This window comes from Okeania sp. KiyG1 (genome assembly GCF_014132355.1).
Classification (GTDB): domain Bacteria; phylum Cyanobacteriota; class Cyanobacteriia; order Cyanobacteriales; family Microcoleaceae; genus Okeania.
The window spans coordinates 57,672-115,342 of the sequence record NZ_BLZO01000058.1 but is presented as its reverse complement, the minus strand read 5'-3'; the positions used below and the strand labels follow the sequence as shown (position 1 = coordinate 115,342).

The following is a 57,671-nucleotide window of genomic DNA, read 5'->3' as shown; positions in this document are numbered from 1 at the left end:
CGTTGTTGGGGAGTGGATGCAGATAATAACACCTGTTCAGTTTCATGGAGAATTTTTCCGTTGTCAGTGGAGGGGTTAGCAGGGGTATTTTCATCTACCCACTCACCATTTGTGTCGCCATAAACTGAGTAACTACCTGTGTAAATTACTTGTTGAATATTGGGAGCTTTTTTAAGAGCAGTAACTAGGGTTTGGGCAGTTTCTAGATAGGTTTTTCTGTACCCAATGCCAGTGCGATCGCGATTTCCTACACTCAATAATACTATTTCTTGATTTTGCAGTACATTCTCGATCGCGTTATGGTCATGGCCTTTCATTACTACTACTTGTGAGGTTATATTTTTTAGTTCTGAAACTTTTTCTGGAGTAGTAGTAGTCACTGTTACTTGATGACCGTTTTGACTCCACAGTTTGGCAACTTTAGTGCCTACATAACCACAACCGATAATTGCTATTTTCATTATGTTCTCTCAAATATCATTTTTAGCATATATAGCAGGAAACAGGCAACAGGGAACAGGCAACAGTGGGAAAAGTATTTCTCTGTCTAAGGTTCACCATCAATCTATGTCCCAACCAACTTGGCTATACTATTGTAAAGTAATTTATGTTTGAATATGCACAATTTTTAACCTGAGAAAGTGTTCACCAAAATATTAGAGTTATATCATGTCCGGATAAGAGCGTGATCAAAAAACTTTCTCCTTTTCCTCCTCTTTATTCTTTACTTCTTCTTTCTTCCCTCCTGACTCGGTCCTTCCCCTCCTGAGAGGGGTTAGGGGTGGGTTGACTCCTGACTCCTCCGTCATTTATTTATAAGTATTCAACCAGACATGATATTAGAAGTAAGCTAAGAATCATTTAGGATGGCTATATGTACTACTCAAAAATATCTAAAAGATAAAACAATGCTATTTAGACAACTATTTGACCTAACAACAAGCACTTATACTTATCTCCTTGCTGACCAAGCAACTAAGGTAGCAGTTTTAGTCGATCCAGTTCTCGAACAGGTGGAACGAGACTTGAAATTATTAACAGAGTTAGAATTGCAACTACGCTATTGTCTGGAAACCCATATTCATGCTGACCATATTACAGGAACTGGTAAACTAAAGACTGCAACAGGATGCTTAGGTGTTGTACCGAAAAATGCTCAGGTGACTTGTGCCGATCGCTTTCTCGAAGATAAAGAAATATTGGCAGTGGGAGAAATTCAGATTCAGGCGATCGCGACTCCTGGTCATACTGATAGTCATCTTGCTTATTTAGTAAACAACAAATACCTATTAACAGGAGACTCTCTGTTGATTAGAGGGTGCGGTCGTACAGACTTTCAAGGTGGGGATGCAGGGGTGTTATATGATGTGGTTACTCAAAAGTTATTTACTCTTCCTGATGATACTTTGGTTTATCCAGGTCACGACTACAAAGGTCAGACTGTTTCTAGCATTGGGGAAGAAAAACGGTTTAACCAGCGTTTTGTAAGTCGCGATCGCCTTGATTTTATTCAACTTATGGCCAGTCTAAATTTATCGAACCCGAAAAAAATAGCAGAAGCTGTTCCAGCAAATCAAAATTGTGGACAGCTTAAGAATTAGCTCTTATATCATGTTCGGTTGAATACTTATAAATAACTGAGCGAGGAGTCAGGAGTCAGTCCTCAGGAGTCAGGAGGGAAGAAAGGAGAAAAATCAAGATAATTTCAGTATTTATTCGGTATTGTCAGTTCTGAAATTTTATTTATAACTGATTATCCGTTAGCGTAGCTCCCCCTCCGGGGAAACATGATATTACTGATCTAATCTAAAAGCATTGACATATAAAGACAAGTGCCTTTTTGGGGTCCAAAAAAGTACCTGGTTTTCAGCTCTTCATGCTTATGCATATTAGTATTTTAGGCTCATAGTTGGGCAGAAAAATCCCAAATTGACAATTCTTATATCATGTCCGGATAAGAACGTGATGAAAAAACTTATCATGAGTGCTTCAACAGTAAATCTTTCTATTTTTCCTACTCCCCCGCTCCCCTACTCCCCGTACGGACGTTGCATGCAACGTCCCTACCCGCTCCCCTACTATCTTAATTATAAGTATTCAACCGGACATGATATTACTCCTACCTCCTCGCTCATTCCAATTTCTCCTGACTCCTGAGGACTGACTCCTGACTCCTTCTTCTAAGAAGGATGAAAATAATCATAAATTTGCTGCGCCAATTTCGGTCCGACTCCTGATACTTCTGCCAACTGCTGCACCGTTGCCATCCGAATATAATCAACAGAATGAAAATGTCCCAATAACAATTTTTGTCGATGATGTCCCAAACCAGGAATCTCATCTAGGCGCGATCGCTTCATTCTTTGACTTCTTTTATCTCTATGGAAACTTACGGCAAACCGATGTGCTTCATCTCTCAATCTCCGCAATAACTGTACTCCTGGTTGTTCCGCATTAGTTGTTAATGGTAGGGACTCCCCAGGTAGAAAAATTTCCTCTCGTTGCTTTGCTAAACTCACCACCCGCACTTCTTCTAATAATTCCATTTCTTGCATCACTGTCATCACTGCTGAAAGTTGCCCTTTTCCACCGTCTATCATTATTAAGTCTGGTTTTTCTGTAGTTGGTTGTTTTTCATAGTCGCGAAACCGTCTTTGAATAACTTCTGCCATACTAGCAAAATCATCAGAATGACCAGACTGCACTTCTGGGTTTTGAATTTTGTAATGTCGATAATGTTGTTTTGCTGGCAAACCATCAATAAAAACGACTCGCGATGCTACTGCATCTGAACCTTGAATGTGGGAAATATCATAGCCTTCAATACGGTGGGGTAATTCTGCCATATCTAATATTTCTGCCAGGTCTGTCATTGCTGCAGTGTTGCGATCGTTCATTTTATTCAACCGTGCTAACTCATATTCAGCGTTCTTTTTTACCATTTCTATTAATTCTGCTTTTCCCTGACGTTGAGGTACGAAAATTTCTACTTTTTTACCTTTCTTTTCTGTTAACCAATTTGTCAAAAATTCACTTTCTAGTAATTCATGTTGTACAACAATTTCTACGGGAATTTCTACAGATTCTACTGTTTGATAATGTGATTCTAAAACCCGTTGTAAAATTGTTCCTAATTCTCTACTTTCTCCAGTTACTAAATTGGGTGTTTCAGCAATAAATCCTAATCTACCAACTAATTTACCTGCTCGAATTTGGAATAATTGAACGCAAGCAAATTTATCATTGCCAGCTAAGGCAATTGCATCTCTGGAAACTCTATCGTCTGGCAAGGAAACTTTTTGGTCGGCATTTAGAGAATCTAAACCTTTAATTTGGTCGCGAATAGCTGCTGCTTTTTCAAAATTTAAAGCTTCTGCTTCTTTTGCCATTTGAGTATTCAATATATCAATTAATTCTCCTGTTCGACCTTGAAAAATCATTGCGACTTTTTGCACAATTTTATGATATTTATCTGGTGTAATTAATGTCTGACAAACTCCCGGACAGCGACCAATATCATAGTTTAGGCAAGGGCGGTCTTTAAATAAAGGTTTTGGTCGTTGGCGTAGAGGAAAAATTTGTTTGACTAAATGTAAGGTATTTCTTAAAAGTCTCGTATCTACATAAGGACCGTAATAACGGTCTTGAGCTTTACCTAATCGTCGTTTTCTAGTAATAAAAACTCTGGGGTAATCTTCTGACCAAGTTATACATAAATATGGATATTTTTTATCATCTTTGAGTAAGACATTAAAATATGGTTGATGCTGTTTAACAAGATTAGCTTCTAGAGCTAAAGCTTCTGCTTCTGTATCTGTGACAATAAATTCAATTTCTACTACTTGTTGTACCATTAATATGATACGATGACTGTGGTTTTTGCTTTCTCGAAAATAGGAGCGAACTCGGTTTCTTAGCTTTTTTGATTTACCAATATAAAGCAGGCGATCGCTACCATCGCGCATTAAATAGACTCCTGGAGTTTGGGGGATTTCTTTGAGGCGATTTTCTAAACTTTCTGAGTCTTTTACTAGGGGTAAAGTTTTAGTTTTCATATTTATTATCCTAACTGTTAAACAATTAATAATTAATTAGCTATTGATTCTATTCCGTAATTTACATTATACTCTATCTAATAATTTTGTTTAGCATCAATTATTTATAGCAGTCGAAGTAAAGGTTAGGACAGGTCAAAAGCTTAAAACTCAGACAACGTAATACTTTTCCTTCTTCCTTCTTCCTTCTTCCTTCTTTCTTCTGCTATATAACTTTATTAAACATTCAAATAGTTGATAAAAAAATAATTAATTTTCTCCAATTTTTCAAAGATAAATACTCTTTCAGCAATTAAAAATTAATAATTACCTCTTCTTAAAACGGATAGGATTGACTAAAAGGATTTTTTTTGATTCTCTTAGTCTATTGGATATGGCGTTTGCTACCTTTCCGTAAGGAAAGCGTCCCGGAGGGAACGGAAACCCGCTCTTATCAGAGCCGCTCCGAATTGCGCCATCCCACCCTACGGGAAGCTCCGCTACGACCGCTTTATCCCCTTAAAAGGGTCGGCTTCAAGGGGTGAATTGTTGAATAAATAATTATTAACTATCAACTCTTAATTATTCATTATTCATTATTAATTATTAATTATTAATTATAAAAGGGTCGGCTTCAAGGGGTGAATTGTTGAATGAATAATTATTCATGATAAAAGGGTCGGCTTCAAGGGGTGAATTGTTGAATAAATAATTATTAACTATCAACTCTTAATTATTTATTATTCATGATAAATTATTCATGATAAAAGGGTCGGCTTCAAGGGGTGAATTGTTGAATGAATAATTATCAACTCTTAATTATTAATTATTAATCATTCCTGATAAAAGGGTCGGCTTCAAGGGGTGAATTGTTGAATAAATAATTATTAACTATCAACTCTTAATTATTAATTATTAATTATTCCTGATAAAAGGGTCGGCTTCAAGGGGTGAATTGTTGAATGAATAATTATTAACTATCAACTCTTAATTATTAATTATTAATTATTCCTGATAAAAGGGTCGGCTTCAAGGGGTGAATTGTTGAATGAATAATTATTAACTATCAACTCTTAATTATTCATTATTCATTATTAATTATTCATGATAAAAGGGTCGGCTTCAAGGGGTGAATTGTTGAATGAATAATTATTAACTATCAACTCTTAATTATTCATTATTCATTATTAATTATTAATTATTCGGTAAACCTAAAAAACTACTCGTCGAATATGTAAAAAATTTGATTTTCAGTTAAAGTTATTTCATATATATATCAGGCTCAGGAAAATGAGTAATAACTTGAATCAAATCCGTCCGCTGGATACTACCTTTGCGAAATCATCTTCTCTATCTACTACCCCTGTTCTCAATAGCCTTGAAGGGGTCAAAGAATACTTACTATATGGTGAAGTACAATTGAGAATAGCAGCAGTTTATGAAACCCTCAAATACGGAGATTTAGGACTAGATTTGTTACTCATGGCCTTGCAAGACCAGTCAATAGAAGTGCAATGGGCTGCATATTCAATACTCTTAGAACAACAACAACCTAAAGCTAAATTGGCATTGTCCCAATATACTTGGGATATATCTAAACTACAAGAGCTATACGCTACAGGAAAACGGAATTTTATCCGAGCTAACATGAGGGGAGCAACCCTTAATGGGTTAGACCTACAAGGTATAAATTTCAGTTTTGCCTATTTAAAAAATGCCGATCTAAGTAGTATTCATCTTAGAGATGCTGACCTCACAGAAGCTAATTTAAGAAGTGTTAATCTGAAGGATGCTAACCTCAAAAATACTAATCTTGAAAATGCTAATCTTAGCCTTGCCAAACTCAGGGGTGTTAACCTAACTAATGCTAATTTAACTAATGCAAACCTTAGTGGTGCAGATCTAAGTCTTGCTAACCTAAATAATGCTAACTTAACTAATGCAAATCTTCATGGTGCAGACTTAAGAGGTAGTAAATTTAGAGGTACAAATCTCAAGGGTACTAAACTAAATAAGGAAACAAAATTCGATCGTAAATGGTTATTAATCTGGGAAATTGTTAATCAGCAAGCTATTAATAAAGACCTGAGAAATATTCGTCTAACTAGCATCGACATTGAAGGTGTAAATCTGAGTAATTCTAACTTCAGTGGCGCTCAACTTAGAAAAGTGAATTTGAGTAATTCTAACCTCAGTGGCAGTAACTTTAGTGCTGCCAAACTTATAAGTATTAATCTCAAAAATACTGACTTTAGTAATACTAATTTAACTGGTGTAAATTTGAGTGATGCTGACCTCAGTTATGCAAATCTCTTCAATGCTGACCTCAGTCATGCAAATATTAGTGACGCTAACCTTGACTACGTTAACCTCCGAGAAACAAAAATAAATTATTTGACAAAAATAGACCAGAAATGGCATTTGGTCTGGAAAATTGTTAACCAGCAACCCATAAATAATAATCTCAAAGGAATCAACCTCAGTCGCTCCGACCTTCGAGGTGTTGACCTAAGCAATATTAACCTCCGGAGTGCTAACCTAGAAGGAGCGAATTTTGGGATGTGCGATCGCAATGTTCTCTATTGCCAAATCCAAAATATTGATAGCAGCTACTACAGTCACTCAAATCTCAGAAGAGTCAACCTTTGTAACGCTAACTTGAAAGGAGCTAACCTAATTGGAGCTTATTTAGAGGAGGCCAACTTGAGTGTGGCTAATTTAATGTCAGCTCAACTCAACTGTGCTGAAATGAGCGGTGCCAACCTGACTGCTGCTGACCTTAAGGATGCTGAAATGAGCGGTGCCAACCTGACTGCTGCTGACCTCAGTGCTGCTGACCTCAGTGCTGCTAACCTGACTGCTGCTGACCTGACAAATGCTCATCTGAGTGCAGCTAAATTTTGCAATGCTCAACTTAATAGCGCTAAAATGAACCAAGTCGATTTGAGTACAGCTAATCTCACCAATGTTAATCTCACTAATGCTAAACTCCATCATGCCAATCTTCGTAATGCCGATTTAACAGGTGCTATTCTGAAGGGAGTAGATTTGACCAATGCTGACCTTAGTCATGCTCGCCTAGAAAATGTCGATCTTAGTCATGCTCAACTTAAGGGTGTAAGACTCAGTGAAACAACTAGACTTGACCAAAAATGGTATATTGTTTGGGACATTGTTAATCACAAAATACAAGGAAGAAACTTACAAGGTAATGACCTCAGTAATGCTCAACTAAATCGTGTCGATCTCAATCGTGCCAACCTCAGCAATGCTAATCTCTGTGGTGCTAGTCTACGAGTAGCAGCTCTGTGGGATGCAAACCTAGAAAATGCCAATATTAGCAATGCTAACTTGGGTGGTGTGAATCTTAGTGGTGCTAACCTCAAGGGTGCTAACCTCAGTGGAAGTGATCTTAATCGTGCCCACCTTTGGCATACTTATCTAAGTGATGTCAATCTTAGTGGTGCTAACTTGATGGGAGCTGACTTGTGGAGTGTTGACTTGGATGGTATCGATCTTAGTGGGGTTAACTTGAGTTATGCCAACCTCAGTTATGCTAATCTCAAAAATGCTAACCTGATTGGAGCTAATCTTAGTCGCGCGAATCTTAGTTGTGCAAATCTCAATGGTGTTAATTTCAGTGACGCGAATTTAAGTGGTACTAATTTTAGTGATGCTCATATTAATAATTGTATATTACCTAATTGAAAGAAATTAGATAGAATAGAGCATTGACTTAATCAAAGAATAACGATATAATACGTATTTAAGCATACTTTTATACAGGCAGCGCTCACCCGTACATGAAATCCATTAGAACCAAACTCAAATTAAATAATAAGCAGAAAACTCTGATGGCTCAACACGCAGGCTATAGCAGATGGTGTTATAATTGGGGTAAAAGGTTTGTGGAACGCAGCATATAAGAATGGTTATAAGCCTAATGCTCGTAAGCTCAGGGAAGTTTTTACTAATCACACAAAACCTCTTTATCCTTGGATGAAAAACTTGTCCTCTAGGGTTTATCAATACGCTTTTCCTACGGAATGCTGCGCAAACATTAACTTAGGTGAAGCATTTAAAAGATTCTTTCAAGGGTTAGGTAAACACCCAAAGTTTAAGAAGAAAGGTAGGTCTGATTCCTTTCCTTCGGAATGCTACGCAAACACAATTGATAGTTGTGGAAAACCAATAGAATTAAACGGATGGAGTCACAAATTACCTTTTATTGGTATTGTCAGAACTTATGAACCGATTGAAGCAACAACTAAAAAAATAACTATTAGTAGACAAGCTGGTGATTGGTATCTTAGCTGTAGCTATGAATTTCATGCCATCACCACACCCAAAACAACTGATGTAATTGGTGTAGATTTAGGTGTAAAAACCTTAGCTACTTTAAGTGATGGAAAAGTGTTTGAAGGTGTGAAATCCTATCATAAATTTGAAGCTAAGTTATCTCGGTTGCAATACCTAAATCGTCATAAAGAGGTGGGTTCTGCTAACTGGAAGAAGGCACAACTGAAGATAGCCAAGTTGCATGGAAGGATAGCTAATATCCGTCATGACGCACTTCATAAATTGACAACATACGCAAGCCTTGAACCACGGCACGGTCTCAATTGAAGATTTGAACGTCAGCGGAATGCTAGCCAACCATAAGCTAGCTAAATCTATAGCCGACCAAGCTTTTTATGAATTCAGGCGACAGCTTGAATATAAATGCCAGTGGTACGGTTCTGAGTTAGTAGTAGTTGACAGGTTTTTTCCATCATCAAAAACTTGCTCAAACTGTGGTCACGTCCAAGATATGCCCTTAAATCTAAGGACTTATAATTGCTCTGATTGTGGGTTGTCAATCTTATTGAGATTTAAACGCCAGTATAAATTTAAGAAATGCGGTCGGCTCGACCGTGAATGCCTGTGCATGAATGCCTGTGGATGAGTAACCGCCAACGGCCTCAATAGAAGCAGGAAGTAAACATCGGGTTGTTACTTTATGTAACGCTTTGTATCAGTTTTATAGAGCAGAACGATAATTAGTTGATAGTAAAGTAAAAATTATCATTTACAGGACTTACGCAAAGACACTATTCTATGTTGGTCTAGGTTTGTTGTGCCACGCACTCTCTTTGTGCAACAAAACCTCCTGATACTGTAAAAATCACCTAGTCAAAAAACAATTAAACTAAAAAATTAAACGATGAGCAGATGCAACAACGCCTTCTGAATTCTATATTACTTTTTGCGGTAGATTAGAAACGTTTCATCCTATTAATCTTAGACATATTTATAAGCTCGCCTCGCCGTCACTGGGTTAAACTGAGTATCCACAAATTCCACTGGATTGTAAGTCTCAATCCACAAATGCGCCCCACAATCTAAAGGTTGATAGGGTTTGTAAACTATACGACAATCACCCTTAAGAACTATCTGATACCCCAAATCATTACGGTTTCTCTGCTTTACAGATACTACTGGTTTCAATTGATCGGGAGTCATTAGAGGATCGTGCTTAATTCTCTTGCCATTTTTTTTAATTTTCTGTTGATTGACATGAATTATCGTCGGTTTCTTTCGTTCCTGATGACACCAAATACCTTTGGGACCTCTTGTACCTGGTACCACCACAGGCATTTTCCGCTGACCATAAACAGGAATTTTCCAAAATCCTTTATGCTTATAAGCACCTCTAATTCTACCTTGAGAAAGTAGAACTCTTACTCGTTGACAACAAATACCTAATAAAAAAGCAGCTTCTCTAGTTGTAATAGTAGTCATTTGTACTATAGCACTATAGTTTTTATATAATACTAATTATAATTTTATACTTCTCAAGTATAGTCATCCAATGTGCGAAAATGTGTAGCAAATGTAACATATGGCAACGTTGAAACCTTTAATGATTGAAGTAAATAAAGCTTTAGAAAGTCTGATCAGGTAGAAATAATTATACAAGAATGGTATTAAACTGCTCAAGAATTAGGACGATAAATTCCGACACCAAAAATACAGTCAATATTGACATAGATAAAACAGGCGATCGCTACTTTATTTTTTGGTGCATAATGTGGATTAATAAGTAGCCTTCTTCCTTCTTATTTCACAAAAATATCTGACATTAACTGTTGCCAAATATCTGAATTTGTTAAATCATAAGCATCAAATTCATAACCATATTGTTGATAAAGACTATTAAAACTATCAATCCAATGATAAATAGTTTCTGTCATCGATAAAGGAGTATATTTTACAGCTTGTCGTAGATATTTACTCATCTCAACTAAATTCTCATTTCGATGCGCCTGCCATGCTAACCAACTCAAAGTATAATAACGAGATTTTCCCTCTAATTTACGAATAGATGTTGATAAATTTGGTCTGCTAAAAAAGTTATCTAAAACAGCCATCATACTAACAGCTTGATGGGTAGATTTTCTAGTAGCATTCCGATGATGTTGACGATAACAATAAGTAACTTTTGGCAACCAAACTGCCTCACAACCATTTACAGATAAACGCAATACTAAATCGATATCTTCTCCATGATGCCAACGAGTATCAAAACCTCCTGCACTTTTTATCCAACTCCGACGAAACATCATAGAGATAGTTACAGGTTTCCAAACTACCCAAGTTTCTAAGTCTAATTCTAGGGAGCCATGCCATAATTCTATATCGGAAATTTTCTCCCCTTTTTCATTAATTAAACGCCACCCACTATGCACAATACCAAGAGAAGGGCGAGTATCAAAAATAGCTACCTGTTTTGCCAATTTATCTGGTAGAAAAAAGTCATCAGCATCCAGAAAAGCAATAAATTCTCCCCCCGCCATTTCTAAACCTAAATTTCGGGCGTGGGATACTCCTTTATTTTCTTGATAAACATAGCGAATTTTATCTAAATAAGGTTCTAAAACTTCGCGAGTATTATCCGTAGAACCATCATCAATTACGATTATTTCATAAGAGGTATAAGTCTGATTAAAAACGCTGGCGATCGCTTCTAATATATAGTGGGCATTATTATAGGTGGCAATAATTACGCTGACTCTTGGTGTTACTGGATTAAAAATATTACTAATTAATTTTTTCCACTCTGGTAATTGACTAAAATTATAGGCATTAAATTTATTTCCTTCTTGACGAGCAAGTTTGCTAAATAATTCTATCCAAGTATAAATTGCTTCTGTAGTAGAGGCGGAAGTATAAGTTAAAGATTTTTGCAAATAACCAGTCATTTCGGAAAAGTTACCTGCCTGATATAAGCGCCAAGAATTCCAAAGTAGGGAGCGATATTTTACTTGATTTTCTATTTGACGTATTGAGGCTGGTAAATTAGGTTTCCTAAAAAATCATCTAATAATTTTTCTAATTCTTGAGTAATTTTTTGTCGGTTTTCTAATCCAGAAACACTACTATTATGCTGTCGATAACAAACACAAACTCTCTGTAACCAAGTAGCTTTTCCCCCAGTTAAAGCCAAGCGCAAAACTATTTCTAAATCCTCTGGAATATATCGCGGGTCGAATCCTCCATTCAGCTTTAACCACTCACTTCTAAACATCATTGCACTAGGCAAAGTTGCTTGCCAGATTAACCAATTTTCTAAGTCTAATTCTGCACCATTTTCCCAAGGTTTTACATCTTTAATAGTACTACCTTCCTCATCAACAAATCTCCAACCACTTTGCACCATAGTTAAAGTAGAATCTTCTGCAAAACATCCTACTTGTTCGGCTAATTTTTCGGGTAGAAAAAAGTCATCGGCATCTAGAAAGGCAATATATTCTCCCTGAGCTATTTCTATGCCATGATTCCGCGCTTTTGATGGTCCTTGATTTTCTTGATATACATATTTAATTTGATTTAGGTAGGGTTCTAAAACTTGATTAGTATTATCGGTAGAACCATCATCAACAACAATAATTTTATAAATGGTATAAGTTTGAGTCAGGATACTTTTAATAGCTGTAAGAATATAATCGGCATTATTATAGGTAGGAATAATAACACTAACCAGTGGTAAACCATTAGGGATGACTTTAGCGATTAATTTTTGCCATTCTGGTAATTGATGCAAAAATACAGAATTAAAATCATAGTTTTCTAGAGCAGCATAATATTGAAAATAATAGAGCCAATTACAGATAGTTTTAAGAACAGAAAAAGAGGAAAATTTTAAAGACTTATATAAATAATCAGCCATTTCAGCGAAGTAGCTAGACTTATATAAACACCAACAATTCCAAATTAGGGAACCGTAGCGTAATTCCTTTTCTAATTGTTGAATTTTTGGAGGAAGATTGGTGTTAGAAAAAATTCATCTAAAATTTTTTCTTCTACTGCTGTTTGAGCAAGTAAATTTCGTGTCATATTACTGCTATGTTGACGATAACATACAGCTACTTTAGGAAACCAAGTGGATTGACAACCTGCTAAAGCTAACCGAATGACAATATCAAAATCTTCTAATCTGCGTAATTTTTCATTAAACCCACCTACTTTTTCTAACCATTCTTTACGAAAAATCATCCCGCTAGGATTAGTAGTTTTCCATTTTAACCAACTTACTAAATCTAACTCTGGAGATTTATGCCAAGGTTCAATATCTTGAATTCTTTCTCCTTTTTCATTCACAACTCGCCACCCACTTTGTACTAAACCAATATTTGATTGAGCATCAAAAATAGCAACTTGTTCTGTCAGTTTATAGGGTAGAAATAAATCATCAGCATCAAGGAGAGCAATTAATTCTCCTTTTGCCAATTTAATGCCACGGTTACGAGTTGCAGATAATCCTTTATTCTCTTGATGAAAATAGCGAATTTTTGTCATGTATGGTTGTAATACTTGATGGGTATTATCTGTGGAACCGTCGTCTATAACAATAATTTCATAGTTAGTATAGGTTTGCTTAAATACACTTTCTATTGCTTGGGCGATGTAGAGTTCGCAGTTATATACTGGGATAATTACACTTACTTTTGGAGTTAGAAAAGCTTGGGACATTATAGTTATTTATTTTGAAGTTCGTGGGATAATTTTAACGAAGTCAGAAGTAAAAAGTCAGAAGTCAGAAGTTATTTTTGTAACGGTGATTTTAGCAACTATCCAAAAATATTTGGCCTTAAAAGGCGGGGTTTTAGACCCAATTATTTTGAGAAAAGTCTATAAAAAGCTCTAAAAAGAAAGTCGAATAACTATTTATTCCACGAAAAATTAGGTTATGCGCTGAAACAAGTAGATGTATCTTATATTCCCAAAATTATCGTAAGCATTTCCTGCGGACTGCTGCGCAAACAGCCGTCAGCCATCAGCTATCAGCTAATACCAATTCCCAAAAGTAATGCTATACTTCAGTTATACTTCTGTGATACCTAAATTCTTACAACTGTCGCAGATTTCAATAAGTTAAAGACCTTTACCAGTCAAGCGTTAGCGGAGCCTAGCGACAGCTATATCGCTATCACCTGAATCCTTCAAAATATCTATTTTCAAGAAATACCAGACTATGTGAACTACCTACACTAATCGCAAGGGATATAGTGTAGGCTTCCCTCTTCATTGGGAATAGCGTTTGACAAAACCGAGGTTTTGCCAACCCGACTCACATTCCCTCTAAGGGCAGTATCGCTGGTTCCCAACGACAGTTTCCGCAAGCCTTCTTTGAGAATATTGATTGCAGCATTGGTGTCCCGGTCGTGAGTTGTCTGGCAATGTTTGCAAGTCCAAGTCCTAACATTCAAAGGCAAACTACCTACTTGATTCAGACAAATATGACAAGTTTTTGATGAAGGGAAAAATCTATCTATTTCTAAGTAAATTTTTCCTTCTCGTTCTGCTTTGTAATTTAGCATTGTTCCAAACATTCCCCATCCACAATCACTAATTGCCTTAGCTAGATTGTGGTTTTTGATCATGTTTTTTACTGCTAGATTTTCTAACACAATAACTTGGTTTTCGTTGACTATCTTAAGGCAGCGCGTTGCGGGGGTTCCCCCCGTTGTAGCGACTGCCGCGCGGGATAACTTGTGCAGAAAATCTTCGCGACTTCGAGATATTTTGCTATGAATTTTGGCTACTTTTTTCCTGGCTTTGTTTCTGTTTTTACTTCCCTTTTGCTTACGAGATAGGTTTTTCTGCTTTCGTTTTAAGTTGCGTTCGTGTTTCCTAATATGGCGAGGATTGTCGTATTTAGAACCGTCACTGGTTATAGCAAAATGAGTTAATCCTAAATCAATGCCAATAGCTTTACCTTCTGATGATAGCTTGGGATTTTCCTCACCATCATCAACTAAAATAGAAGCGTAGTATTTACCATCTGAATTTTTAGAAATACTAACAGTTTTAATCTTCCCATCAAATTCTCTATGGCGAACGCAATAAATTAATCCAATTTTAGGCAGTTTGAGATAATCACCTTCAAATTTTACGTTTTGAGGATAACTAATAGATTGTTTACCATGCTTTGACTTGAAACGAGGATACCTAGCCTTTTTTTCAAAGAAGTTTTTATAAGCAGTTGATAAGTTTAGCGCGACAACTTGCAAGCATTGGGAATAGACATCTTCTTTGAGCCAATGGTTTTGTTTTTTAAGATTTGGCAATAGCCCTTGAATTTTGCTTCTCGATAAACCTTTCCCAGTCTTTTGATATGTTTCTTGACACAAATTTAGAGAATAATTCCAAAACCATCTACAACAGCCAAAGCTTTTAGCTAAAGCTTTTAGCTGTTCGGTATTTGGATATATTCGATATTTGTATGCTCTAAACATTTATCGTTTTTAAACTACTCTGATAAAATTATCACATAAAATTATCACATAAAATTATAAATTTTGTCGGGGTTGACTGACCAAAATTTACTTGAGGGGTCTATGTATCTCACGCCAAATTAAAAGCCAAATTAAAAATTATGGCGTGGGACTTATAGCCCCTCAAACTCCCCAACAGGTTAAAATCATGTTGGGAAACAATGAAAATTAATTTGGAAATAGCCGATGTTATTAGACATTTCCAATAATATAACGTTTCTCAACCTAATGAGGTAGACCTATACTTATTTATCTTCTATTCCCTATTCCCTCTAATAATAGTGCCAGATTTTCCACCCATCTATAAAACATTAGGAAATATTTTTCACAAAATGGAGTTGGATTAATAAACATCTTCATTAATGGATAATGGATAATTGATAATTACCTCTGCTTAAAACCGTTACGGAATTGAACATAAGGAATATTGTCTTTTTTTCCCTCCTTAAAAGGGGAGGATTTAAACCATAATTATTTAATTATTAATTATTAATTATTCGGCAAGGAAATGCTTACAAAGTAATTTAGTATGACTAAGCTCAAAATGAACAAACAAATAAATCTAACAAATTTATATCAAAAAGCAGAATTATATTTAACTCAAGGAAAATTAGAAGAAGCAATATTAACTTGTAGCCAAGCATTAGAAATAGAGCAAAATTTTCCACCTATCTATAAAATATTGGGAAATATTTTCCACAAAATGGGAGAAATAGACAAAGCAAAAGAATGGTATCTCAAAGCAATAAATCAACAGCCAGAATGGGCGGAAGTTTATGCTAATTTAGGGAGTTTATATGCTCAAGAAAAACAATGGCAATTAGCAATAAAATCTTACCAAGAAGCCATCAGCATCAAAGCAAATTTACCAGGTTTTTATCGTAATTTAGGAAAAATCTGGCAACAAATAGGAAAAATAGAATTAGCCAAAGATTGTCAGGAACAAGCATTAAATTTAGAAGCTGAATATCCTCAAGCTTTAGAATACTTAAAACGGGGAAAAAAATTTCTAGAAAATGGGGAAATAGAAGAGGCGATCGCTCATTTCCAGCAAGCCATAAAATTCAACCCATTTTTGGCAAATGCCTATCAAAAATTAGGGGATGCTTTAGTTGAAAAAAAAGACTTACATCCAGCAATTAAATATTATAAACAAGCAATAGAACAGAAACCAGACTTATTTATAGCTCATCATAAACTAGGGAGAGTATTTCAAGAAATAGGAGAGCTAGATACAGCTATTATAGAATTTAAACTTGCTATAAAAATCAACCCAAATTCTCCTTTGCCTTACAAAAAATTAGGTGAAATTCTAGAAAACCAAAAAAATTAGACCCTGCAAGACACTATTATCAAAAAGCGATAGAAATTCAGCCAGATGCTTGGAATATTCACTACAAATTAAATCAGATTCTGCTGAAGCAAGGAAAATTAAAAGAAGCAATTACAGCTTGTAAGGTTGCTATAAAACTAAATCAAAAGTTATTTTGGCCTTATAAATTAATGGGAGACATTTATCAACAAAATCAAGAATGGGACGAAGCAATTTTAGCTTATTCTAGTGCCTTAAAACTTGCCACAAATAAAGATATATTCCACAAAAAATTAGGAGATGTTTTACAGAAAAAAGGTTTGATAGAAGAAGCGATCGCTAGTTATAAAAAAGCTATAGAAATTAGCCCAAATTCTTGTTGGCATTATGGAGCATTAGGAGATGCTTATGTTCAACAGCAAAAGTTTTCTGAAGCAATACCTTATTTAATCCAAGCTCTAAAATTGAGACCAGGTTATGATGAAGTGCATAAAAATATAAAATATATCCTCAGAAAACAAGGTCGTCAAGATGCAGCTAGGATTTGGTCTCTTGAAGAAAAATTACCCCTAGATTGGCTCGAAAAATTTTTAAATTAACAAGAGACTGGGAAATTATATCTAGTTCATTAGAAAGTAATATTATTCACATAAAAATCTATCCAGAAATGCCAGTAAATTTCTTAGCATCTCAAACAATTACTGGCAAACTTCATCCCAGTTTTAAAGAAAAAAAAATTAAATTAGCAGAAGCATTTGTCGCAATAGTACCAGCAGGAAGAGGTTGTGTAAAATTCGGAGCAACAGCAGTTATTAGTTCAGATAATAAATTAGTCTCAGACGTTTCTACAGGTTTTGCCACAGTAATTATGTCCTCTTCCCAATTACCTCCTATTTACTACATAAATGAAAATGTAGCTTTTTTGTCAGCAAAGTGGGGAGAAAAAAATTATTTTCACTGGATGTTTGATGTAGTGGCACGGATAGATTTATTACGCCGAACAGATATTAAGATAGATAAGTTTATTTTTAGTAGTTGCGAAAAAAAATTTCAGAAAGAAAGTTTAGAAGCATTAGGAATTTCCCAAGATAAAATAATCGAAAGTAGATTGTATCCTCACATAAAAGCAAAGCAATTAATAGTGCCTTCACTTGCAGCGAAGCAAGGAGGAATATGGGTGAATAAATGGAGTTGTGAATTTCTCAGAAGTTTATTTTTGAAACCTCAAAATATTCACGAAGTATCTCATCAACCAAAACGTATATATCTTAGTAGAAAGCTAGCATCATGGCGTAGAGTTGTTAATGAAGAGGAAGTTATGAATTTGTTAGAGAAATTTGGCTTTGTTAGTCTGACCTTAGAATCAATGTCAATAGCAGAACAAGTATCATATATGGCGGCTGCTAAAGTTGTTATTGCACCTCATGGAGCTGGATTAACAAACCTCGTATTTTGTAGTCCAGGAACTAAAGTAATTGAATTTTTTTCTCCTAAGTATGTTAATTCTTTATATTGGCGGATTAGTAATTTTTGTAGTCTTTCATATTATTATCTATTAGGGGATTCTTTTGATAATGATAATTTAGGAAAACAGTTATGGATGCCAGATATAATTGTCAATTTAAAACAGCTATTAAAAATTATGGAATTAGCAAAAGTAATATAGCAGGGAACAGGGAACAGGGAACAGGGAACAGGGAATAGGGAACAGTAGAAAAAGCATTTCTCTGTCTCAAGTTCATCATCAGCATAAGTTCTAACTAATACCATTTATTTTTAACAATGCGCTTAATAATTGTTGCTCAGACCTTATTAAACTGACTATTCTCATCTTTATATTAAGTACAACTTCATGGAAAAATGGTATAACTTGTTTTTGCTATATGACCAGAAAATTAAGTTTCAATCCTCCCCTTTAAAGAGGATAAACAAAAATAAAATTCAGTATTTTCTTGCTTCCCTATTGGAAAAAGTACTGTTAACTGATAACTGATAACTGATAACTGATAACTGAAATGACTAAGTTCAAGATGAACAAACAAATAAATCTAACAAATTTATCTCAAAAAGCAGAAATATATTTAGCCCAAGGAAAATTAGAAGAGGCAATATTAGCTGGGAATCAAGCATTAGAAATAGTGCCAGATTTTCTACCTATCTATAAAACATTGGGAAATATTTTCCACAAAATGGGAGAAATAGACAAAGCAAAAGAATGGTATCTCAAAGCAATAAATCGACAGTCAGAATGGGCGGAAGTTCATGCTAACTTAGGGAGTTTATATGCCCAAGAAAAACAATGGCCATTAGCAATAAAATCTTACCAAGAAGCCATCGGAATCAAACCAAATGTACCAGGTTTTTATCGGAACTTAGGAAAAATCTGGCAACAGATAGGAAAAATAGAATTAGCTAGAGATTGTCAGGAACAAGCATTAAGTTTAGAAGCTCAATATCCTCAAGCCTCAGAATATTTAAAACAGGGAAAAAATTTGCTAGAAAATGAGGAAATAGAATCAGCGATCGCTCATTTCCAGAAAGCTATAAAATTAAATCCATATTTGGTAAGTGCTTATCAAAATTTAGGCGACGCTGTTGCTAAACAAGGAAAGTTAACTACAGCAATAAATTATTATCAAACAGCAATTCAAATTCAACCTAATTTGTGGGTAGCTCACCATAAACTAGGAAAAATATTTCAAGAAATAGGAGATATAGATGCAGCAATTAATAGCTTTCATCTAACTACAGAAATTAATCCAAATTTTCCTTGGTCTTATAATAACTTGGGGGATATTCTACAAAAAAAAGGAGAATTAAATGTAGCCGAAAAATATTATCAAAAGGCTATAGAAGTTAAATATGATGCCTGGAACATCTACTACAAATTAACCAATATTCTAGAACAACAAGGAAAATTAAAAACCGCCATCAACTTATGTCAGCAGGTAGTAAAAATAAATCCAAATTTAACTTGGCCTTATTCTAAATTAGGATATAATCTACAAAAATTAAGTCAGGATACTCAAGCTATCAGTTGTTATCGAAAGTTAATAGAAATAGAACCAAAGGAGATAAAATGGTACAGCAAATTAGGAGAAATATTAGCAAAAATTCAAGAGTGGGATGAAGCAATTACTACTTACCGTAGTGCCATAGAGTTAGAGCCAGATAATAATTTATTTCACAGAAAATTAGGAGATATTTTACAACAAAAAGGATTATTAGATGAAGCCATCACTTCTTACCAAAAAGCAATCGAAATTAATCCAAACTTTTCTTGGTTAAACTATAGCTGCGGTACAGTACTAGAAAAAACTAAACGATGGGATGAAGCAATAATTGCTTACCGTCGTGCTATAGAGTTAAAAGCAAATAATCATTTATTTCACAGAAAATTGGGAGACGCTTTACAACAAAAAGGATTATTAGATGAAGCCATCGCTTCCTACCAAAAAGCAATCGAAATTAATCCCAAATCTTGTTGGTATTATGGAGAATTAGGAAATGCCTATATTCAAAAGCAGAATTGGTCTGAAGCCATACCATGTTTAATTGAAGCTTTGAAAATAAGACCAGATTATCATGATGTTCATAAAAAAATAGGATATATCCTCAAAAAACAAGGTCGCCAAGCAGCAGGTAAATTGTGGAGAACTCAAGAAAAATTACCAGAAGACTGGCTAGAAAAGTTTTTCAATTTAACAGGAAATTGGCAAATTACTTCAGACTCTCCAAGCTCAAATACTACTCTGGTAAATATCTATTCAAATACTTCAATAAATCTCTCACCAACTCAAACAATAGATGAAAATGTACATCATTGTTTCCGAGTTACAAAAGTGAACTCAGGTACAGCATTTGTTACTATGGTTCCAGAAGGAAGAGGTTGTGTTGATTTAGGCACAACTGCAGTTATTACTTCAGACAATAAGTTAGTAAGAGATATTTCTACAGGTTGTGCAGAGGTGATTATATCTTCTGCCAAATTACCACCCATTCACTATATAGATGGTACCGTAGCATTTTTATCTGCAAAATGGGGAGGAAATGTATATTATCATTGGATGTTTGATGTAGTGGTCAGAATGGATTTGTTACGTCGAAGTGGCTGGATATCAAAGATAGATAAATTTGTATTCAGCAAGTGCGATAAAAAATTTCATCAAGAAACACTAGAAGCACTAGAAATTCCTCAAGAAAAAATTATTGAAAGTAGATTTATTCCTCATATAAAAGCGAATAAATTAATAGTACCATCATTCACAATTAAACAAAGTGGCATCAGAGTTTCTAAATGGGGTTGTGGATTTATCAGGAATCTATTTTTAAACTCAGAGAATATCGGGAAATTATCAGAGTCGCCAGAACGAATATTTATTAGTAGAAAATTAGCCTCATGGCGGAGAATTTTGAATGAGGATGAAGTAGTCAGTTTATTGGAAAACTTTGGTTTTATTAGCTTGACTCTAGAATCATTTTCTATAGCAGAGCAAGCTGCATTGATGGCAAAAGTTAAAGTCATTGTAGCGCCTCATGGTGCTGGGCTAACAAACTTAGTGTTTTGTAGTTTAGGAACTAAAATAATTGAAATTTTTTCTCCTAAATATATTAATCCTATATATTGGAAAATTAGTAGTTTATATCATCTTTCACATTACTATTTAATAGGTGAAAATTTTGAGGATGACAACTCAGATAAACAATCATGGAAACCAGATATTCTTGTGGATATAAAGAAGCTACGAAAAATTCTGAAATTAGCAAAAGTAATTTAGTATAGCAGGGAACAGGGAACAGGGAACAGGGAACAGGGAACAAGGAACAGGGAACAGGGAACAGGGAACAGTAGAAAAAGCATTTCTCTGTCTCAAGTTCATCATCAGCATAAGTTCTAACTAATACCATTTATTTTTAACAATGCGCTTAATAATTGTTGCTCAGACCTTATTACACTGACTATTCTCATCTTTATATTAAGTGCAACTTCATGGAAAAATGGTATAACTTGTTTTTTGCTATATGACCAGAAAATTAAGTTTCAATCCTCTCCTTTAAAGGGGATAAACAAAAATAAAATTCAGTATTTTTTTGCTTCCCTATTAGATGAGGTACTGTTAACTGATAACTGTTAACGCAGTTACGACCATAGGAGGCTAACTGATAACTGAAATGACTCAGCTCAAGATGAACAAACAAATAAATCTCACAAATTTATCTCAAAAAGCAGAATTATATTTAACTCAAGGAAAATTAGAAGAGGCAATATTAGCTGGTAATCAAGCATTAGAAATAGTGCCAGATTTTCTACCTATCTATAAAACATTGGGAAATATTTTCCACAAAATGGGAGAAATAGACAAAGCAAAAGAATCGTATCTCAAAGCAATAAATCGACAGTCAGAATGGGCGGAAGTTCATGCTAACTTAGGGAGTTTATATGCCCAAGAAAAACAATGGCCATTAGCAATAAAATCTTACCAAGAAGCCATCGGAATCAAACCAAATGTACCAGGTTTTTATCGGAACTTAGGAAAAATCTGGCAACAGATAGGAAAAATAGAATTAGCTAGAGAATGTCAGGAACAAGCATTAAAATTAGAAGCTCAATATCCTCAAGCATCAGAATATTTAAAATCGGGAAAAAATTTGTTAGAAAATGGGGAAAGAGAAGAGGCGATCGCTCATTTCCAGAAAGCTATAAAATTAAATCCATATTTGGTAAGTGCTTATCAAAATTTAGGGGATGCTGTTGCTAAACAAGGAGAGTTAACTGAAGCAGTAAATTATTATCAAAGAGCAATTCAAATCAAACCTGACTTGTGGTTAGCTCACCATAAACTAGGAAAAATATTTCAAGAAATAGGAGATATAGATGCAGCTATTAGTAGTTTCCAGCTCTCTATAGAAATTAATCCAAGTTTTCCTTGGTCTTACACAAAATTGGCAGATATTCTCCAAGAAAAAGGAGAATTAGAATCAGCAGAAAAATATTATCAGAAAGTAATAGACATCAAATGTGATGTTTGGGGAGTTCACCGTAAATTAGTAAAAATTCAGCAACAAACAGGAAACTTAGACAGAGCTATTTCTAGTTGTAAACGAGTAATAGAAATTAATCCCACCTTAACTTGGTTTTATCGGAGATTAGAAGAGAATTTATCAAAACTAGAACAGCACGATCTAGCTATAAATTATTACCGAAGTTTACTAGAAGCTGAACCAAATAATATAAAATGGCTCCACGCTCTGGGACAAAGGTTAGTAAAGATTCAAGAATGGGATGAAGTAATTATTATTTATCGTCGTGCTATAGACTTAGAAGCAAATAACCATTTATTTCACAGCAAATTAGCAGACGCTTTACAACAAAAAGGATTATTAGATGAAGCAGTTGCTAGTTATCAAAAAGCCATAGAAATCAATCCAAAATTTTCTTGGTCATATTACAATTTAGGAGAAGTACTGAGGAAATTAACCAAGTGGGATGAAGCAATAATTGCTTACCGTCATGCTATAGACTTAGAAGCAAATAACCATTTATTTCACAGAAAATTAGCAGACACTTTACAACAAAAAGGATTATTAGATGAAGCAGTTGCTAGTTATCAAAAAGCCATAGAAATCAATCCAAAATTTTCTTGGTCATATTACAACTTAGGAGAAACACTGAGGAAATTAACCAAGTGGGATGAAGCAATAATTGCTTACCGTCATGCTATAGACTTAGAAGCAAATAACCATTTATTTCACAGAACATTAGCAGACGCTTTACAAAAAAAAGGTTTACTCGATGAAGCAATTTATAATTATCAAACAGCCATAAAAATTCATCCAAAATCTTGTTTGGATTATGCAAAGTTAGGCAATGCTTATATCCAACAACAGAATTTTTATGAAGCAATACCCTGTTTAATTCAAGCATTGAGAATGAAGCCAGATATTGAGAATGTTCACCAAAATATAGCATATATCTTGAAAAAACAAGGTCGTAAAAATCAAGCTCGCCTCTGGAATTCTCAACAAAAATTACCCAGAGAATGGCTAGAGAAATTTTTCAATTTAACAGAAGATTGGGAAATAACTTCAGATTCTCCACAAAATAATATTACTAAGATAAAAGTCTCAGAGTCCAGTCATGTAAATCTATCAGCATCTCAAACAATTGAATCACAAATTTATCCAAGTTTTCAAAGCAAAAAAGCAAAGTTAGCAGCAACTTTTGTAGCAATAGTCGCAGACGGAAGAGGATGTGTTGATTTAGGAACAACAGCAGTTATTACTTCAGACAATAAATTAGTAAGAGATATTTCCACAGGTTGTGCTGAAATAATGATATCTTCTTCCACATTACCGCCAGTTTACAACATCAATGGAACCGTAGCTTTTTTACCAGTAAATCTGGGGGTAAATAATTACTTCCACTGGATGTTTGATATATTTGTCAGGTTAGACTTGTTACGCAGAAGTAATTTCATGCCTATCATAGATAAGTTTGTTTTTACTAACTGTAGTAACAAGTTTCAAAAAGAGAGCATACAAGCTTTGAAAATACCTCCGGAAAAATTAATAGAAGCTCGATTATTTCCCAATATAAAAGCTCGCAAATTAGTGGTTCCTTCGCTAATGAGTAAACAAGGTACTATTAAGATAAAAAAATGGGGTTGTGATTTTTTAAGAAGTTTATTTTTAAACGCCGAAAATATTGGTAAATTCCCTAGCCAAAAAGAACGTATATATATTAGTCGGAAACTGACACCATACCGGAGAATAGTTAATGAAGAAGAGGTAGTTAGTCTACTGGAAAAATTTGGTTTTGTTACTGTTACTCTAGAATCAATTTCAGTAGCGGAACAAGCATCACTTATGGCTGGCGCTAAAGTAGTAATTTCTCCTCATGGTGCAGGACTTACAAACCTAGTATTTTGCAGTCCAGGAACTAAAGTGATTGAAATTTTTTCTCCAAAATTTATTAATTCTATATACTGGCAAATGAGTAATATATGTGGTTTGTTACACTACCACTTAATTGGTCAAGATTTTGAAAGTGACAATTCAGATAAAAGTCAGTGGGGACCAGATATTATTGTTAATATTAAACAGCTATTAAAAATTCTAGAGTTAGCAGGAATGTAAGCATTTCCAGGAATTTAGTTGAATAAGCCGATATTAATGAAAATTAGCGACTTTAAAAGATTAAATAAAATGAATAAAAAAAAATTGCACTAGATTTATATCAACAGGCAGAATTATATCTAGAACGAGGAAAATTAGAAACATCACACAAGTTATGTAACCAAGTAATAGAGATACAATCATATTTTGCCCCCGCCTACAATACCTTGGGAAAAGTGCTAGAAACAATGGAAAAATTAGACTTAGCAAAAGAAAAATATCAACAAGCGATCGCCATAAATTCTAACTTACTAGAAGCTCATATTAATTTAGGTAATTTATTTACCCAACAACAACAATGGCAAGCTGCAATTGAGAGTTACGAGCGAGCAATTCAGTTAAACCAAAATCAGTCAGAAATTTACCATAAATTAGGAGAAGCATTCCTGCAATTAAAAAAATGGAATGAAGCTGTCATTGCATATCAAAAAGCTACAGAACTAAATCCAAAATTTCTCTGGTCTTACCATAAATTAGGAGAAGCATTCCTGCAATTAGAAAAATGGGATGAAGCTGTCATTGCATATCAAAAAGCTATAGAACTAAATCCAAAATTTACCTGGTCTTACCATAAATTAGGAGAAGCATTCCTGCAATTAGAAAAATGGGATAAAGCTGTCATTGCATATCAAAAAGCTATAGAACTAAATCCAAAATTTCCCTGGTCTTACCATAAATTAGGGGAAGCTTTAATACAACTAAAACAGTGGGAAAAAGTAGTTGTTACTTACCGCCACTTCATCACACTTAAACCAGATTTTTATTTAGCTTACAAAAATTTAGGTAATGCTTTAATGCAGCTCGAAAAGTGGTCGTCAGCAGTAGAAATTTACCAAATTTCGATAGAAATACGACCCAATTTTTACTGGAATCAATATTCTCTAGGATGCTGCCTCTTGAAAATTTCTAGGTATGAAGAAGCCATAGTAGCTTATGAACGTGCAATTAAAATAGAACCAGACTTATATTTTGCTTATCATAATTTAGGAAATACTTTTTTTGAGTTAAAAATGTGGAATGAAGCCATAGTTAACTACTATCGTGCTATTGAAATTAACCCTGAATCTAATTGGTCTTATCCTAAATTAGGAGAAGCTTTAACGAAATTAGAAAAATGGTCTGACGCAGTATCAATATATAAGCAAGCTATTACTCATAAACCTACACCCGAACTTTACAAAAAATTAGGAGATGCTTTACAACAATTAGGTCAGCAAGAAGAGGCAATATCCAATTATCAAAAAGCTTTAGACATTACTTCAGGATCTTTTTGGGATTACGAAAAATTACTAAATATTTGCTTACAACAAAAGAAGTGGTCTGAAGCAAGAAAATATCTGCAAAAAGCCTTAGAAATCAAACCACAATGTAACTATTTCGGGATAAAACAGATAAATATAAAAGAAAAAGCGATCGCTTTAACTTATGATGATGGACCGAATCCTCCTTATACTAATCAAATTCTCAATATATTAGATTTTTACCAAGCTCGGGCTACATTTTTTACTCTTGGCAACAAGATTCAAAAGCATCAAAAATTAGCAAAGTTAATACTAGCTAAAGGAAATGAATTAGGTAATCATTCATTTTCTCATCCAGATTTATCTCAGGAATATCCAGAGTTAATCAGAATAGAAATTAGTAAGACTGATGAGCTTTTATATCAGTTAGGTATAACTGGAAAAATCAAATTTAGACCCCCTTTTGGTATGAGTAATTTCTATCTAATGGATTTGCTATTAGAGATGCAAAAGCAATGGTTTTTGTGGAATATTAACCCAGAGGATTATGTGGCAGAAAAAGATTCAGAAACAATTGCTAATCATGTCATAGAAAATATCAAACCAGGTTCCATTGTATTGATGCATGATAAAAGTATAAAAACAGTAAAAGCGACAGAAATTATTCTGCAAAAATTGACCCTTCAGGGTTATACTTTTAAAACTATTTCAGAAATGATCGATTAGAATTCAAGAATTTAGAATTTAGAATTTAGAATTTAGAATTATACCAATTTGAAAAAGAATGCTATGAAAAGTGCCACTCTATCAGATATTTTTAAAAATAGTGACTATCGTGGATTTTAGATAGTTATTTATATCGTTTTTGCCTTTTTAAAATATTTCCTTCTTCTTCCTTCTTCCTTCTTCCTTCTTCCTTCTTTCGTACGGACGCCCTTATGCAACGTCCCTACTATTTGTAACAAACACTTATCAAATTGGTATTACCTCTCCTTTAAAATAAGAGGATTGACCCAATTGAAAAAAGAATGTTACAAATAAACTGGCTAGTAAATAACTAATAATCCACCTAAAACCTAAAACCTAGTACTAAAACCTAGTACCTAGTACCTAACATCTACCACCTACCACCTAACACCTAACACCTAGAAAATTATTTGTAGCAAACATTTATCCAATTGGTATAAAACCCTCAAAAAGTTAATATTTTAGGCGCATAGTTGGGCAGAACAATCTTGGGAAAATTCTTGCTCCTACCTCCTCGCTCCCGAGCCTTTTCTCCTGTCTCCTACCCCAGTAAAAAGACTTTCCATACGCAAACTCTAATTATTAATTATTCGGTAAAAGAGATTCGTAGCAAACATTTATCAAACTGCTATTACAATCAAAAAACAGTGAATCAAAAAACATCAGTAGTAGATTTAAACCAAAAAGCAGAATCCTACTTAGCTCAAGGAAAATTAAATCAGGCCGATAAAATCTGTAATGAAGCCCTCAAAAAACTAGAATATTTAGCCTTAGTTTGTAATACAAAAGGCAAAATAGTCGAAGCAATGGGCAACCAAGAGTTAGCTCAAGAATATTATCAAAAAGCCATCGTAATTAATCCCAATTTTGGTCAAGCTCATTTAAATTTAGCCAATCTATATTCTCAAAAAAAACAGTGGAATTTAGCAATAGTCAGTTACCGCAACGCTATAAAAATTAATCCAAAATTTCCCTGGCCTTACCAAAAATTAGGCACGGCATTGATGGAGTTAAAACAGTGGGATGAAGCTACTAATGCTTTCCGTAAAGTTATAGAGTTAAAACCAGATTTCCCTTGGTCTTATCACAAACTTGCAGAAGTTTTGATGCAACTAAAACAGTGGAATGAAGCTGTAAATACTTATTATAAATTCATAGAATTAAAACCAGATTTTACCTGGTCCGACCGCAAGCTTGCAGAAGCTTTGATGCAACTAAAACAGTGGAATGAAGCTGTAAAATTTTATCAACGTGCCATTGAAAATAATCCTAACTCTAGCGATTTATATAACAACTTAGGTAATGCTTTACTAGAACTAAAACAATGGGAGAAAGCTGTAATTGCTTACGAAAATGCGATTAAACTCAACCACCAAGTATCAAATTATCATCAAAATTTAGGGAAATCTTTAACTCAATTAAAAAGATGGGATGAGGCTATTATTGCCTATCAAAAATCTATAGATATTAACCCTGAAAATTATTGGTACTATCATAATTTATGGGAAGTATTACTCAAAATCAAAAAATGGGATGAAGTGGCGATCGCTTATAAAAGCGCCCTGGAAATAAATGCCAATGCTTACTGGTATTATTATCAGTTAGGTTATGTAATGCACAAACAAGGATTCATAGATGAAGCCATTACTTATTATCAAAAAGCTAGAGATTTAAGATCAGATTTACCTTGGGTTAATAAAGATTTAGGAGACGCTCTTTTAGAAAAAGGGAATTCAGAGGAAGCGATCGCTTATTTTATTAAAGCTATTGAATTGCAACCTGATTTTTTCCTTGCTTATAATCAGCTCAGATCTATTCACAGTTATCAGCTAGTTAAATTAAACCAAAAGCAATTAGATAAGTTGATTAACTGTTACCAAGAAGCTATGAAGATTAAGCCAGAATTTGATGGGCATTATTTGAATTTAGCTAATATTCTGACCAAACAAGGTAAAGCTAAAGAAGCTAGCAGTTATTATCAAAAAGTTTTATCTATAAAAATCTCCAAAACTCATCCAGCATTTATCAGTAAATATGGTGAATTTACTAAATTAGGAAAACCAAACTTTATCATTATTGGCACAATTAAAGGGGGTACTTCATCTCTTTACTTCTATCTGACTAAACATCCCTCAATTTTACCCGCCGTCGAAAAAGAGATGCACTTTTTTGATGCTAACTTTCATAAGGGAATTGATTGGTATTTATCTCAGTTTCCGGCAATTCCAGAACAACAAAATTTTGCCACAGGAGAAGCAACTCCTAACTATATGTATTCTGTAGAAGCAGCAAATAAACTATTTAGTTATTTTCCCAAAATAAAATTAATCGCTATATTAAGAAATCCTATAGAGCGAGCTGTCTCTCACTACTATATGGATAAACGACTCGGACAAGAACAAAGAAGTTTTGCAGAAGTAGTTGCTGTCGAAACAAAAATATTACAAAAAATAATTAATCAATCTCAAGGCAATGCTAATTTTTTGCAAGGAAAAAAAACCAGGTATTTAGGTTTAGGTTTATATCTATCTTTTATTCAAGAATGGGTGAATATATTTCCTAGAGAACAACTTTTAATCTTGAAAAGTGGGGATATGTATGAAAATCCTGAAGCAACAACCAAACAAGTTTTTGATTTTCTAGGTTTACCAAATTATCAACTCTTAGAATATAAAAATTATTACCCTGGTTCTTATCCTCCAATCAATGCTAGTCTACGTCATCAACTTTCTGAATTCTTTCAACCTCATAACCAAAAATTAGAAGAGTATCTTGGCATAAAATTTAACTGGAATTGAATAAATTAGTAGGTTTTCAACAATTAATAATTAATAATTAGTAATTAATAATTAGGGTTTACTGATTAATTATCAAAGCATTGACAGATAAATGCTTTAGCCTTCTGAGATTCCAAAAAAGTGCGCTTGTTTTGGTCTAAAACGTTCAAAAAGTTAGCTTTTTGGGCAAATCAAGAACAGAAAAATTGAGGGATAATTCTTACTTATACCAATTCCTAAAAGTAACGCTATACTTGGGTAAGACTTCAGTGATTAATTAATCAAAACAGTTAGAATCACTTTGCATGCTAAAAATAGCTCAGTTAATGTTAATTATCCTTACTTTTTACTTCTCCCTGTACGGACGTTGCATAAGGGCGTCCCTACCCACTCCCCTACTCAACAAAATGTAGAAAAGTTTTTGAGAAATGGTATTATACCTCCTCTAAATTCCCCATTTCTCCTGACTTCCCCTCCCCTCCACGGTCGGGGCTAGGGGTGGGTTGGGAGGGGTTAGGGGTGGGTTGACTCCTACCCCTAGCACTCATACCAATTTGATAAATGTTTGTTACAAATGGTAGAAGAAAGAAAGAAGGAAGAGAAAAAAAGGAAAAAGGGATAAATCTTGAAAAAAAGGGAAAAACAATATAAAAACTATCTAAAATTAACTGGAATAGCTATTTTTAAGCATCTTCGAGCAAGGTCTACCTTTTTGTAGTATTCTTTTTTCACGCTTGGTATCATACTTTATTCAGCAAATCCTAATTAATTATTACTGAAAAAATTTGCTCTAAAGCCTCCCCTTTTAAAGAGATAAAAAAAGAGGATATTCTATATTTCAAGCCTCCTTATTGCAGAGGTACTGATAACTGAAGGGCGCAGTTCCTCCGGAGGAGGCTAACTGATAACTGAAATGACCAGTTACAAAATCCTAAAACAATTACAAATCAATACTTTTTACTTTTAACTTCTGACTAATCTATAAATCAAATATGTCTTCAAATACAGACTTACAAACAATAGTATTACAAAACCAAAAACAGGCAGAAACTTATTTATCCCAAGGCAAAATAGAATCAGCGATCACCTGTTATGAAAAAATTCTAGAACTTCAACCGGAACAGTGGGGAATTCACAAAAAATTGGGAGATATTTACCTGCAACAAGGAAATTTTTCACAAGCTATTACTATTTACCAAAATGCCATTCAACTTAATCCTAATTTCCCCTGGTTTCATCACAAATTAGGAGAAGCTTTAATGCAACTTCAACAGTGGGAAAAAGCTATCACAGCATATCAACGTGCTATAGAACTTAACCCTGATTTTTCTTGGTCATATCAGAAACTGGGAGAGAGCTTTATTCAACTATCAAAATGGGATTTAGCTGCCACAGCATTTAGACAGGCAATTAAATTGAATCCTGAATTTTATTTGTCTTATGAAAAATTAGGAGAAGCACTGACTCAACAAGATAATTTACATGAAGCAGTAACTGCCTACCAAAAAGCCATCAAAATTAATCCTAATTCCTACTGGTCTCACAATAAATTAGGAGAAACCTTAATTAAATTAGGTAAATTAGACCAAGCTGAGACAACTTTGCAAAAAGCCATAGAAATCAATCCCAATATTTACTCTGCTCACCATAATTTAGGAGAAGTTTTATTCAGACAACAAAAAGAAACAGAAGCCATTACCAAATATCATCAAGCCATCAAAATTAATCCAAATTCTTATTGGTCTCATAACTCATTAGGAGATGCTTTACTAAAATTAGAAAATTGGGAAGAAGCAATAACAGCATACCGTCGTGCCATAGAAATTAATTCTAAATATTATTGGTCTTATAATTCATTAGGAGACGTTCTAGAAACCACAGGAAAATCAGACCAAGCAATTATCAGTTACTTAAAAGCAATAGAACTTAATCCAGAAATAGATAGACCTCATTTATGTTTATGGAAATTATTTCTCAAACAAGATAAATGGGAAAAAGCAGAAAAAATCTACCGCCAAGAAATTGAAAAAAATCCTCATAACTATTGGCTATGGAATTACCTAGGAAATACCCTAGTAAAACAACAAAGATTAGATGAAGCCATCACCTCTTATCAAAAAGCTATTTCAATTCAACCTAATATTTCTGAAATTTATCAATTTTTAGGAGATGCTTTTATTCAACAACAAAAGTGGGATGAAGCTGCTATAGTTTATCTGCGCGCTGTAGAACTTAACCCTGAATTATCCTGGTCAAATTATAATTTATGGCGCACTTTAGAGCGTTGCGGAAAATTAGATGAAGTAGTCAATTTATACCGACAGTTTATTCAACAAAATCCAGATTCATTTTTGTCCTATATAAATCTCGGAGAAATTCTGACAAAACAGAATCAAATAGATGAAGCAATTATTTGTTACCAAACTGCTTGTTACCAACAAACTTTAAAATCTTACCCCTCCCTTTGCCAAAAACAGTGGAATTTGACAGACATTCAAAGTCCTAACTTTCTAATTATTGGAGTGGGAAAAGGAGGAACTACCTCTTTATTTAGTTATCTCATCCAACATCCTCAAGTTTTACCTTCTGTTGTGAAAGAAATAAATTTTTGGTCCATGAACTTTGATAAAGGAATAAATTGGTATCTCTCTCATTTTCCTGCTATTCCAAACCATGAAAATTTAATCACTGGAGAAGCAAGTCCTAGTTATTTAAGAAATTCGGAAGCGCCAGACAGAATATTTAATTATTTTCCCAAAATCAAATTAATCATTATGTTGAGAAACCCTGTAGATAGAGCTATTTCTCACTACTATTATTGGCGAAGGATAAATACAGAAAATCGCCCTTTAGAAACAGCATTAAATCAAGAATTAGAAAAATGGCAAATGATTTATAAAAATTCTCCCTTAGATACCAATTATTGGCATCATGGATTATATTATTTAGGCACTAGCATATACATAAATTTTATCCACAATTGGATGAGAATATTTCCTCAAGAACAATTTCTAATTTTGCCGACAGAAGAACTTTATCGAACTCCAAAAACCATGATGAAACGAGTATTTGATTTTCTCGGTCTGCCAAATTATAAAGTTCCCGACTACCAGAAATTAAATTTAGGTTCCTATCCCCCTATCAGTAAATCGCTGCATCAAAAATTGACTAATTTTTTTCGACCTCATAATCAAAAATTAGAGGAGTATTTAGGTAGGAAATTTAATTGGGAAATTTGAGGTGGACGATTAAAAGTTAGGAGAAAGATTTTGAGAAAAACAGTGGGTTGAAGTTATTAATTTCTCCCACAACTATGGTGAAAGGAGTCTTTTATTTTCTCAATTTGCCCAACTATCAAATTTCCAACTACCAGAAATTTAACTGAAACTTTTATTCATCTATCAAGAAATTACTGCCTCAAAAACTGAGAGATTTTTTTCTAGCTGAAATTACTCAATTAGAATCATATTTAGAGATGGATAACTAAAAGTTAGGAGAAAAATTTCGATAAAGATATTGGGGTAAAGTTCTTGATTGATCCCACAACTATAATGAAACGAGTATTTGATTTTTTCAATTTGCTAAACCATCAAATTTCCGACTATCAGAAATTTAACTGAAGCTTTTATTCATCTATCAGGAAATTACTGCCTCAAAAATTGAAACTCTTAATTTCTCCCACAACTATAGAAATTTAACTGAAGGTCTTAATTTTTCCTACAACACCAGATGAAAGGAGTCTTTGATTTTCTCAATTTGGCAAACTATCAAATTTCCAACTACCAGAAATTTAACTGAAACTTTTATTCATCTATCAAGAAATTACTACCTCAAAAATTTAGAGATTTCTTTCAAGCTGAAATTCCTCAGTTAGAATCAGACTTAGATATGAAATTTAACTGAGAAACTGGAAGATGAAAGGAGTCTTTGATTTTTTAAATTTCCCCAACCATCAAATTCCCCACTACCAAAAATTTAACTTATGCTCCTATCCACTTATTAGGAAATTATTGCCTCAAAAATTTAGAGATTTCTATCAAGCTGAAATTCCTAAATTAGAATCAGACTTAGAGATGAGATTTAACTGGGAAACTGGAGATGGATGACTAAAAGTTAGGAGAAAAATTTCGAGAAAAGCAGTGCCATAAAGCTCTTAATTTCTTCCACAACTATAGTGAAAGGAGTCTTTTATTTTCTCAATTTCCCCAACTATCAAATTCCCCACCACCAAAAATTCAACGTAGAGTCTTATCCACCTATCAAGAAATTACTTCAGCAAAAATTGAGAGATTTCTTTCCACCTCATCATCAAAAATTAGAATCAGACTTACAGATTACATTTAACCGGGAAAACGGAAGATGAAATGATTATTTGATTTTCTCAATTTGCTCAACTATCAAATTCCCCACCACCAAAAATTCAACGTAGAGTCTTATCCACCTATCAAGAAATTACTTCAGCAAAAATTGAGAGATTTCTTTCCACCTCATCATCAAAAATTAGAATCAGACTTACAGATTACATTTAACCGGGAAAACGGAAGATGAAATGATTATTTGATTTTCTCAATTTGCTCAACTATCAAATTCCCCACCACCAAAAATTCAACGTAGAGTCTTATCCACCTATCAAGAAATTACTTCAGCAAAAATTGAGAGATTTCTTTCCACCTCATCATCAAAAATTAGAATCAGACTTACAGATTACATTTAACCGGGAAAACGGAAGATGAAATGATTATTTGATTTTCTCAATTTGCTCAACTATCAAATTCCCCACCACCAAAAATTCAACGTAGAGTCTTATCCACCTATCAAGAAATTACTTCAGCAAAAATTGAGAGATTTCTTTCCACCTCATCATCAAAAATTAGAATCAGACTTACAGATTACATTTAACCGGGAAAACGGAAGATGAAATGATTATTTGATTTTCTCAATTTGCTCAACTATCGAATTCCCGACTACCAGAAATTTAACTGAAGGTTTTATCCATCTATCAAGAAATTACTTCAGCAAAAATTGAGAGATTTCTTTCCACCTCATCATCAAAAATTAGAATCAGACTTACAGATTACATTTAACTGGGAAAACGGAAGATGAAATGATTATTTGATTTTCTCAATTTGCTCAACTATCGAATTCCCGACTACCAGAAATTTAACTGAAGGTTTTATCCATCTATCAAGAAATTACTTCAGCAAAAATTGAGAGATTTCTTTCCACCTCATCATCAAAAATTAGAATCAGACTTACAGATTACATTTAACCGGGAAAACGGAAGATGAAATGATTATTTGATTTTCTCAATTTGCTCAACTATCGAATTCCCGACTACCAGAAATTTAACTGAAGGTTTTATCCATCTATCAAGAAATTACTTCAGCAAAAATTGAGAGATTTCTTTCCACCTCATCATCAAAAATTAGAATCAGACTTACAGATTACATTTAACCGGGAAAACGGAAGATGAAATGATTATTTGATTTTCTCAATTTGCTCAACTATCGAATTCCCGACTACCAGAAATTTAACTGAAGGTTTTATCCATCTATCAAGAAATTACTTCAGCAAAAATTGAGAGATTTCTTTCCACCTCATAAGCAGGTACACAAATTAATTACACATTTTTTAAGACTAAGTTCCTTAGATTGTAAACATTATATAGAATCATAGTAAGTCAATAATTTTGCTTAGGTGCTTAATCACAAACTAGAATCAGACTTATATATGACATTTAATTGGAAAATTTGAGATGGATGACTACGAATTAGGAGAAAAATTTCTCGAACAACAACAGTGGGATAAAGCCGTTAATGCCTACCATAAAGCAATAAAGCTCAACCCAAATTTTTCTTGGTCTTACTATAAATTAGGGCAAGCTTTGACTAAACTACAAAAATGGGATGAAGCTATTACAGCTTACCGTCAAACTATCAAACTAAACCCTGACTTTCCATGGTCTTACCATAACTTAGGAAATGCCCTAATTAAACTAGAAAAATATTCAGAAGCTGTCCTTGCTTACCGTCAAATTCTTAAAATTAATCCTGATAGTTATTGGGATTACAATAAATTAGGAGAAGCACTGGTTAATGTTGGAGAATTTGAGCAAGCCATTCTTTCTTATCAAACAGCAATTCAACTCAAACCAGAACTTAAAGGTACTCATCAAAAATTAGCAGATATTCTCTTTCAAATTGGCAAACTAGAAGCAGCAGAAATAGCATATCGTCAAGCAATAAAACTAAATCCAGAAGTAGTTTGGTATCGTCAATGTCTGGGAGATGTTTTACTTAAACAAAAAAAATTAGATGAAGCGATCGCTACTTATTTGGAGGTTGCTCAAGTTAGACCGGATTTACCTTGGATGCACCTACAGTTAGGAGATGCTTTTGCCCAATTTTCTCAATCAAATTTAGATGAAACTATCAATTATTATTGTCAAGCTATTAAAAATCCAGACCAATATCCTATTTATCAAAAAGCACTATGTCTCATCAGAGAAAATCCAGAACTATACTTAAAATTAGGAACAGCTTTAGCACAAGCAAATCAGATTTCTGGAGCTATCATTATCTATTATATGTTGCGAGAAATATTCCCTAGTAAATATCAAATAGATATCCTTCAGGAATTAGAGAAAATATTACGGCAAAAAATTAAACTAGAACAAGATTTAAACTCATATTATGCTGCTGTGGAAACTAATCAAGATAGTCAATCTTACTATTATCTAGGATTAGTTTTAACCCAACAACAAAAATGGTTAGAAGCTTCTATTGCCTATCATCGTGCCATAGAAATTAATCCTGATTTTGCTTGGTGGTCTGATACTCGTCTCTGGGAAACTTTTGAAAAATTAGGCAAACTTGAGGAGACAGTAAATTTATTTCATAAACTGATTGAAAATCAAAATAATTCAGTTTCCACTTACCTAAATTTAGCAGAAGCTTTAACTCAAGTAGACAGAATTAATCAGGCAATAAAATATTATCAAATAGCCTCTAAACATTATATTGATAAAACCCATCCCACCTTTGTTAACCAACACTGGAATTCAGAAAAATTATCTGAAGCCAACTTTCTAATTATTGGAGTAGGCAAAGGAGGAACCACCTCTCTTTATAGCTATATAACTAAACATCCCCAAGTCTTACCAGCCATCAAAAAAGAAATACATTTTTGGTCTTTCAATTTCCATAGAGGTATAGATTGGTATCGGGCACATTTCCCTCCCATTTCAGAGTCAAAAAAATTTCTAACCGGAGAAGCAAGCACTACCTATTTTGATGCTCAATATGCTCCCTGTAGAATCTTTCATTTTTTTCCCAAAACCAAACTAATTCTCATTATGAGAAATCCTGTCGATCGAGCAATTTCTCATTACTATCATCAAGTACGTTTAAATAAAGAATTTCGTTCTTGTGAAGTAGCTATTAACTCTCAACTTGAAAAACTCAGCAAAATTTCTCATCCTAATTATTGGAATTTTGCAGGAGATTATATTGCTTCTGGCGTATATGTAGAATTCCTCAAGAAATGGTTAGCTATTTTTCCTAGAGAACAATTACTAATTTTGAAAAGTGAAGACTTTTATCGTGACTCGGCAACTACCATGAAGCAAGTTTTCGACTTTCTAGGTTTGCCAGATTATCAAATATCAGATTATCCAAAATTAAATGCTGGTTCTTATTCTTCTATTAGTGAGTCACTTCGACAAAAATTAAATGATTATTTTCAACCTCATAATCAGCGTTTAGAAACATTTTTGGGGATGAAATTTAATTGGTAGAAGTTCATTAATGGATAATGGATAATTGATAATTGATAATTACCTCTGGTTAAAACCGTTACGGAATTGAATATAAGGAAATACAGCACTTTCCGCTGTTATGAGGTGTGCCCATCGCGGGCAAGATGCCCGCACTACAATATTTTAACTGGCTAGAATTACTTGAGTGTTTGACTTGTTCAAAATTTGTTTTTTTTGAGGTTATATCTCTCGGCTGAAAATTGGCATATTTGAGGTGGTATTAACGAAAATACTAGGTTGTAGCCTTGTTTAGAAGAGTCTCTTCTTAGGTTTAGGCACAACATTGGCACAATACCTTATGTACAAACTATGTACTAAATCGCTGAAACAACGCAAGCTCGTGAAATATTTTGTAATAATTTGGGGAAAATTAGACTACTTTGATTTAGATAAATAATATTAAAAGCTGATTTGATTAGTCAAAGCTATATCGAGCGATCACGATTTAGTTTTGTTTTTGAAAGTTACTTTGCAATACTCGGAAAAAGTAGAACGAGAAGTAGTAATAATTTTTTAATTGCTTTGTCATACTATTAATTCCTTGGAGCGATCGCTCTATTTCTGGATTTTTTCGTTTTGAGTAAGTTGAGAAAAGTCTATGGAGAAAGATTTAGCTGAATCGCCGAGAAGCCTCACACCATCATAAGCAGATTTGGTGGATGAATCGGCTGCAAATTGAATAGGTTCGATGCCCATTCAATTTGTATGCTATCTCAAGCAGAAGCTTTTGCCCTAGTTGAAAAACTTGTATTATGATATTGCAATAACCCCGGAAATTTTCCACCATGCGCACTGCCTACCAATATAAATTAAGGCCAAACAAAGAACAGTTAGCCACAATAGAAATGTGGTTAGCATTGTTGCGTCGGCAGTACAACTATAGATTAGGCGAGCGGTTTTCGTGGTGGTCAGAAAACCGTTGTCCAGTTAACGCCTGCCCCTTGGTGATGCCCATTCCTCAACTAAGAGACCACCCAGATTATTACTCTCAAAAAAAAGATTTAGTCAATACCAAAGACAAATTTCCAGAATATAAGCTAATTCATTCTCAGGTCCTGCAGGATTGCATAAAACGGGTAAAACTTGCCTTTGATAGATGGTTGAAAACAGACAAAAAAGGAACTAGATTAGGGAAACCAAGATTTAAAGGAATTGGACGTTATCGCAGTTTTACTTATCCTCAAATCAAGCAAAACTGCATAGAAGGAAACAAGATAAACTTGCCAAAAATAGGCAATATAAAGTTGATTCAACATCGACCGTTACCTGATGGTTTTCAAATTAAAACAGTAACAATTAGTCGTAAAGCAGATGGTTATTATATAACTTTATCCCTAGAAGACAAATCAGTTCCAGCCTTCACAAATAAAGTTGAACCTACATTAAAAAACACTCTGGGAATTGATATGGGATTGAAAGAATTCTTAGTAACAAGTGAAGGAGAGTCTATCCCCATCCCTCAATACTATCGCTCATATCAGAAACGATTAAAGACTCTACAAAAACGTTTATCTCGAAAGAAAAAAGGAAGTAAAAGGTGGCTCAAGGCTGTTAAAGCTGTAGCCAAACAACATAAAAAGGTCGGTGATAAACGTAAAGACTTTCACTTCAAAACAGCCAATGAATTATTATCAAAAGCGGATATTATTGCCCATGAAAACTTAAATATCAAAGGGCTAGCAAAGACTCATTTGAGTAAATCAATTAACGATGCTGGATGGGGAAAATTCCTGTCTATTTTGACTGTCAAAGCCGAGAATGCTGGACAGAAAACCATAGCAGTAAACCCCAAAAATACAAGCCAAGATTGCTCAAATTGTGGTGAAAAAGTCCCCAAAGAATTAAACATACGAACCCATTATTGTCCGCACTGCGGCATAGCAATAGACCGCGACTTGAATGCAGCGATAAATATCAAAAATAGGGCGGTAGGGCATTCCGTCTTTAAAGCTTGTGGAGCCCGACGGGATACCGGGGCTACGAAACGAGAAGCCCACACTATACCGTCAGGTTAGTGTGGGAGTATGTCACACTAAGTACCTTAAATTCTGGTTCATGCTGTTAATAGTAGAGTTAAAAATTATTTCCATGAATAATCAAATCTTATCCAACCAAAAAATCAAAGAGCAAGAACAATCAAATACTGAAATTTGTTCTACATGGCCTTGCGTAGCTGACCGAACTATAAACTTTATCATTGTGCATTGAGAAGCTGGTTTGTTAATTTCTAGTGCTGTTGGTTTATCTATAATTATTTATGTAGCCACAATTTCGGCAGTAAAATCAATCAAAGCGATCGGAAAGTAATATCAAATCCGGTATAGCAATGAGCGCTCAGGTATTTACAATGTCCAGCTCAAAGTGCAGTAAGCGAAAAGGTGTACAAAAAATAATGTGTAAATATGCCAGCGCACATTGCTATAGTCATCGACCAAGAGAAAATCAAGTTTAATATTTCAATCTCAATGCTTTCCTACGGAATGCTACGCAAACAGGCAGAGGAACTGATAACTGATAACTGAAATACCCCAAAAACTAATATCGCGACAACAGAATCTTAACCTCCTCCTCTATATCCATATCCTTCATCGCCTCCCACTCAGCTTGACGCACAGCAATAAACGCTTGAGCCAACTCAGACCCCAAAGCATTTTTCAAAACATCATTATTATTTAGATGAGCGATCGCCTCTCCCAAAGAACCAGGCAAAGCATCTATCCCCCGCGCCTCCCTTTCTGTAGAAGGTAGATTTCCTGGGTCAACTGCCACAGGTTCCCTAACATCAAGACCACGATTAATCCCATCCAAACCAGCAACTATTACACTTGTTCTAATCAAAGTCTGAAATTAATTGATTGGATAATCACTTTTAAGTATAAACTTCAGTTATTTACTTTTTTATAGCAATTCTTCTATTCCCACCTTTAATACATTGACAACTGGGTGCTCTACTAATTGCATCAATGCCTCAATTCCCATTGCTTGAATTACACTGATAATTTTGTCTTTCAAAGTTGGGTTATCGTCGATTTTTTTAATAATTTCGTCTGCCACCTTTCTTTTCTGAGTTAATGTTTCAGTTGGATAATCTTTCCCTAGTTGTTCGAGTAATTCTTGGATTTCTTGTGCTGCTTCTTTTAATGATTTTTCTTTACTTTCATTGAATTCATTGTTTTGTGTAATGTTGTTAGTATTGTGGTCACCGGCGATAGGCGCAATTATATTTCCGTTACCATTACTTGTTACATTCTGTGGATTTGTTTCCATTTGTCCCTCCTGATTGTTTTTTAATTGAATATGCAAATTAACGCTTAGTTGATATATAAATTGAGTGAGTTTGTTTTATGGTTTTTGTTCACTTTCATTGAATTCACTGTTTTGTTCAATGTTGTTAGTATTGTCTTTACCGATGATAGGTGTAATTGTATTTTTGTCACCATTACTTTTGACATTTAGTGAAGTTGTTTTCATTTGTCCCTCCTGACTGCTTTTGAATAGATTCTCAAAATGAACGCTTAGTTGATATATAAATTGAGTGAGTTTGTTTTGTGGTATATGCTCCAGGTCTACATTAATTAGACCTGGTATATTCTGATTTTTCAGTTCCTTCAATGCTTCTTGATAATTGCTACGGAAATTTTGTTCAAAGTCTTTTTTTGTCAAGTCACCTTTGGAATTAATTTGAAAATAAACGTTGCTATTTTTTTCGATACTTAATTGATTCATACCAAGAAGCACAACTTTCTTCTGATAATTTTCTTCTACTTTTTTAAAGCAATAGATAAAAGCTTGCCAATTAAAGTCCTCACTTTGATCAAAACTTATCTTTACTATTTTAGCTCGTGAATATGCATAACAACCCAATATAGAAATGACAATAATAACAATTACAATACAAGATATAAAGAATAGTTGAGCTCTTTTTTTTTCATGATCTAAATCTAAGGATAGTTGAGCTATTTTTCGTTCACGATCTAAGGACAGTTCTTCTATTTTTTTGGCATTATCTGAGAAGGATAAGCTCTGATACTTCCCTATCTGATACTTCCCTAGTTGTTTTTGAATCTCATCCTGTGCTTTATCTCCATCAATTAAGTCGTTAACATAATCATGCCATTCTGTCTGAGTGTCATGAAATGCGAGTCCATAGGGTTCACTATTTAACAAATTATATTTAGGATATAAATAGTAATCATTTGGATTTTCTATTCTTGTTTTCCTTTCTAATTCACCTTCCAAAAGCACACTATCAGTGGCAAATCCTGTAATATTACCTTTTTTCAAAAGATCTATTCCGCCTGCTCTTGTCTCCAGATTATCGTGAATTGTAGTAGCTAGTGGAAATAACAGTTTAACAAATGAAATTGTAGTTGTATCTTTGATTAAACCAATACTTAAGCCCTCAAAATCCGGTTTTTCTTCAACTGTTTTTTGATTCTCTCTTTTGATTAAAATTCTCGTACCTGTTTTAAAAAAAGGCTTAGAAAAACTTATATTCGCGTGTCTCTTATTGTCGGTATTATTTGGTATAGTATTTGGGCCACATTCAATATCAATAGATTGGTCTCTCAATAAATCAAATCTTCCTATTTTTTCTTTTCTGACATCTTTATATTCTGCTGTTATTTTTATTCCTGTTCTCCTGTACTTTTTGTTTAAGCTATCTACTAAAATGTTTTCAACAAAATTTTTGCAGAAACCGTATGCTCTACCATCTTGAAAATAACTAATAGGATAAGAGTCTGGTGCAATGCCAACAACCAAAGTATCCTTAGTCCCATTGTCAAATTGTTCTAAGATAGATTCTCTATTAGTTTTCTCTTGAGATGAATTTTCCTGTGACATCACAGGTAAATTAACAGTTAATGCTACTAGGAGTGGCATCAAACTAAACAAAAACTGTAGTTTCATAGTGCTTTGAGAAACCTTGACTTTTGAATATTTGTATTAAGTCTAAGTTTTTAGTCTAAGTTTTAAGTCCAAGTTTTTCCTGAAACCTAAACTCGCTCAAAAACTTAATTTTACTTGGTCTATTTCCTTCCCATTGCTTTCTTCGTCAGTATTCAGATCAAATCAGGTTGATTAATTAGAAATTGCAAATAGTGGTTGATAGCCACCAGTGGAATTGAGTCACTGCCCGAAAATTTCTGGTTTTGATTAGCTGACGACACCGCTAGAACTCCGTTCTGCACTAATCCTCAGTAGTCTAAATTAACTGGGTGCATCTCAATTAGGTAATGGGTAAAAATATTTAGAGGAATTAAGCACTAAAAACCCCATTTATATAAGGAAACAATGTTTGAGAAGATTAGAGGTATTACTTGGTAGCCATTGCGGTGTTGCGCCTAATGGCTGTGGTTGAGTATTTCTACTTATCGCGGATCTGAGATGCACCCAATTAACCTGCCTTAACACTTTTCCCTCTTTGATGCAAATATCCGGAATTTTTTTGACTATTGTAGAGTTTTCATAATACAAATTAAGGAGCAGAATGTCAGTTTAATTATTACTCAATATAACTATCAATAACTTTCATAATATTAACCCCCGTTAATTTCACATAATTATCCATATATTTAGTACCAGGAGTAAGGACTGGTAAATTTTTCCTGTAAGTAGGCAGCCAAAATTCACTGTTAATACTCCAATTTTTAACAGTATTTTGATAATTTTCCAGATAATTTTGAATCAAATACTCATAGACAAATTGTTTTCTAATACTTCTACTTTTAATTTCTTCTCGGTTTCCTGGATTCAGATAATAATCAAAGTTGGCATATTTAATATCAATCACCTGAATAGAGATTTTATTGATAATTTTATTCAGGAAATTACTAAAGCTTTGATTGATTTCTTTGAGAGAGCGGAGTCTATCTTTATCCCGAAGGAGAGATAGATAGAATATGTTGTCTTTAAGGAGATATTCAGACCCCAAAACATAATCAATAAACCGTTGAAAAAATCTATCGGGAGATAATATGCCAAATTTAAGAGCTAGATAGAATATGTGATTCAAATTTTCCATCATTTGTAGTTGTTCGAGACTAAAGTCATCCAAAATTTCCCAATAAGAATAAAACTGATTTGGCAAGGAGTTAACTATCAGTGTATCTCCCTCAAGTTTGCAGAATTTAGCTAACTCGTTAAAAGTATGGTTTTCTAGTTCTGGATTTTGATTAAGAAGGGCAATTTTTAATTGATATTTATTACATTTAAAGGTGGTGTAGTACTGTAAGTCATTCCAATTTTTGACTTTTTCAATTTTATATGAAGTTGTAGGTGGGATTAAATCTGGGAGTGTGGAGTTTGAGCGATTATTTTTAGTATTAAATGAAATAATTACAGCATCGGGAAAAATATCTTTGCTGTTGACATGAAAAATCTTGCTCAAATCAATAATTCTATTTTTGTAATTCAAATGAGCAATTATTTCATAAGCAATATATCGGCTATTCAGATAACAGACAAAACATGGATTTGTGTATCTGAGCAGATAAGTTAAACACATTCCCTCCCAAACACTATGAAAATTATTAAATCCCCATATTTTGCCATCTTCTACATCATCCAATTCCCCATATAAAAATTTCTCAACTGCATCATAAAAATCCCAATAATCTATATCTTTTAACGCTGTATAGTTATCAATTGTTTCTAAAGCATCCCTCAAAGTATTGATGATTAAGGAAAAATGGTCTTCGCTAAACAGACTATATTCATACCCAATATACTTTTGCCGAAACCTAGCAGATAGAGCAGCAATTTCTGGATTAAAATTTTCCCCTAATTTTTGTTTAATCTCAGTAAATATATAACAATACATAGCCACAATATCAGAAGCTTCATAAGATATTTGTTGGCGAGGTATATCAATAGAATCAATAAAAATAGCACCATTATTCAGGAAAGTAGATTTGTGAAGATAACGATGAATTTTACTATAGTCTATAGTTTCAGATTTACTAAGACGAGAGACAAGTGCTAATATTTTCAACTCATCGTAGACATCTAAAATATTATCTAAGGCATCAAGTTTGCTATAAAAAATGCTTTCTTGATTATCGTTGACGATCGTTTCTTTTCCTGCTTCCTGTTTTAATACACCGTCACGGTCATTAATTTTAATATTTTTCTGCAAATATCCTTTTTCTTGATAAATATTTTGCACAATTTTCAGAACTTTATAGAGCTTGAAAAATAATTCACATTTAAAGTCAAATTTATTAATATTCGGGTCATCCTGAGTAAATCCTTTAGGTAAATGAAAAATTAACTTACCTCCTTTTTTTTCAATGCCGACAAAAGAATATTTAGTGTTAACTCTAGGCTTTAATTCGGCAAAATTTATCATTTTTATGAGGAAGGAAGAAAGTGTTTAGTTATCTAGGAGAGAGGGAAGCAAGGAAGAATTCATTAATTGATAATTGATAATTGATAATTGATAATTACCTCTGGTTAAAACCGCTACGGAATTGAATATAAGGAAATATTATTTCTTCTCTTGGTAGATTGGATATAGCGAGGGGACCTCGCCATCCCTCGACCGCTTTTTTCCCCTTAAAAGGGGAGGCTTCAAGGCGCGAATTATTTAATTATTAATTATTAATTATTCGGTAAAGCAGATAAATAAATTTAGGGACTAATATTAAACTCAGATAATTAGGGTTTGCTGAAAAAGTCTTATGGGTGAGGGTAGGAGTCAGGAGTCAGGAGTCAGGATAAATGGGAATTACAGAGGATTTAGTAGAAAGAATTGTCCCTTAATTTTTCTGCCCAACTCTTGCCCAAAATGCTAGTTTTTTGAGCTTTCTTGAGCGAAAAGCTGGCACTTTTTTTCAACCTAATAAGGCTGAAACCTTGATATTTCAATACTTTTAGGATTAATCAGCAAGCCCTAATTAGTGATTATAAAACCAAAACATTAATTTCTTCTTCGCTTCTTATCCGCAACAACTCTATTAACTGTCACAAAAATATCAGACTAAGCAAAAACTCCTATTGCGACATACGCAACAAAACCACCGACTGCCAAAAAAAATATCAGACTAAGCAAAAACTCCTATTGCGACATACGCAACAAAACCACCGACTGCCAAAAAAAATATCAGACTGAGTAAAAACTCCTATTGCGACATACGCAACAAAACCACCGACTGCCAAAAAAAATATCAGACTGAGTAAAAACTCCTATTGCGACATACGCAACAAAACCACCGACTGCCAAAAAATATCAGACTGAGTAAAAACTCCTATTGCGACATACGCAACAAAACCACCGACTGCCAAAAAAAATATCAGACTGAGTAAAAACTCCTATTGCGACATACGCAACAAAACCACCGACTGCCAAAAAATATCAGACTGAGTAAAAACTCCTATTGCGACATACGCAACAAAACCACCGACTGCCAAAAAAAATATCAGACTGAGTAAAAACTCCTATTGCGACATACGCAACAAAACCACTAGATGTCTCCTAAAAATAAATCGCGGTCTAATAATCAACAATCTTATTTTGCTCTAGAAATTATCAGCAGTATATTAGAACATATCTACAGTCATCCTCAATTCGATCGCAACGTTTACTGAGAATTAAGTATGAATAAAGAGAAAAATTATTAGATACAAGCAATAAAATTACACGAACAACGGCAAGAGTTAGTATCAACAAAAAATACAATAATTATTGCACCTGGCAGTAGTCATTTCAGTTATCAGTTATCAGTTATCAGTTATCAGTACCTCTACAATAAGGAGGCTTTAGATCACGAATATTCTCTTTTTTTATCCTCTTAAAAGGGGGAGGCTTTATACCAATTTTAAAAAAGAATGTTACGAATAGTAAGAGCAATAAAAATACTTTACAGGAAATGTCATTTAAAAAAAAAGATGATTTACGCCATAAAAAATGGTATTAAAGCTATTCCCATACGACTCATGACTCCTGATTCCTAATAAATATCCTAGCTATTTGTAGCAAATATTTATCAATTTGGTATTAGACCATAGTTTTTCGGTAAAAAAACTCAAGCGTTCGAGAAATTGTTAAAGAAATTACGAGCAAATTAAGTAACAATTTTTATAATACTAAATCTGGTTGAAAATCTTACCGAAAAATTAAAGTATAAAGCCTCTGTTAGTGGAGCTTCCCGAAGGGTGGGATGGCTAGGTCTCCTCAGCATATCCAATCGACCAAGAGAAGAAAAAAATTCCTTTTAACCCAATCCTCTTCTTTTCAAGGAGAAGTAATTCTAAATTCTAAATTCTAAATTCTAAATTCTTGAACTCTTTCCTTCTACCCTCTGCCTTTTCCTGTATTAAATATCCTCTATAAACAGCAAAAAATAAAATCACTTAAAAAGTCAACCATTCACAAGAAATAATCCCATCAATAAAATCATCAGATAAAGCAATAAAATCAGAATATGTAATTAATTTAATACTTTGTTTATCCCCTTTTGATAATAAATCTTCCAAAGGTCTTCTATCTCTAGGAAATACACTATCCCACAGATAAAACATTAACTTATTCTCTATAGATTCTTTAGTAACTTGATTATCTTCAGACTTCAAAAACCAAACCCCAATTTGTTTATCTTCAATGCGGCGAATTAGATGATGGTTGACCTTAATAAAATCATTCAACTTATTCACAAAAGAAACCCATTTCTCATCCCTACCCTCAATCGCTATATCTTTAATTTTTTCTATTCCATAACCAGGCACATCCACATATTCCCAATCCCATCTCCGTTTGAATGCACTATCCAGATAATAAATAGACTCATCCGAAGTATTAATCGTCGCAATAATCGATAAATTTCTAGGAATAGAAATTCTCTGACTTGTCAAATTTTCTAATACTCTTAAACCATCCTGATTATTACTCATTTCTAAATTCATCTTTGTCATCTTACAAAAAACATCAAAATTACTTCCATCCACTTGTATATTTTTATCAGTTGTTTGAGCATCATACCCCATCGACCCTAACAAAGCCACTATTTCTAACTCTGATAAATTAACATCATAAGTTGACCAATTATCTGTTTCTCTATCTAACAATTGAAAAATCGGACCGAATATAGCAGCAGCATTACCTCGGTTTAATTCGTCAATTACTAACAGCACATTCTCATTATTATTATTAATTAAATTTTTGTAAGCTAATCCTAATGCTCGTAAAAAATGACCTTGATAAAATTTATATATAACCGAACTGCCGATAGTCTGTGGCAATAATTTTCCGACAAAATCAGCATAAGTATATTCAGGATGAAATACTGTTTTAATTGTGTTTTCTAATGATTTTGTTTGTTCATGCCATTTAATTCCCAAGGAATTAGTTGCTATCTCTCGCACTTTATAACTTTTGCCTGTACCTGGACTGCCAAATAGAATTTTCTGAATAGGTTTAGTTGTTTGAGAAATATCTAACATCAGTTCATTTTCAATATTGACTGAAAATATATAGTAGTTATATTTTTGTTGTGTATAAAATTTATTTAAATTAGGAAAAAGGGGTAATAATTTCAGATTTTTTATACCAATTTCATAAAATATTGCTACAGTGGTTTTCTCTGCAGGTCGGAATTTAGAGATTAATACTGTAACGACCTTTTTTGAATTTGGTATTATTTATTGCGTGAATTTTTTACAAATCATTTAGCACTGCTATCTTCTTGATTATTTATTATATATAGGACTTACACAGTACAACGTATTTTTGTCCGAAACGACCCACAGGAGCAACCATAAATAAATAAACAAACGTCAGTCTGATCAAGTAGATATAAAACTTAATTCGTTCAACTTTCCTTTATATACTTTTACTAATACCAAATTAATAGAAGTTGCATAGAATAAAATTTTAATCAGAATTGATAGTAGATAAAGACAGGGAAATTAATGAATTCATAATTCTGCACAGCTTCACATAAAAATGGTATTAGTAGTCAAGCAAAATTAATTTTATATTTGGTGGTCAGCTTAAATAGGTAGGAAAAATTATTTTTAGATTGGCATCTCTAGCACAAAAATATATATATTTTATTCTCTATTCCCTATTCCCTATTCCCTATTCCCTATTCCCTATTCCCTATTCCCTATTCCCTGTTACCTACTAAAAATGTTAAATTAATTTTGCATAGGTACTTATTTTTAATGTCTATAGTAGTTTTTAACGTGGTTGTATAGAAAATATTAAGACAACAGACAATAGCAGTAATAGAAATCTCCATAAAAGAGGAATTAGTGGGAAATAATTAATGATTTATGTACGAGAATTAATTTGATTTTTATTATTGGAGATGTCTAATTTTTAACAAAATTATTTCTATAGCAGTCGAACGAAAGGTGTTTGATAGTTCAAAAGTTTAAAACTCAGACAACGTAATACTTTTCCTTTTTCCTTCTTTCTTCTTTCTTCTGCTATAACTAAAATTGACAAAAAATATTAACGGTGCGCCATTGCACACCGCTAGCTGTAATCTATATATTATATAGCGCCCTACTGCAACTCGAACAAGTCTTAGTAGAAGGGTAGAATCTATTAAGAATATTAATTCATAGCTATACCATTCACACTTGTATTCAAGTTCTATATCTCACCAGTATGAAAATTGCTATATGTATAATTTAACTCAAAAAATAATCAGGCTAAAGATTGACGCATTGGAGTACGACCGTAAGGATGTCCCTTATAACTAATTACGATTTGATGAGCTAACCATAAATCTAAACACCGACGCATTAATAGGTAGCGATCGCGCCAAAGCTGATGGCACTTTTCCGTAGATGGGCAGTCAATCACCATTACTACCCTAGACCCAACTAACTCGCGGTTTAACTGACAACTGTCTAAATCTATAGGACTCTGAGTCTGAAACCGTTCAATTGCGATAGATTCTATATTATTCATCTAAAATACTTTGGTAATTTGGAAACCCTTAGCCTTAGCTAGGGGATAAATAAAGATCGGCAGCCAAAATGACAATGCTATAGGTCGGTACTATGTCAAAGGTACTGGCTTAACCAACTATGCCTGTTTAACCATTGAGTTCTAGAGCATGGGACTGGCAGAGCATCTCAAGATAGGAACTTTAACACTGACCTGTAACTTAAACTGCAAAGGTATAAGGCTAGTCAGGTGTTGGCTGGCAAAGACTTCGAGCAGTCTGTCCAGGCCCTTGAACTTTAGTCCTGGGATTCCTGACTACATATCTTTATTGATTATAAAATAAATATAAAGAACTTTGGGAATAATGTAAAGCAGAAATTTGTATAATTTATAGTTTTCTTGCTGTCAAAATAGATACCATTGATTTAAACAAAAGTCAAAAATAAAAAGTCAAAAGTTTTTGTTTTACTGATAACTGATACATTTTATTTCGGATAAAATTCTTAAAAGTCAGTATAAATAAGGGAAAAAAAGTCTATAGCTGAAATTAAAGTTACTCACAATGCATCAGCTTCTGATCGACGTTATCCTAATATTTAGATACATTAAATTGTCCCTATAGGTAAAATAAACATCAATCCAATCATTGGGAGGCCCCGTGTTATCTAGCCTGACAGCAACTAATTCTCGCCGAGCTGAAATAGTCGAAATTGTGTTCCGTAATGGTTGGGGCTATATGAAAACCCTTCTCACAGGGGGCAAAGCTGGGGAACCAGACATACCAACACCAGAAGTTCTACGCAATATTCTGGTAGATTTAGGCCCAGTATATGTAAAGCTCGGCCAGCTACTCAGTACCCGTCCAGACCTATTACCAGCAGACTATATAAATACTTTGTCAAGTTTGCAGGCCAATGTACCAGCAGTACCTTGGTCAGAAGTAGAAGTCTTAATTCGTCAACAATTATCTCAACCTTTAGAAGAGGTATTTAGCTACGTTAACCCTGAATGTGTAGCAGCGGGTTCCATCGCTCAAACTTATAAAGCGACTTTAAAAGATGGTACGGAAGTAGCTCTAAAAGTTCAACGTCCAGGTATTGACAGAATAATTGACAAAGATACATCCCTGCTAAAAAGTTTAGCTGAATTAGTCTCATTCACAGATTTTGGCAATGACTACGATATAGTTTCTGTTGCGGAAGAATTTAGTGTTGCTCTGAAAGCTGAACTTGACTTCACCAAGGAAGCTGGTTATACCGATGAACTACGTCGAGACTTATCTACCAGTAAGTGGTTTGACCCCAAGCAAATAATGCTTCCGAAAGTATATTGGGAACTAACAACTCCGAAAATATTAGTTCTTGAATGGCTAAATGGTAAACCTATCTTATCAGCGAAGGTCAAAGGTATTAACAATAATGGGGATGTAGATGCAGAAAAGCAAGCACTCTCCACTTTATTATGTCGTGCTTTCTTTCAACAGTTTTATATCAATGGTTTTTTTCACGCCGATCCTCATCCTGGTAACATATTTTATCTGGAAGATGGGCGCATTGCTTTGTTAGATTGTGGAATGGTTGGTCGTCTCGATCCTCGCAGTCAGGAGAATTTAACGGAATTATTATTAGCGATCGTCGATCTAGATGCTAAAAGATGTACTCAGTTAACTCTACAAATGGCAGAAGTCGCTCAACAACCAAACTTAGTTAAGGTGGAAAATGAGTATAGCAAAATGCTGCGGAAATATTATAATCTGAGCTTGGCTGAAATCAATTTTTCTGAAGTTTTTTATGACATATTACAATTGTGTCGTAATAACAAAATTAAATTGCCTAGTAATTTGGGTTTGTATTCCAAAACTTTAGCAAATTTGGAAGGTGTCGCTCGTAGTTTCTACCCTCAACTTAATCTTTTGGATGAGATTAGACCATTAATGACGGATCTATTTCGGCGACAGTTATTAGGGGAAGATCCAGTTCAGACATTATTAAGAACAGCTATTGATGTGAAGAATTTGTCTTTAGAGTCGCCTCGTCAATTAGACTTACTTTTAGATAGAGTTACTTCTGAAACATTGAAGTGGAATTTGACTTTAAAAGATATTGAACCTTTGGCTATTAGTGTAGATAAGTCGGCTAATAGACTATCTTTTAGTGTGGTGGTAGGTTCGTTAATTATTGGTGCTGCTATTGTAACTGCGGGTTCTCAAAGTAGTCAGTTATCTGTGTTAAGTGAAGCTTTATTTGCAGTAGCTAGTTTTCTTGGGTTGTGGTTAATTATTAGTATTCTTCGTTCTGGTCGTTGGAGAGAGTAAATACAGTTAGAAGAAGGAAGAAGGAAGAAGGAAGAAGGAAGGGTGCATCTAAATTTTGAATAAAGCCAAAAATTTATCGCTTTTAGGCAAGAGGCAACAGGGAATATATAGGAAAATAGTATTTCTGCAAATATTGAGATGTACTGAGAAGGAAAGTACATGAGTCTATAGATCGATACCTTATAAGTTTTGGTCTTATATGAATCGTATTGAATTATATTTCATAATCTGAACATAATATTAGGGAGTATTTGTAGATGAGTCTAAATATTCTTGATTGTCTAAATATGTTTCAATATTTTCCAGAATTTGTCTTAAATATTCTACTACTTTATTTTTAATTTCCATCAGTTCGTCAGCACTTATTTCCTTTCCTACTTCCGCAAAAGGTCTAATGCCATGTGCTAAATCATTTCTGTTATCCTTGACTGTCAATAAATCACTACTATCAATTTTTGTTTTTGCAGAAAATCCATATTCCTGAGCTGTTTCTTTAATTTTTTTAGCATCAATGTTTCCAGAAAATAGTTTTTCTTTATCAAATCCAACAGTAATAATATCTCTTGATATATCTCCAATTTTTTGAAGAACTTTGTCTGGATTTTTCTGCTTCAAATTACGAAGCACAATTTTCTGTAATTCAGGTCTAATATTATCAAAATAAACTCCTTGATTTTTTAGCTCATCAAATATTGCTTCAATAGCATCCTTCATTGTGGATTCTATTAAATTGTAAAGTAATAAATAAGCACTCGCTTTCAGAGTATTTTCTAATTCAGTGTCTATTTTTTTAGCTTTACTATTTCCTTGACTTTCTGTGATTAATTTTATTTTTCCTTGCTGTAAACTTTGGAGGAAAATAAAATATTTACTAACTTCTTCAGAGCGTTCATTAAAATATTGAAATAATATGCTTGTCATTATTTACCTAATAACTGATCCTTGACATATTCAATTCGCCGAACTACCTTCTTATTAGAACTGCTTGCATCACTTTTCGTGTAATTTTGAAAATTACTCTTAGGAGAATTCAGCAAATCATCTCCTTGATAATGAAGATTATTTTTTTCTCTCAAAGCAAGAGCAACACCTACAGAAAGAGATTCAAATTTAATCCTAGTAGTTGTTTGATTTAATTTTTTACCAGAACGAAAACCATCGCGAAAATGTTTTTCGACAAATTCTATCATTGTTTCAAATTCATGCTGCATTTTCTCTAAGTTTATATTTTCATCATCATTAGCATTTTTCAAATACTCATCAAGAAAATTAATTACTCCCAATTGACTATTAAAATTTTTATACTTATTCAAGAAAGCAAAAAAACGTAGTACAAACTCTTGAGGATCTCGTTGCTCAATAGCTGCTTGAGAAAAAGAACAAAGATTCCTAAATTTTGGTAATTTTGATAATTCTTCAATTAAATTAGTAACTCTTCCTGGGTATATACCTCTGCGTTTTTCCATTTCATTTAACTGAATACTACCTGTATTAATTCTTTCAAAAATATCTCGTCGTGTTTCCTCATCTGCTTTTTCTGTTAATTCAATTATCCGAACAGTAGCTCTGTTAAAGCGTCTCTGACGAGGAAGAGGTAAGTCTTCAAATTTAAAATCATTAAGCTGACTTAACTTTTTTAATTCACATAGTTTTAGCTCATTTTTAATAAATCTAGTTAAGGTACGAATACGTTGAGTTCCATCAATAATTTCTAAACGAGCTTCATCTTCTTCATTTTCTTGATCATTAATATCAGCAACAAATACTGGAGGTATTGGTAATCCTAAAAATACAGACTCAATAAATTTTGATTGCCTTTCTTCATCCCAAATCATCTCTCTTTGATAATCAGGTATAAATAACTCATTAGTATCGTCTTCTCTTCCTTTCATATACTTTTGAACCAGAACTTCTACTGGATATTCCGTTGTTCTATAATTAACAGCCTTTTGCTTTTCCCTAATCTCAGCTTCAGCAGCTTCTTTTTGTGCGTTAGTTATTTTGGGTTTACTGTTAGTAACTTTCGACTTTGATGGCATATTTTTGTTTTAAGTAGTTTGTTTAAACCTCAAAGTATATTATAACAGTCGAAGGAAAGGTTAGGACAGATAAAAAGCTTAAAACTCAGACAAAATCAGATTTTTCCTTCTCTCCTAGATAACTAAAACCTTCTTCCTTCTGCTATATAGCTTCAGAGACCATTCATCAAGTAAATATTTCAGATAATTACAAACAAAAAATACATCTATTCTGTATAAAATATTTTCTATAGCAATCCTAAATAATTCGCAATTATTGTGATTGATTCGGTTTTTCTCATTCCCTGTTCCCTATTCCCTATTCCCTAAAATCTACAATATCTCACAACTCAAATAAGATTGCTACATTTCGAGATAACTGTTATTTTCTCTAGTGCTAATGACAAATAATATCCAGTAGAAATTTCACCTATTGACAGGACAGGAATCTACTATTGTTATTCTTTGATATCTATAGCAAGCTAGAATATATGATAGAAATAATTCTAAAATTTAAACAATAAAGTTATGACAAACCAACAAAACCAAATTACCCAAACTTATGCTCAAGATGATGCCCAACAAATTCTGCAAATTGCCCTAGCACGTCGCTCTGAAGGAGGCGAATTAACAAGAGCACAAGTATTAGAAATTGCTCATGAAATGGGTATTTCTCCAGAAGACTTAGCAGCAGCAGAACAAGAATGGCTTTCTCACCGGAGTGAGTTTCAGGAAAAACAAGTTTTTAATCAACTTCGTCGAGACAAATTAAAGCAAAGTTTGATTAAATATGGCATTGTAAATTCATTTTTACTGTTGCTGAATTTAGTAACTGCTCATACTCTTTCCTGGTCTTTACCAATTTTATTATTGTGGGGATTATGGTTAGCTTTAGATGCCTGGAAAACTTTTCAAATTGAAGGAGAAGAATATGAACAAGCTTTTCAAAGATGGCGGTTGAAAAAACAATTAGGTCAATCTTTTGGCTCTTTAGCAAATAAAATATTAAAAAATTTACAGTCTTGAAAAGAAATGGATATACTGCCTAAATTATAGATAGGAAATATCAGGTTTGTTTGATTAATTAAAACCAGGGAAAATTACTTCTAATTCCTTACCTAACAAATAAGCGATCGCTCACTTAAATTAAAGTTTACAGTCTTGAAAAGAAATGGAGATACTGCCTAAATTATAGATAGGAAATATCAGGTTTGTTTAATTAGGGCGTGACCGATCTAATCAAAAGCATTGACATATAAAGACAAGTGTCTTTTTGGGGTCGAATTGCAGTGTAAATTTTTCAGCTCTTCATGCTCAAATTTGAGCGTATTTTAGGCCATAGTTGGGCAGAAAAATCATTCTTACAATTGTTACTCCTACCTCCTCGCTCATTCCCATTTCTCCCCTCCACGGTCGGGGTTAGGGGTGGGTTGTCTCCTGTCTCCTGTCTCCTGTCTCCTGCTCCTACTAAAAGACTTTTGAGCGCAAACCCTAATTAATTAAAACCAGGGAAAATTACTCTGAATTCCTTACCTAACAAATAAGCGATCGCTGACTTTAATTATTAAAAAAGTAACAGCAAATTATTAGTCTTAAAACATTTACTTTAAATAAGTAAAAAAACACCATGAGATTTATTAATCCTCATATCAAAAGCATAAAACTCAAACAACACAAGATTTTTCCTTCTTCCTTCTTCCTTCTTCCTTCTTCCTTCTTCCTTTTTCCTTCTTCCTTCAAAATAAACAGAAACGATCGCCCATCTCAGTAATTAAGAGAGCGATCGCACCAAATTTATTACTAATTTTTTGACAAAAAAGCCAATATTAAACTGATGATTTACGCATCCAAAATAGAAACAGTAACTTCACCAGAATTATCATCTTCATAAACATCAAGAAATAAAGCACTAACTATAATTGCTTCTTTAACTTCCAATGTAATCGTATCATCATATCCATTTAAAGAAGACCATGTAGCTGAAGTTTCAACATTTGTCTTCAAGTTAACAAATTTGCCACCATATATCCAGAGTAACACAAATGGTTCAGCACCCATACCACTACCATAGCTAAATGAGCCACTCTTAATCCGCAAAACATACATACCAGGATCTAAACTTGCAGATGCAGCCTCTTTCTGCAGGTTTTCCATCCATGCTTTGTCTACTAATAAACAGTTCTTCTGACTATCAACAGTCAAGTTTTTCATGTTACTATCTCCTCTTTGATTAGATTATGTATCAGTTTTTGGCCTGTTTTAAACAGATTTAATTGAGCTTACCTGCCAGTATTATTACTGGAGTATGTGTCAATAATAATATCACAATACAGCCTGTAGAAAAATAACAAATTTTATTACTTAGACATTTATCAACTAAACTATTTTAAAGATAGAATTTTGCCCAAAATTTAGTCCTTTATCTTTGACATCTTAACTCCCAATTAGTGAAATAAGCATTTATAATAGCTTATATAAAAATCAATAATTAAAGCATCCTATTGTAATGAAATTCCATATAAAAAAATTAGACTAAAATCATAAGCATTTCCTAGGTCATGCTGCGCAAACAGCTATTAGCTGTCAGTTATCAGCAACAAGATTCTCTCATATAGGACAGTGTTTGAATTAAAATAGACTTTAAGGGCAAGAGAAGCAACTTTTGTAGTAAGACAATTAAATATTGCTTTTATCCTAAACTAAAAGTAATAGCTAATAGCTGATGGCTGACTGCTGTTTGCGCAGCATTCCGAAGGAAATGCTTACCTAAAATCTTTCAATTTGTCGTGCTTCATCTGATAATTTTGCTTCTTTTTGACCGATAATTCTTGCCCTAACATTTAACAAACCAATCGGAGTATTAAACAACTCTACCAATTCTGCCTTACCTGATATTATTTTCATCGTTGTTAGAGGCAACTCTTTTAATAACCATCTACTCAAACGATACACATATTCCTTTGTTTTAAACTCTCCCATTAAATCGATACCGTAAAGTTCATGCAAATATTTATTTGACTTTCCATACCTGCGCCATTGACTTTGTAAATCTTTCCAAGTTGAACGATGACGATGTTTAACTACTGCATTTTCTACAAACTTAAACTGATAAGATGTTTCTCGTAAAATCCGCCAACAAATATCAGCATCTCCACCCGTTGTTAAGTAAGGACGAAATAATCCTACATCTACAAAAGCTTGCTTTCTAACAGCTAAATTAGCAGTTTGACCATAAGGACAAAATGAATTAGCTAAAGTATGTTTTTGAGAAAGAGTCTCTTGTTTATCAGCATATTTTTCTAATAAACTGTCCCCAGGTAAAGCAAGTATTTCTCCCACTACAATACCAATATTAGAGTCAGAAAATGGCTGAATTAAACTTTCTAACCATTGAGGTTGAGGACGACAGTCACCATCAGTAAAAGCAAATATCTCGCTACTCGCAGCACGAATACCAGCATTACGAGCAGCATAAGAACTTTGAATTTGATTTTCAGTGACTAGACAAATTGTAATTTGACTTGACCGTGCTGCTGCTTCAATTAGTGACTTACTGCGATCGCCACTATTATTATCCACAAGTAAATATTCTACTTGGTCAGCAGGATAGGTTTGCGACCGCAGACATTCTATCAAATCTGGCAAGTCTTTCTCACCATTATAAATTGGTACAATTACCGAAACTTTTGTCATCATCGGTTTTTCAATTAATAATTAGCAGGGAACAGGGAACAGGGAACAGGGAACAGGGAACAGGGAACAGGGAACAGGGAACAGTGGAAAAAGCTTTTATCTGTCTCAGGTTCATCATCAACATAAGTCCTAACCAACTCATTCCTTGCTATAGCTACATTAATCGACCTAAAAACAAGAATTTAGGAAAACAAAAAAGCTGATAGTTGATAACTGAATACTTATTTCTAAAATAAGCAAAAACTAGCCAAAATTGCACTTAATAATTAGCAGGGAACAGGGAACAGGGAACAGGGAACAGTGGAAAAAGCTTTTCTCTGTCTCAGGTTCATCATCAACATAATTCCTAACCAACTCATTCCTTGCTATAGCTACATTAATCGACCTAAAAACAAGAATTTAGGAAAACAAAAAAGCTGATAGTTGATAACTGAATACTTATTTCTAAAATAAGCAAAAACTAGCCAAAATTGCACTTAATAATTAGCAGGGAACAGGGAACAGGGAACAGGGAACAGTGGAAAAAGCTTTTATCTGTCTCAGGTTCATCATCAACATAAATCCTAACCAACTCATTCCTTGCTATAGCTACATTAATCGACCTAAAAACAAGAATTTAGGAAAACAAAAAAGCTGATAGTTGATAACTGAATACTTATTTCTAAAATAAGCACAAGCTAGCCAAAATTGCACTTAATAATTAGCAGGGAACAGGGAACAGGGAACAGGGAACAGTGGAAAAAGCTTTTCTCTGTCTCAGGTTCATCATCAACATAAATCCTAACCAACTCATTCCTTGCTATAGCTACATTAATCGACCTAAAAACA

General features: G+C 33.7%; 32 protein-coding genes and 2 pseudogenes (1 of these 34 only partly in view). 16 read left to right on the top strand and 18 right to left on the bottom strand.

Features of this window, described 5'->3' with window-relative positions; genetic code table 11:
* Nucleotides 1–461, bottom strand: the 5' portion of a protein-coding gene (locus SAGCYANO_RS11270) for an SDR family oxidoreductase (protein ID WP_202220156.1). It extends 367 nt beyond the left edge of the window; the window shows 461 of its 828 coding nt (coding positions 1–461); the start codon lies at nucleotides 459–461; its stop codon lies beyond the left edge, outside the window.
* 447 nt (nucleotides 462–908) lie between these two features.
* Between SAGCYANO_RS11270 and SAGCYANO_RS11265 the strand changes: the two genes are divergently transcribed.
* Nucleotides 909–1,601, top strand: a complete 693-nt coding sequence (locus SAGCYANO_RS11265; protein ID WP_202220247.1) for an MBL fold metallo-hydrolase — start codon at nucleotides 909–911, stop codon at nucleotides 1,599–1,601.
* Nucleotides 1,602–2,180: 579 nt separating this feature from the next.
* Here SAGCYANO_RS11265 and uvrC read toward each other — a convergent pair.
* Complete coding sequence (uvrC, locus tag SAGCYANO_RS11260) at nucleotides 2,181–4,055, bottom strand: excinuclease ABC subunit UvrC (protein ID WP_202220155.1); 1,875 nt, start codon at nucleotides 4,053–4,055, stop codon at nucleotides 2,181–2,183.
* Between the two features lie 1,269 nt (nucleotides 4,056–5,324).
* On the opposite strand from uvrC, the gene SAGCYANO_RS11255 reads away from it, so the two are divergent.
* On the top strand, nucleotides 5,325–7,742 hold the full coding sequence (locus SAGCYANO_RS11255; RefSeq protein WP_202220154.1) for a pentapeptide repeat-containing protein: 2,418 nt from the start codon (nucleotides 5,325–5,327) through the stop codon (nucleotides 7,740–7,742).
* Between the two features lie 95 nt (nucleotides 7,743–7,837).
* A pseudogene (locus SAGCYANO_RS11250) lies at nucleotides 7,838–8,965 on the top strand (RNA-guided endonuclease InsQ/TnpB family protein).
* Nucleotides 8,966–9,314: 349 nt separating this feature from the next.
* Here the strand turns inward: SAGCYANO_RS11250 and SAGCYANO_RS11245 are convergent.
* The 5 genes from SAGCYANO_RS11245 to SAGCYANO_RS11225 form a co-directional block, all read right to left on the bottom strand.
* Entirely contained in the window at nucleotides 9,315–9,815 is a 501-nt protein-coding gene (locus SAGCYANO_RS11245; RefSeq protein WP_202220153.1) for a helix-turn-helix domain-containing protein, read from the bottom strand.
* Between the two features lie 317 nt (nucleotides 9,816–10,132).
* Nucleotides 10,133–11,275 carry a glycosyltransferase gene (locus tag SAGCYANO_RS11240; RefSeq protein ID WP_237396060.1) on the bottom strand — a complete coding sequence of 381 codons (1,143 nt, stop codon included), beginning with the start codon at nucleotides 11,273–11,275 and terminating at the stop codon, nucleotides 10,133–10,135.
* Between the two features lie 71 nt (nucleotides 11,276–11,346).
* Nucleotides 11,347–12,243, bottom strand: coding sequence for a glycosyltransferase family A protein (locus tag SAGCYANO_RS11235; RefSeq protein ID WP_202220152.1), 897 nt, complete (start codon nucleotides 12,241–12,243; stop codon nucleotides 11,347–11,349).
* Between the two features lie 71 nt (nucleotides 12,244–12,314).
* Nucleotides 12,315–13,046, bottom strand: coding sequence for a glycosyltransferase (locus SAGCYANO_RS11230; RefSeq protein WP_202220151.1), 732 nt, complete (start codon nucleotides 13,044–13,046; stop codon nucleotides 12,315–12,317).
* Nucleotides 13,047–13,564: 518 nt separating this feature from the next.
* Nucleotides 13,565–14,812 carry an RNA-guided endonuclease TnpB family protein gene (locus tag SAGCYANO_RS11225; protein WP_202220150.1) on the bottom strand — a complete coding sequence of 416 codons (1,248 nt, stop codon included), beginning with the start codon at nucleotides 14,810–14,812 and terminating at the stop codon, nucleotides 13,565–13,567.
* Nucleotides 14,813–15,380: 568 nt separating this feature from the next.
* Here SAGCYANO_RS11225 and SAGCYANO_RS11220 point away from each other — a divergent pair.
* The 10 genes and pseudogenes from SAGCYANO_RS11220 to SAGCYANO_RS11155 all read left to right on the top strand — a co-directional run bounded on the left by SAGCYANO_RS11220 (nucleotide 15,381) and on the right by SAGCYANO_RS11155 (nucleotide 36,898).
* Complete coding sequence (locus tag SAGCYANO_RS11220; protein ID WP_202220149.1) at nucleotides 15,381–16,184, top strand: lipopolysaccharide assembly protein LapB; 804 nt, start codon at nucleotides 15,381–15,383, stop codon at nucleotides 16,182–16,184.
* Nucleotides 16,185–16,201: 17 nt separating this feature from the next.
* A pseudogene (locus SAGCYANO_RS11210) lies at nucleotides 16,202–16,762 on the top strand (tetratricopeptide repeat protein); the annotation flags it as partial.
* Nucleotides 16,738–17,829, top strand: coding sequence for a DUF563 domain-containing protein (locus SAGCYANO_RS11205; protein ID WP_202220147.1), 1,092 nt, complete (start codon nucleotides 16,738–16,740; stop codon nucleotides 17,827–17,829). The pseudogene SAGCYANO_RS11210 and the gene SAGCYANO_RS11205, both read left to right, overlap by 25 nt.
* Nucleotides 17,830–18,178: 349 nt before the next feature.
* Nucleotides 18,179–20,941 carry a tetratricopeptide repeat protein gene (locus tag SAGCYANO_RS11200; RefSeq protein ID WP_202220146.1) on the top strand — a complete coding sequence of 921 codons (2,763 nt, stop codon included), beginning with the start codon at nucleotides 18,179–18,181 and terminating at the stop codon, nucleotides 20,939–20,941.
* 409 nt (nucleotides 20,942–21,350) lie between these two features.
* On the top strand, nucleotides 21,351–24,299 hold the full coding sequence (locus SAGCYANO_RS11195) for a tetratricopeptide repeat protein (protein WP_237396059.1): 2,949 nt from the start codon (nucleotides 21,351–21,353) through the stop codon (nucleotides 24,297–24,299).
* Between the two features lie 83 nt (nucleotides 24,300–24,382).
* On the top strand, nucleotides 24,383–26,305 hold the full coding sequence (locus tag SAGCYANO_RS11190) for a tetratricopeptide repeat protein (protein WP_307785871.1): 1,923 nt from the start codon (nucleotides 24,383–24,385) through the stop codon (nucleotides 26,303–26,305).
* A gap of 668 nt (nucleotides 26,306–26,973) precedes the next feature.
* The gene (locus tag SAGCYANO_RS11185; RefSeq protein WP_202220143.1) at nucleotides 26,974–29,124 is read left to right on the top strand and encodes a tetratricopeptide repeat protein; all 2,151 of its coding nucleotides are present in this window, start codon (nucleotides 26,974–26,976) and stop codon (nucleotides 29,122–29,124) included.
* 971 nt (nucleotides 29,125–30,095) lie between these two features.
* Nucleotides 30,096–32,342: a tetratricopeptide repeat-containing sulfotransferase family protein gene (locus SAGCYANO_RS11180; RefSeq protein ID WP_202220142.1), complete on the top strand. Its 2,247-nt coding sequence runs from the start codon at nucleotides 30,096–30,098 to the stop codon at nucleotides 32,340–32,342.
* Between the two features lie 675 nt (nucleotides 32,343–33,017).
* Nucleotides 33,018–33,209, top strand: coding sequence for a hypothetical protein (locus SAGCYANO_RS44570; protein ID WP_237396058.1), 192 nt, complete (start codon nucleotides 33,018–33,020; stop codon nucleotides 33,207–33,209).
* Nucleotides 33,210–34,858: 1,649 nt separating this feature from the next.
* Nucleotides 34,859–36,898 carry a tetratricopeptide repeat protein gene (locus tag SAGCYANO_RS11155; protein ID WP_202220139.1) on the top strand — a complete coding sequence of 680 codons (2,040 nt, stop codon included), beginning with the start codon at nucleotides 34,859–34,861 and terminating at the stop codon, nucleotides 36,896–36,898.
* A gap of 576 nt (nucleotides 36,899–37,474) precedes the next feature.
* On the opposite strand, the gene SAGCYANO_RS11150 is transcribed toward SAGCYANO_RS11155, so the two are convergent.
* Nucleotides 37,475–37,615 carry a hypothetical protein gene (locus SAGCYANO_RS11150; protein WP_202220138.1) on the bottom strand — a complete coding sequence of 47 codons (141 nt, stop codon included), beginning with the start codon at nucleotides 37,613–37,615 and terminating at the stop codon, nucleotides 37,475–37,477.
* 89 nt (nucleotides 37,616–37,704) lie between these two features.
* On the opposite strand from SAGCYANO_RS11150, the gene SAGCYANO_RS11145 reads away from it, so the two are divergent.
* A complete protein-coding gene (locus SAGCYANO_RS11145) occupies nucleotides 37,705–38,934 on the top strand; it encodes an RNA-guided endonuclease TnpB family protein (RefSeq protein WP_202220137.1) in 1,230 nt (409 codons plus the stop codon).
* A 520-nt stretch (nucleotides 38,935–39,454) separates the two neighbouring features.
* Here the strand turns inward: SAGCYANO_RS11145 and SAGCYANO_RS11140 are convergent.
* The 6 genes from SAGCYANO_RS11140 to SAGCYANO_RS11115 form a co-directional block, all read right to left on the bottom strand.
* Nucleotides 39,455–39,757, bottom strand: coding sequence for a glutamine synthetase (locus SAGCYANO_RS11140; RefSeq protein ID WP_237396057.1), 303 nt, complete (start codon nucleotides 39,755–39,757; stop codon nucleotides 39,455–39,457).
* Between the two features lie 60 nt (nucleotides 39,758–39,817).
* Entirely contained in the window at nucleotides 39,818–40,186 is a 369-nt protein-coding gene (locus SAGCYANO_RS11135) for a hypothetical protein (RefSeq protein WP_202220136.1), read from the bottom strand.
* 75 nt (nucleotides 40,187–40,261) lie between these two features.
* The gene (locus SAGCYANO_RS11130; RefSeq protein ID WP_202220135.1) at nucleotides 40,262–41,830 is read right to left on the bottom strand and encodes a transporter substrate-binding domain-containing protein; all 1,569 of its coding nucleotides are present in this window, start codon (nucleotides 41,828–41,830) and stop codon (nucleotides 40,262–40,264) included.
* Between the two features lie 595 nt (nucleotides 41,831–42,425).
* Nucleotides 42,426–44,270 carry a hypothetical protein gene (locus SAGCYANO_RS11125; protein WP_202220134.1) on the bottom strand — a complete coding sequence of 615 codons (1,845 nt, stop codon included), beginning with the start codon at nucleotides 44,268–44,270 and terminating at the stop codon, nucleotides 42,426–42,428.
* 2,003 nt (nucleotides 44,271–46,273) lie between these two features.
* Nucleotides 46,274–47,359 carry a restriction endonuclease gene (locus SAGCYANO_RS11120; RefSeq protein ID WP_202220133.1) on the bottom strand — a complete coding sequence of 362 codons (1,086 nt, stop codon included), beginning with the start codon at nucleotides 47,357–47,359 and terminating at the stop codon, nucleotides 46,274–46,276.
* Nucleotides 47,360–48,572: 1,213 nt separating this feature from the next.
* Entirely contained in the window at nucleotides 48,573–48,839 is a 267-nt protein-coding gene (locus SAGCYANO_RS11115; RefSeq protein WP_202220132.1) for a hypothetical protein, read from the bottom strand.
* Nucleotides 48,840–49,476: 637 nt separating this feature from the next.
* On the opposite strand from SAGCYANO_RS11115, the gene SAGCYANO_RS11110 reads away from it, so the two are divergent.
* Nucleotides 49,477–51,132, top strand: a complete 1,656-nt coding sequence (locus SAGCYANO_RS11110) for an AarF/ABC1/UbiB kinase family protein (protein ID WP_237396056.1) — start codon at nucleotides 49,477–49,479, stop codon at nucleotides 51,130–51,132.
* A 240-nt stretch (nucleotides 51,133–51,372) separates the two neighbouring features.
* On the opposite strand, the gene SAGCYANO_RS11105 is transcribed toward SAGCYANO_RS11110, so the two are convergent.
* Together SAGCYANO_RS11105 and SAGCYANO_RS11100 are read right to left on the bottom strand one after the other, a co-directional pair.
* Complete coding sequence (locus SAGCYANO_RS11105) at nucleotides 51,373–52,053, bottom strand: MAE_28990/MAE_18760 family HEPN-like nuclease (protein WP_202220131.1); 681 nt, start codon at nucleotides 52,051–52,053, stop codon at nucleotides 51,373–51,375.
* On the bottom strand, nucleotides 52,053–53,171 hold the full coding sequence (locus SAGCYANO_RS11100; protein ID WP_202220130.1) for a DUF262 domain-containing protein: 1,119 nt from the start codon (nucleotides 53,169–53,171) through the stop codon (nucleotides 52,053–52,055). The genes SAGCYANO_RS11105 and SAGCYANO_RS11100 overlap by 1 nt, the downstream gene beginning before the upstream one ends.
* A 507-nt stretch (nucleotides 53,172–53,678) precedes the next feature.
* On the opposite strand from SAGCYANO_RS11100, the gene SAGCYANO_RS11095 reads away from it, so the two are divergent.
* A complete protein-coding gene (locus tag SAGCYANO_RS11095) occupies nucleotides 53,679–54,176 on the top strand; it encodes a 2TM domain-containing protein (protein WP_202220129.1) in 498 nt (165 codons plus the stop codon).
* Nucleotides 54,177–54,989: 813 nt separating this feature from the next.
* On the opposite strand, the gene SAGCYANO_RS11090 is transcribed toward SAGCYANO_RS11095, so the two are convergent.
* Together SAGCYANO_RS11090 and SAGCYANO_RS11085 are read right to left on the bottom strand one after the other, a co-directional pair.
* A complete protein-coding gene (locus SAGCYANO_RS11090; protein WP_202220128.1) occupies nucleotides 54,990–55,361 on the bottom strand; it encodes a hypothetical protein in 372 nt (123 codons plus the stop codon).
* A 555-nt stretch (nucleotides 55,362–55,916) separates the two neighbouring features.
* Complete coding sequence (locus SAGCYANO_RS11085; protein ID WP_202220244.1) at nucleotides 55,917–56,843, bottom strand: glycosyltransferase family 2 protein; 927 nt, start codon at nucleotides 56,841–56,843, stop codon at nucleotides 55,917–55,919.
* Nucleotides 56,844–57,671 lie beyond the last annotated feature (828 nt).

Coding starts and splice junctions, on each gene's coding strand:
- SAGCYANO_RS11220 (WP_202220149.1), top strand. CDS start 15,381: ATGACTAAGCTCAAAATGAACAAACAAATAAATCTAACAAATTTATAT.
- SAGCYANO_RS11085 (WP_202220244.1), bottom strand. CDS start 56,843: ATGACAAAAGTTTCGGTAATTGTACCAATTTATAATGGTGAGAAAGAC.
- SAGCYANO_RS11100 (WP_202220130.1), bottom strand. CDS start 53,171: ATGCCATCAAAGTCGAAAGTTACTAACAGTAAACCCAAAATAACTAAC.
- SAGCYANO_RS11195 (WP_237396059.1), top strand. CDS start 21,351: ATGAACAAACAAATAAATCTCACAAATTTATCTCAAAAAGCAGAATTA.
- SAGCYANO_RS11200 (WP_202220146.1), top strand. CDS start 18,179: ATGACTAAGTTCAAGATGAACAAACAAATAAATCTAACAAATTTATCT.
- SAGCYANO_RS11245 (WP_202220153.1), bottom strand. CDS start 9,815: ATGACTACTATTACAACTAGAGAAGCTGCTTTTTTATTAGGTATTTGT.
- SAGCYANO_RS11155 (WP_202220139.1), top strand. CDS start 34,859: ATGGATGACTACGAATTAGGAGAAAAATTTCTCGAACAACAACAGTGG.
- SAGCYANO_RS11235 (WP_202220152.1), bottom strand. CDS start 12,243: ATGGCTGATTATTTATATAAGTCTTTAAAATTTTCCTCTTTTTCTGTT.
- SAGCYANO_RS11265 (WP_202220247.1), top strand. CDS start 909: ATGCTATTTAGACAACTATTTGACCTAACAACAAGCACTTATACTTAT.
- SAGCYANO_RS11225 (WP_202220150.1), bottom strand. CDS start 14,812: ATGTTTAGAGCATACAAATATCGAATATATCCAAATACCGAACAGCTA.
- SAGCYANO_RS44570 (WP_237396058.1), top strand. CDS start 33,018: ATGAAAGGAGTCTTTGATTTTTTAAATTTCCCCAACCATCAAATTCCC.
- SAGCYANO_RS11095 (WP_202220129.1), top strand. CDS start 53,679: ATGACAAACCAACAAAACCAAATTACCCAAACTTATGCTCAAGATGAT.
- SAGCYANO_RS11115 (WP_202220132.1), bottom strand. CDS start 48,839: ATGAATAATATAGAATCTATCGCAATTGAACGGTTTCAGACTCAGAGT.
- SAGCYANO_RS11090 (WP_202220128.1), bottom strand. CDS start 55,361: ATGAAAAACTTGACTGTTGATAGTCAGAAGAACTGTTTATTAGTAGAC.
- SAGCYANO_RS11230 (WP_202220151.1), bottom strand. CDS start 13,046: ATGTCCCAAGCTTTTCTAACTCCAAAAGTAAGTGTAATTATCCCAGTA.
- SAGCYANO_RS11105 (WP_202220131.1), bottom strand. CDS start 52,053: ATGACAAGCATATTATTTCAATATTTTAATGAACGCTCTGAAGAAGTT.
- SAGCYANO_RS11240 (WP_237396060.1), bottom strand. CDS start 11,275: ATGACTGGTTATTTGCAAAAATCTTTAACTTATACTTCCGCCTCTACT.
- uvrC (WP_202220155.1), bottom strand. CDS start 4,055: ATGAAAACTAAAACTTTACCCCTAGTAAAAGACTCAGAAAGTTTAGAA.
- SAGCYANO_RS11145 (WP_202220137.1), top strand. CDS start 37,705: ATGCGCACTGCCTACCAATATAAATTAAGGCCAAACAAAGAACAGTTA.
- SAGCYANO_RS11135 (WP_202220136.1), bottom strand. CDS start 40,186: ATGGAAACAAATCCACAGAATGTAACAAGTAATGGTAACGGAAATATA.
- SAGCYANO_RS11180 (WP_202220142.1), top strand. CDS start 30,096: ATGTCTTCAAATACAGACTTACAAACAATAGTATTACAAAACCAAAAA.
- SAGCYANO_RS11130 (WP_202220135.1), bottom strand. CDS start 41,830: ATGAAACTACAGTTTTTGTTTAGTTTGATGCCACTCCTAGTAGCATTA.
- SAGCYANO_RS11120 (WP_202220133.1), bottom strand. CDS start 47,359: ATGTTAGATATTTCTCAAACAACTAAACCTATTCAGAAAATTCTATTT.
- SAGCYANO_RS11150 (WP_202220138.1), bottom strand. CDS start 37,615: ATGGGCATCGAACCTATTCAATTTGCAGCCGATTCATCCACCAAATCT.
- SAGCYANO_RS11125 (WP_202220134.1), bottom strand. CDS start 44,270: ATGATAAATTTTGCCGAATTAAAGCCTAGAGTTAACACTAAATATTCT.
- SAGCYANO_RS11255 (WP_202220154.1), top strand. CDS start 5,325: ATGAGTAATAACTTGAATCAAATCCGTCCGCTGGATACTACCTTTGCG.